44 protein-coding genes (1 of these 44 cut by a window edge) are annotated in these 57,671 nt (G+C 59.6%); 21 read left to right on the forward strand and 23 right to left on the reverse strand.

All coding sequences use genetic code 11. The annotated features are described in order from the left end of the window. Positions 1–240: 240 nt before the first annotated feature. From MOP44_RS04990 to MOP44_RS05010, 5 genes are all read right to left on the reverse strand, one after another. The gene (locus tag MOP44_RS04990; RefSeq protein WP_260794810.1) at positions 241–654 is read right to left on the reverse strand and encodes an SRPBCC family protein; all 414 of its coding nucleotides are present in this window, start codon (positions 652–654) and stop codon (positions 241–243) included. A 68-nt stretch (positions 655–722) separates the two neighbouring features. Further along, entirely contained in the window at positions 723–1,145 is a 423-nt protein-coding gene (locus MOP44_RS04995; protein ID WP_260794811.1) for a DoxX family protein, read from the reverse strand. Between the two features lie 78 nt (positions 1,146–1,223). Beyond that, positions 1,224–2,183 (reverse strand): sigma-70 family RNA polymerase sigma factor, encoded by a 960-nt coding sequence (locus tag MOP44_RS05000; RefSeq protein WP_260796613.1) that lies wholly within the window; start codon positions 2,181–2,183, stop codon positions 1,224–1,226. Positions 2,184–2,284: 101 nt separating this feature from the next. Further along, a complete protein-coding gene (locus MOP44_RS05005) occupies positions 2,285–3,208 on the reverse strand; it encodes a haloalkane dehalogenase (RefSeq protein ID WP_260794812.1) in 924 nt (307 codons plus the stop codon). Then, on the reverse strand, positions 3,205–3,792 hold the full coding sequence (locus MOP44_RS05010; RefSeq protein WP_260794813.1) for a TetR/AcrR family transcriptional regulator: 588 nt from the start codon (positions 3,790–3,792) through the stop codon (positions 3,205–3,207). Before MOP44_RS05010 ends, MOP44_RS05005 begins: the two co-directional genes overlap by 4 nt. Positions 3,793–3,894: 102 nt before the next feature. Between MOP44_RS05010 and dnaG the strand changes: the two genes are divergently transcribed. Then, on the forward strand, positions 3,895–5,673 hold the full coding sequence (gene dnaG / locus MOP44_RS05015; RefSeq protein ID WP_260794814.1) for a DNA primase: 1,779 nt from the start codon (positions 3,895–3,897) through the stop codon (positions 5,671–5,673). Positions 5,674–5,701: 28 nt separating this feature from the next. Here the strand turns inward: dnaG and MOP44_RS05020 are convergent, their stop codons facing one another. Further along, positions 5,702–7,906, reverse strand: coding sequence for a winged helix-turn-helix domain-containing protein (locus tag MOP44_RS05020; RefSeq protein ID WP_260794815.1), 2,205 nt, complete (start codon positions 7,904–7,906; stop codon positions 5,702–5,704). A 356-nt stretch (positions 7,907–8,262) separates the two neighbouring features. On the opposite strand from MOP44_RS05020, the gene MOP44_RS05025 reads away from it, so the two are divergent. Next, complete coding sequence (locus tag MOP44_RS05025; protein WP_260794816.1) at positions 8,263–8,829, forward strand: hypothetical protein; 567 nt, start codon at positions 8,263–8,265, stop codon at positions 8,827–8,829. Positions 8,830–8,986: 157 nt separating this feature from the next. Here the strand turns inward: MOP44_RS05025 and MOP44_RS05030 are convergent, their stop codons facing one another. Beyond that, on the reverse strand, positions 8,987–9,772 hold the full coding sequence (locus MOP44_RS05030; RefSeq protein WP_260794817.1) for a dienelactone hydrolase family protein: 786 nt from the start codon (positions 9,770–9,772) through the stop codon (positions 8,987–8,989). Positions 9,773–10,178: 406 nt separating this feature from the next. Here MOP44_RS05030 and MOP44_RS05035 point away from each other — a divergent pair, with 406 nt between their 5' ends. After that, on the forward strand, positions 10,179–10,574 hold the full coding sequence (locus tag MOP44_RS05035) for a hypothetical protein (RefSeq protein ID WP_260794818.1): 396 nt from the start codon (positions 10,179–10,181) through the stop codon (positions 10,572–10,574). 40 nt (positions 10,575–10,614) lie between these two features. On the opposite strand, the gene MOP44_RS05040 is transcribed toward MOP44_RS05035, so the two are convergent. From MOP44_RS05040 to MOP44_RS05050, 3 genes are all read right to left on the reverse strand, one after another. Further along, positions 10,615–11,049: a VOC family protein gene (locus tag MOP44_RS05040; protein WP_260794819.1), complete on the reverse strand. Its 435-nt coding sequence runs from the start codon at positions 11,047–11,049 to the stop codon at positions 10,615–10,617. Positions 11,050–11,059: 10 nt separating this feature from the next. Next, entirely contained in the window at positions 11,060–11,992 is a 933-nt protein-coding gene (locus tag MOP44_RS05045) for an AraC family transcriptional regulator (RefSeq protein ID WP_260794820.1), read from the reverse strand. Between the two features lie 132 nt (positions 11,993–12,124). Further along, positions 12,125–12,919, reverse strand: coding sequence for an SDR family NAD(P)-dependent oxidoreductase (locus tag MOP44_RS05050; protein WP_260794821.1), 795 nt, complete (start codon positions 12,917–12,919; stop codon positions 12,125–12,127). A gap of 612 nt (positions 12,920–13,531) precedes the next feature. Here MOP44_RS05050 and rpoD point away from each other — a divergent pair. Next, positions 13,532–15,220, forward strand: coding sequence for an RNA polymerase sigma factor RpoD (gene rpoD / locus MOP44_RS05055; protein ID WP_260794822.1), 1,689 nt, complete (start codon positions 13,532–13,534; stop codon positions 15,218–15,220). Positions 15,221–15,433: 213 nt separating this feature from the next. Here the strand turns inward: rpoD and MOP44_RS05060 are convergent, their stop codons facing one another. The 4 genes from MOP44_RS05060 to MOP44_RS05075 form a co-directional block, all read right to left on the reverse strand. Continuing rightward, a complete protein-coding gene (locus MOP44_RS05060; RefSeq protein ID WP_260794823.1) occupies positions 15,434–18,379 on the reverse strand; it encodes a VWA domain-containing protein in 2,946 nt (981 codons plus the stop codon). A gap of 544 nt (positions 18,380–18,923) precedes the next feature. Beyond that, complete coding sequence (locus MOP44_RS05065; protein ID WP_260794824.1) at positions 18,924–19,889, reverse strand: DUF2950 domain-containing protein; 966 nt, start codon at positions 19,887–19,889, stop codon at positions 18,924–18,926. Positions 19,890–19,963: 74 nt separating this feature from the next. Beyond that, entirely contained in the window at positions 19,964–21,565 is a 1,602-nt protein-coding gene (locus tag MOP44_RS27840; RefSeq protein ID WP_313901050.1) for a DUF3300 domain-containing protein, read from the reverse strand. An 86-nt stretch (positions 21,566–21,651) separates the two neighbouring features. Beyond that, on the reverse strand, positions 21,652–21,825 hold the full coding sequence (locus MOP44_RS05075) for a hypothetical protein (RefSeq protein ID WP_260794825.1): 174 nt from the start codon (positions 21,823–21,825) through the stop codon (positions 21,652–21,654). Positions 21,826–21,938: 113 nt separating this feature from the next. Between MOP44_RS05075 and MOP44_RS05080 the strand changes: the two genes are divergently transcribed. Continuing rightward, entirely contained in the window at positions 21,939–24,005 is a 2,067-nt protein-coding gene (locus MOP44_RS05080) for a S9 family peptidase (RefSeq protein WP_260794826.1), read from the forward strand. A gap of 96 nt (positions 24,006–24,101) precedes the next feature. After that, the gene (locus MOP44_RS05085; RefSeq protein ID WP_260794827.1) at positions 24,102–25,562 is read left to right on the forward strand and encodes a GH1 family beta-glucosidase; all 1,461 of its coding nucleotides are present in this window, start codon (positions 24,102–24,104) and stop codon (positions 25,560–25,562) included. A 78-nt stretch (positions 25,563–25,640) separates the two neighbouring features. Here the strand turns inward: MOP44_RS05085 and MOP44_RS05090 are convergent, their stop codons facing one another. Beyond that, a complete protein-coding gene (locus tag MOP44_RS05090; RefSeq protein ID WP_260794828.1) occupies positions 25,641–27,518 on the reverse strand; it encodes a glycoside hydrolase family 2 protein in 1,878 nt (625 codons plus the stop codon). 249 nt (positions 27,519–27,767) lie between these two features. Between MOP44_RS05090 and rplU the strand changes: the two genes are divergently transcribed. Next, positions 27,768–28,097 carry a 50S ribosomal protein L21 gene (gene rplU, locus MOP44_RS05095; RefSeq protein ID WP_260794829.1) on the forward strand — a complete coding sequence of 110 codons (330 nt, stop codon included), beginning with the start codon at positions 27,768–27,770 and terminating at the stop codon, positions 28,095–28,097. Positions 28,098–28,174: 77 nt separating this feature from the next. After that, positions 28,175–28,438, forward strand: coding sequence for a 50S ribosomal protein L27 (gene rpmA, locus MOP44_RS05100; RefSeq protein WP_260794830.1), 264 nt, complete (start codon positions 28,175–28,177; stop codon positions 28,436–28,438). Between the two features lie 65 nt (positions 28,439–28,503). On the opposite strand, the gene MOP44_RS05105 is transcribed toward rpmA, so the two are convergent. The 5 genes from MOP44_RS05105 to MOP44_RS05125 form a co-directional block, all read right to left on the reverse strand. Further along, positions 28,504–29,589, reverse strand: a complete 1,086-nt coding sequence (locus tag MOP44_RS05105) for a transglutaminase-like domain-containing protein (RefSeq protein WP_260794831.1) — start codon at positions 29,587–29,589, stop codon at positions 28,504–28,506. 172 nt (positions 29,590–29,761) lie between these two features. Next, positions 29,762–31,033 carry a glycoside hydrolase family 16 protein gene (locus MOP44_RS05110; RefSeq protein ID WP_260794832.1) on the reverse strand — a complete coding sequence of 424 codons (1,272 nt, stop codon included), beginning with the start codon at positions 31,031–31,033 and terminating at the stop codon, positions 29,762–29,764. 195 nt (positions 31,034–31,228) lie between these two features. After that, the gene (locus tag MOP44_RS05115) at positions 31,229–32,092 is read right to left on the reverse strand and encodes a hypothetical protein (protein WP_260794833.1); all 864 of its coding nucleotides are present in this window, start codon (positions 32,090–32,092) and stop codon (positions 31,229–31,231) included. Between the two features lie 123 nt (positions 32,093–32,215). Beyond that, the gene (locus tag MOP44_RS05120) at positions 32,216–32,398 is read right to left on the reverse strand and encodes a hypothetical protein (RefSeq protein ID WP_260794834.1); all 183 of its coding nucleotides are present in this window, start codon (positions 32,396–32,398) and stop codon (positions 32,216–32,218) included. A 68-nt stretch (positions 32,399–32,466) separates the two neighbouring features. After that, positions 32,467–32,652 (reverse strand): hypothetical protein, encoded by a 186-nt coding sequence (locus MOP44_RS05125; protein WP_260794835.1) that lies wholly within the window; start codon positions 32,650–32,652, stop codon positions 32,467–32,469. A 341-nt stretch (positions 32,653–32,993) separates the two neighbouring features. On the opposite strand from MOP44_RS05125, the gene gyrB reads away from it, so the two are divergent. The 5 genes from gyrB to MOP44_RS05150 all read left to right on the forward strand — a co-directional run bounded on the left by gyrB (position 32,994) and on the right by MOP44_RS05150 (position 43,341). Next, the gene (gene gyrB / locus MOP44_RS05130; protein WP_449290007.1) at positions 32,994–35,597 is read left to right on the forward strand and encodes a DNA topoisomerase (ATP-hydrolyzing) subunit B; all 2,604 of its coding nucleotides are present in this window, start codon (positions 32,994–32,996) and stop codon (positions 35,595–35,597) included. Between the two features lie 137 nt (positions 35,598–35,734). Beyond that, positions 35,735–36,976: a DUF5009 domain-containing protein gene (locus MOP44_RS05135; RefSeq protein WP_260794836.1), complete on the forward strand. Its 1,242-nt coding sequence runs from the start codon at positions 35,735–35,737 to the stop codon at positions 36,974–36,976. Between the two features lie 105 nt (positions 36,977–37,081). Further along, positions 37,082–37,879: a DUF1223 domain-containing protein gene (locus MOP44_RS05140; RefSeq protein WP_260794837.1), complete on the forward strand. Its 798-nt coding sequence runs from the start codon at positions 37,082–37,084 to the stop codon at positions 37,877–37,879. 145 nt (positions 37,880–38,024) lie between these two features. Next, positions 38,025–39,500, forward strand: a complete 1,476-nt coding sequence (pdxR, locus tag MOP44_RS05145; protein WP_449290008.1) for a MocR-like pyridoxine biosynthesis transcription factor PdxR — start codon at positions 38,025–38,027, stop codon at positions 39,498–39,500. 445 nt (positions 39,501–39,945) lie between these two features. Continuing rightward, positions 39,946–43,341, forward strand: coding sequence for a TonB-dependent receptor (locus MOP44_RS05150; RefSeq protein WP_260794839.1), 3,396 nt, complete (start codon positions 39,946–39,948; stop codon positions 43,339–43,341). 94 nt (positions 43,342–43,435) lie between these two features. On the opposite strand, the gene MOP44_RS05155 is transcribed toward MOP44_RS05150, so the two are convergent. Then, on the reverse strand, positions 43,436–46,348 hold the full coding sequence (locus tag MOP44_RS05155) for an AsmA family protein (RefSeq protein WP_260794840.1): 2,913 nt from the start codon (positions 46,346–46,348) through the stop codon (positions 43,436–43,438). A 431-nt stretch (positions 46,349–46,779) separates the two neighbouring features. Between MOP44_RS05155 and MOP44_RS05160 the strand changes: the two genes are divergently transcribed. From MOP44_RS05160 to frr, 5 genes are all read left to right on the forward strand, one after another. Then, positions 46,780–47,142 carry a PadR family transcriptional regulator gene (locus tag MOP44_RS05160; protein WP_260794841.1) on the forward strand — a complete coding sequence of 121 codons (363 nt, stop codon included), beginning with the start codon at positions 46,780–46,782 and terminating at the stop codon, positions 47,140–47,142. Between the two features lie 11 nt (positions 47,143–47,153). Continuing rightward, positions 47,154–49,850 (forward strand): ABC transporter permease, encoded by a 2,697-nt coding sequence (locus MOP44_RS05165; RefSeq protein ID WP_260794842.1) that lies wholly within the window; start codon positions 47,154–47,156, stop codon positions 49,848–49,850. Positions 49,851–50,096: 246 nt separating this feature from the next. Then, entirely contained in the window at positions 50,097–50,891 is a 795-nt protein-coding gene (locus tag MOP44_RS05170; protein ID WP_260794843.1) for a hypothetical protein, read from the forward strand. Between the two features lie 99 nt (positions 50,892–50,990). After that, a complete protein-coding gene (lipA, locus tag MOP44_RS05175) occupies positions 50,991–51,896 on the forward strand; it encodes a lipoyl synthase (RefSeq protein ID WP_260796615.1) in 906 nt (301 codons plus the stop codon). Between the two features lie 75 nt (positions 51,897–51,971). Next, positions 51,972–52,559, forward strand: coding sequence for a ribosome recycling factor (gene frr / locus MOP44_RS05180; RefSeq protein ID WP_260794844.1), 588 nt, complete (start codon positions 51,972–51,974; stop codon positions 52,557–52,559). A gap of 125 nt (positions 52,560–52,684) precedes the next feature. On the opposite strand, the gene MOP44_RS05185 is transcribed toward frr, so the two are convergent. Continuing rightward, positions 52,685–52,954, reverse strand: a complete 270-nt coding sequence (locus tag MOP44_RS05185) for a GIY-YIG nuclease family protein (RefSeq protein WP_260794845.1) — start codon at positions 52,952–52,954, stop codon at positions 52,685–52,687. Between the two features lie 191 nt (positions 52,955–53,145). Further along, positions 53,146–54,291, reverse strand: coding sequence for a glycine cleavage system aminomethyltransferase GcvT (gene gcvT / locus MOP44_RS05190; RefSeq protein ID WP_260794846.1), 1,146 nt, complete (start codon positions 54,289–54,291; stop codon positions 53,146–53,148). Between the two features lie 130 nt (positions 54,292–54,421). Between gcvT and MOP44_RS05195 the strand changes: the two genes are divergently transcribed. From MOP44_RS05195 to MOP44_RS05205, 3 genes are all read left to right on the forward strand, one after another. Beyond that, positions 54,422–54,592 (forward strand): hypothetical protein, encoded by a 171-nt coding sequence (locus MOP44_RS05195; protein ID WP_260794847.1) that lies wholly within the window; start codon positions 54,422–54,424, stop codon positions 54,590–54,592. A 62-nt stretch (positions 54,593–54,654) separates the two neighbouring features. Beyond that, positions 54,655–56,550, forward strand: a complete 1,896-nt coding sequence (locus tag MOP44_RS05200) for a DUF2339 domain-containing protein (protein WP_260794848.1) — start codon at positions 54,655–54,657, stop codon at positions 56,548–56,550. Then, positions 56,547–57,671, forward strand: the 5' portion of a protein-coding gene (locus tag MOP44_RS05205) for a DUF3999 domain-containing protein (RefSeq protein WP_260794849.1). 135 nt of this gene lie beyond the right edge of the window; the window shows 1,125 of its 1,260 coding nt (coding positions 1–1,125); it begins with the start codon at positions 56,547–56,549; the stop codon falls past the right edge of the window. Before MOP44_RS05200 ends, MOP44_RS05205 begins: the two co-directional genes overlap by 4 nt.

Raw genomic sequence — 57,671 nt, forward strand, 5'->3', positions numbered from 1 at the left:
ATTTGACTTGCGTGAGCCAACGCAGGCAGCAGATGCGCTCATGGGAAGCGGCTTCCCGGCCATGAATGACAGTGGTACTACGTGATTTCGGTGCTTCATTGAGAGTAGTACTCCATTGGCTCAGGACGCCTGATATCCCGTAGCTCGATGGGCTTTGGCCCAGGTCTCCGAACGAGAGAGACCTGGCACCCTGATTAAGCGTTTCAGTAGGATCTATGCTCCAGCGGCCTTATGGAACCATCACCGGATCTGCTTCGCTTCGACATGTTTTGCGAAACGATCCAGAATCGCTTGCCAGCCTTGACGCTGTTGCTCCTCGGAGTGGGTAGTTTCAGCATCGAATGACTCGCGAACGGTGACCTCCCCATTGCGGTCGAGGAACTCCACACGAAGCGTCCTTTCGCCGAACCTGCTCTCGATTAGCTGGTGCTCTACGATGCGGGTATATGTCCCTGCAAAATCGAAACCCATACTGCCGTCTTTCGCCTCCATGCGCGACGAGAATGTTCCTCCCTCACGCAAGTCGACCGCGGCCGCGGTAGTATGCCAGTCATCGGAAGCCGCATTCCACTGCTTGATGTCCTCGGGATTTGTCCAGGCTGCCCAGACCTGCTCAATGGGCGCGGCCACAACCGTCTCAACGGTGATCTTCATTGTTGTCTCCTCTATTGGTGCTGAATTCAGCGATCGGATATCGTTCCGTTCGATTGGGGAAGTCGCGGTCAAGACAGAAGCGCCCGCACGCGTTCGTCGCGTAAATAAAGACCAGTCCAAACCAGGCTGGCGAACACGATAGGGAACAGAATATTGAACGACGGCGCACCGATACGCACCTGAGAGGCAACGGCTCCGCCAAGATAACCGGTGAGCAGAAGGGCGCCAAAGACGGCGCTTCGAGGAACAAAATACAGAACGGTGCAGGCCAGCAGCGCGAGACCGATGGGAACAATCGATGACTCGCGGAATCCGAGCTGCAGTGTGGCTGTTACGACGGCCGCAGGCTTCACGAACTTCATCACGGCGTCAAACAGAAAGAACGCTCCGAGCAGCATACTCAGGACGCGCCCGGTCCAGAGCTTCCATCCAGCGGAAGCGGTCTGATGTTGAGTGAAGTTGCCGGCGGCAGGTTGTGCGATGGCATTCATGGCTCATGTTCTCCTTCTGAACCAATGACCGAGGGAGTGCCGGAAACTCATCGGCCTGCGACCAAATTTTTCCTTAATTCATTGGGGAGGCAGATGGACGGGGAAACCGAATCGAGGGAACAGCCTGTTTACGTCCAGAAAGCTGTTGACCGCGGCGATCTGATCCCCGGCAAGCTCCAGAACAATCAGCGCCCACGCTGTGTGTCCGCCGGCCGGATTGGGTCGGTATTGGGCGAACGCAGGCCAACCCGAAGCGAACGTCGGAAGCAGGCGCGAGCCACGGCATCCCGATCCCAGGCCCAGCATCCACGTTTGAACATCCAACGGGCCCTGCAGCCATAGCGAGTACGGAGGCATGCAGAACGTGACCTCCTGCTTCATCAGCCCTACCAGGCCATGGACGTCATAACTCTCGAAGGCAGCGACATACCGCTCCACCATCGTGCGCTGAGCGGGAGTCAAGTCGGCTGGCTGATCGGGGCTCCTTTTCGCGAGTGAGCTACGGGCTCGCTGCAATGCGCTGTTGACTGAGGCAACCGAGCTATCCAGGGTCTCCGCAACTTCCGCAACCGGGCACTCCAAAACCTCCGCCATCAAAAGCGCGGCGCGCTGTTTGGGCGGCAGCTTTTGAAGAGCAGCTACGAAAGCGAGACGAATGCTTTGCCGAAGCGAGGCTTTTTCATCGGGTCCTGCATCGGTGTCCGCAATATCCGCGTCCAGAATTGGCTCAATCCAGTAACTATCGGGCTGCTGAGTCAGAGCGTCCAGAGGCGGCGCTCCCGGCGCAGGCGACCCTTCTTCGATGGGACGCGCACGGCGACCACGCCGGCTCAACTCATCGAGACAGACGTTGGTCGCTATGCGATAGAGCCAGGATTTTAGAGAGCAGCGGCCGTCGAAGCGGTCGTACGCCCGCCATGCACGGATCATGGTTTCCTGCACGGCATCATCCGCGTCGAAGGCCGAGCCTAGCATCCGATAACAGTGGCCTAGAAGAGCGGGCCTGTAGGCCTCAAATTGTAGGGTCTCAGCGATCACGCCAGGAAGTAATTCCAAGGCCCAGTATAAATCGAAGCCTCCATTACGGATCCATGTGGAACTTAGCGTTGGTGTCGATCAGAACCGCTAGTGCGGTCGTCCTATTTTTCCAAACCTAAAGACGCGCCTTCCGCACCTCTGGCTGATGTGACTCCCAACTCGACCAGCCATTCCTTGATGTTTGCTCCGATGACGTCAGGATGGTCCTCCTGCAGATAATGAAGCCCAGAACTGAGGTGCACGACTTTGCAATTCGTCAGCCGTTTGGCAAAACTCTCCGCAAAGGCCGGTGAAATGAGAGCGCCGGGGTTACCAACGAAAAGCAGTTTAGGGTAGATCGATTGCGTGAGAGCTCGATGCGCTTCCTCAAGGGTGCCATATACATCCGCGGGCTGGCCGGCAATCGGCAGCTCATTCGGAAAGCGCCAGGTTGGCACTCGCGACTCAGGCGTTGGGAATGGCGCACGGTAGACCGCCATTTCTTCTTCCTTCAGCTTTCTCGCCATCGCAGCTGGAAGCACTCCTTCGATAAATGCGTTTCCTTGAAGAATCATCTCCTCACCTACGCCAGGCGTTCTGAATTTCTGGAAGATCTCAACCTGGTCGGGGTGGAAGTCGTTCCAGGTTGGCATGGGGCGAATGAACTCCATGAACGCCAGTCCACGCACGAACCCTGGCCTGCGCGCTGCAAGATGAAAAGCCAGCGCCGTGCCCCAGTCTTGCGCAACCACGAAGGCCGACGTGATGCCGGCGGCGTCCAAAAATGCATCGAGATAGCGCGCATGATCGACAAAGCGATACGCGATATCGGGTTTTCCCGATTGGCCGAAGCCGATGAGATCGGGCGCAATGCAATGCGCTACCGGTGCGACGTGCGGAAGGATATTGCGCCAGATGTAAGAGGAAGTCGGGTTGCCGTGCAGAAAGAGCGCGACGGGAGCCGCGCTATCTCCGGCTTCGCGGTAGGCCATGGTGGAATCAAGGACTTCGACTTGGGGAAGCATGATATCGGTCAGAATATTCATTTTTTCTCCTTGAACACGGTTTCGAAGACGATCTTTCTGAAGCGGTCAAGCGGAGCCGGGCCCCGCTCCACTTTCATGCGCAGGATTGCGCCTTCCCAGGAAGAGAGAAGAAATTCAGCCAGGTCCATCGGATCGAAGGTCGAGTCAATCTCACCGAGGTCTTGCGCCTCAGCGATGCAGGCGGCAAAGGGCGCTCGCCACTCCTCGAAGATTGCCTCGAGCCTGTGGCGCAGGAGCTTGCTCTGCGAAGCAGTCTCAATGCTGAAATCACCTATCAAACATCCGCGATTCCATTTGTCACCGGCGAGACGCCCGCTGATGATCTCCAGATAACGATGCAGCCGTTGACGGGGCGTGAGGGTCTTGTCGTCCAGAGCACTTCGCACCGCGATCTTCACGTTCTCGAAGTAGCGATCGAGGACTTCCTTCGCGAACTCTTCCTTCGAGCGAAAGTGATTGGTGAAAGAACCATGGGGAGCGCCGGCTTCAGCACAGATATCGCGCACCGTTGCGCCCTGATATCCAGCTTGAAACATGACCTTGAGGCCGGCGTTGAGGATGTCTTCTCGAAGCGAGGTTCTCATGAAGAAATAATACGTACGTGCGTATTAACTGTCAAGAGATCTCAAAGGAACCTTGATCCATGATCTTGCCAAGCCAGCCCCGCTATCCTTGACTCACGTCTCGTGACAGACTTTGCCCAGTCCGTAAAGCAGCAGGCCGACATCGTCAAGGTGATCGAGCAGTACATCCGCCTGCGCAAAGCCGGCGCCGTGAACTACTCCGGCCTCTGCCCCTTCCACAAGGAAAAGTCGCCCTCCTTCAGCGTCCACGCGGTCAGGCAGTTCTATCACTGCTTTGGCTGCGGCGTATCGGGCGACGTCTTCAGCTTCGTAGCCAAAATCGAGAACGTCAGCTTCCCTGAAGCCGTGCGTATCGTCGCCCACAAGTGCGGCATCCCCCTGCCCAAAAAGGAATACTCCTCCCCTGAAGAAGCCGCCGAGGCACGTCTACGCCGCAAACTGCTCGACCTGCACGAAGCCGCCACCTCCTTCTACGAAGAGCAGCTCCGCGGCCCCGAGGGCGCCATCGCGCGCGAATACCTCGCCGGCCGCGGCCTCGATCAAAAAGGCCTCGAGAAATTCCGCATCGGCTACTCGCCCGATAGCTTCAATGCCCTGCGCGACCGCCTCAGCTCCATGGCCGACGCCGAAACCCTCCGCGCGTCCGGCTTGTTCAGCCAGAAGGAGCATGAAGACGGCACGCTCGGCCACGTCTACGACCGCTTCCGCAAGCGCGTCATGTTCCCCATCTGCAATGAGAGTGGCCGTGTCATCGCCTTCACCGCGCGCACGCTCGAAACCGGCGACAAGGCCGGCGCCAAGTACATCAACTCGCCCGAGACACCCCTCTACACCAAGGGCCAGGTCCTCTTCAATCTCGACAAGGCGCGCACTGCGATCCGCCAGACCGAGTTCGCCCTCCTCGTCGAAGGCCAGATGGACTGCATCTCCGTCTTTCTGCGCGGCATCCAGAACGTCATCGCCACCAGCGGCACCGCCTTCACTGAGCACCAGGTAAACTTGCTCCGTCGCCACACATCCAACGTCGCCGTCAACTTCGATCCCGATGCCGCAGGCGCGAACGCCGCCGAGAAATCCATCTCTCTCCTCACCGAAGAAGGCTTCACCATCAAGATCGTCACGCTTGAAGACGGCCTCGACCCCGATCGCTTCATCCGCGAGCGCGGGGTCGAAGCCTACGTGGCTGCCATCCGCGGCGCGCGCCGCCAGTCCGACTACCTCATCGAACGCGCCCGCCAGATGTTCCCCGGTGCCACGGGCGACCAGAAGGTCAAGGCGATGAACTACCTCCTGCCGCACATCAAGCGCATCCCTGAAGCGCTCGCTCGCGGCCAGTTCGCGCATGACGCCGCCCAGAAGCTAGGCATCGACTCCGCCGTCCTTCGCGAGGAACTCCGCCAGGCCGCCCTCAAGCGCCGCGACCATGTCGAAGTAAAGTCCTCGCCCCTCACCGAGGTGGAACGCGTTCTCCTCCGCGCCCTTGCCATCATCGACCCCGAGCATGAGGAGGCCCGGCGGCTCGCGGCTGCTGCCATCCAGCAGCAGCCCTCCTGGTTCGAACAGCTCGTGGCATTCCCCGCTATTCAGGCTCTCGCCAACCGCCAGGCCAACGACCCCATGGACGTCGTCGAGGACGAGAGTCAGCGCGCTCTCCTCGCCCAGGCCCTCCTGGGCGAAACGCGCCCACCCGGCGACGCCGAAGTCTCGGGCGCCCTGCAGCACATCCACGAGGAAGCCATCGAACACCGTCGCCGCGAGCTACTCCGCGAAATCGCCGAAGCCGAACGCCGCGCCGACATGACCGAAGCCCTCCGCCTCACGCAGGAGAAACTCCAACTCGACAAGGCGCTTCGCGAACTACACCAGCGCGGTCAGGAGTAGAGCAATGCGTCAGCCGCCCGAAGGCCCCCTATCTCTCACTCAGATGGATTGCATAAATTCCATAGGAGTTCAGATCGCGCGTGTAGTAGGCTTTCCCGTCCGGGCCCAGTGTGAGCGACGCGTCTAATATGCGTTCCCTCGGCAAGTCCATCACCTTCTTGGGCATCTGTCCCTTCAGAGTGATGCGCCACCAGGCCAACGGCGGATCTTTGGTTTGGCTCCTCAAGAAATAGAGGGCGCTGCCATCAGGCGACCACAGGTTCCATCCAACCGTGTCCTCCTGCGCTGTGAACCACGTGGTCCATACCTGCTTTTGGAAATCGAAGAGACGGATGGAGTGCATGTCGAAAGTAAACGCCGCAAGATAACGCCCATCCGGGGACCAGCGGGGGCTGAAGAGTCTCGACGAACCAGGAACCGGTCTCACCTTCCTCGTCTGGAGATCCACTCGAAGCAATTCCAGCTCCGCTGAGCCTCGGTCCCGCGCGAAAATGATCTCCTTACCGTCCGGCGACCAGGTGGGATCGGCCTGCTCATGGCTGTCTTCCTTGTCCGGAACCACCTGTTCGGGGGACCCGCCGTCGCGCGAAATCACCGCAATCTTCGTCAGCTCGCCCGGGCGTGTCCACTCGAAAGCTATCCTCGTGCCATCCGGAGACCACCGGGCAATTCCGGCGCTTGAGTCATCCGACGACGTCAGTTGCACGCGTTCACTCCCATCACTCCGGCTGCGCCAGAGACTGGAATAGGGAGTCGTCACATAAACCACCCACTGCCCGTCCCGGCTGAATTCCATCGATTCTGCTGGAACTCCGGACACAAACGGCTCCACCTTGTTTGTAACTGGGTCGTAACGAACTAATTGGCTGTCATCCTTCATCCCAAATGCAAACAGCGTCTTCCCATCGGGGCTGAAGGCAACCCGAGAGGCAAAGCACATGGGCCCACCAGTTAGTTGCACCGGCGCTGCGTGGCTGCTGGAGAACCACCCGCCGCGGCGCTCCCGCATCACCCATAAATTCTCGTGGAATGCGCCTTTCCAGGTGACCGCCCCGAAAACATAAAAGCGACCGTCAGGACTCCACACCCCGCCATCCTGCCGAGTTCGGTCGAGCCATCGCGGCAAGACGCGGTGTGCTCCTGACCCGTCCGTCTTCGCTTCCCACACAGCGCAGCCCGATGTCTCGCACGCGCTCAATCGCAGGCGCTGTCCATCGGGCGAAACCCGCAGGGCGCTGGAACCGCCAGGAGTTCCGGGGGCGGTCCACAGCTTGCGCGCCTGCGAGCCGTCTGTGTAGCAAATCCACACGTCCGCGCCCTTCGTGAAAACAATCTGACTCCCATCGGGAGTGAAGGTGGCGTCATCCGCACTCACATCGCCTACTCTCCGTGGCGGCCCCTGTGGCAGAGGATCAATCCAAAGAGACGAGGACGCACCCCAGTCGACAAGCAGCAAGCTGGAGCGGTCCGGTGCGATATCGAGTAAACCGGGCGCAAGTAAAGGCGTCTGCATCTTCGACGGCTCTCCACCGCCAGGCGAAGTCTGCATCAGTACCACTCGATCGTTAACGATCTCGTTGTAGTAGACTCGGGTTCCGTCGCTGGCCAGCATCGCCGTCGGTCTTCCGCCATTAGTACCGTTGGTGATCGCATCAATGCTCGTCACATGCGGCACTGCGCGCCAAAAAGCAACCAGCCACACCGTCACAATCGCCAGCGCAACAATGGATCCCGCAGCCACAAGCCACGGAAAGCGAGAGCTGCGGGTCCGCTCCGCGGTGTGCACCAAAACGGGGCCTTCGCTCTTGTCCTTCGCAGCCGCACCCAAAAGAGTCGAGACTCCGACATCTGAGTTCGGCTGAGCCCGCCTGGTCCCGTCTCCCGCGCTCCCATCTGCTTCGATTTCCGAGATAAACCGGTATCCAAGCCGCGGCAGCGTTTCGATATACCGCGCATGTTCTGCGTTATCTCCAAGCGCATCCCGCAGCCGTCTGATCGTGCTGTTCAGGCCATGTTCGAAATCAACAAACGTATCTTCCGGCCAGAGCTTCTTGCGCAACTCCTCGCGTGTGACCAGTTCGCCTGGCCGCTCCAACAGCATCAGAAGCACATCGATCGGATGTCCGTGCAGCTTCAGCCGGCTGCCGTTCCGGAACAGCTCGCGCGTGCGCATGTCGAATTCGAACGCGCGGAAATGCAATCGATTCGTCGGGGGGTGGACCGGACTTTCCATGGCGGCAAGCCTCCTGAAAAGCGAAGCCCGAATAGCCATCCGTGCGCACCGCGCACCCCAGTCTCGGCAAGAGCTTAGCACCGATTCAGTTATTTAGCTGTGATCTGGCGGATAAACGTTGCAGTTTGCGCGACTTGGCGCGTGATCAAACAGCAGTTCAGAAAATACCTCCCTTGCATTGATATTCCCGGACGACGGGCACAGCATGGTCCCGTCTGATGGGCCTCCGGCTGAGGCGATTCAGGTAGCGATTCAGGTACGGTTCCTCAACTCCGCTCGCCTTCGCAACAAAGCGCGCTCCCGTGTGACGGGAGCCTGCATAACCCGAACGTGACTTCGTTCACCTGGAGGGAGCTATGAACCGGCTTCTTTCCGCCAATATCTTCAGGAACGCTGCTGCGGCAGCCTTCCTCGTGCTGTTGTCCACCGCCTGTGCCGCAGTCACGGGCGACGCCGAAAAGATCTCCCAGTTGCTGCGCCAGGCCAAAACGGACGCGGTGCAGACCGCTAACGATGCCCTGCAGTTGGAGACATATTCCATGGCCAACATCCCCTGGCAGGTGCACTACTACCGCCTGGTTGCCACCGGAGACGGCGTGAACGCTCTGGTGAAGGATTGGAAGCAGCTTCAACAATTGCGCGACAAAGCCACTCCGGAGCAACAGGCCGTCATCGATCAGTTGGGAGAACTGCTTAACGGCCTCGCGATCCGAGTTAACGCAGCCAGGCACTACCTCGCTCAGAACCCGAATGAGGTCAACATGCCCACATTCCACGATCAGATCCGCGCCAACAACACGGACATCCAGAATGCGTCCCTCGCGGTGTGTCAGTGCGCCTCGAAAGCTCGCCAGCTGCTTACCGCCAAGGTCGACAAGAACTCCGGTCCCGATTGTCCCGCCGCCCCCACCAAGGGGCGTTGAAGCGGGAGGGACCAACGATGCCGTCCCATTGAGACGGCATCGTTTTGTCTCTGTGCCCCATCGGAACTCGCCTGCTGAACGCTTGCCCCTTACCTTGGTCGGTCCATACGACCGCAAACTGCGCGACCTGTACCAGAAGGGACGGGATCAGGAACGCTCATGACGTGGGCGAGATCTTCTCTTCCCGGCCAATTCCGTTGAGCACTCCTACAAGAAGACGGAAGGCCAAGTATCGTGCCCTCTTGTTGTCTTCACTCGCGTTCCTGGCATCACCGAGACGCATGAATCCGTGATCTGCGCCGTCGTACATAACCGGTTTATAGACCCTCCCAGCCGCTTTCATCGCATCGGTCGTCGCGGGTAAAGTACTGTCCACGTCCCCGTCGTTTCCTGCATAGAATCCATAGACGGGCGCGTTGATTGTGGTGACGTCAGCCGGCCCCGTTCCATAGAAGACGAACGCCGCGCTCAGGTCTTTGCGATGAGTAGCAAATGCAAAGGTCCGCCAGCCGCCCCATGAAAAGCCCACCACCACAACCTTGCCCTTGAACTCCGGAAGCTTCCTGGCATAATCCACCGTCGCATCAAGGTCGGCTGTCACGCCATCCGGATCAAGATCGGAGACAGCTCTCGTCACGTCGCTTTCGCTGGCGAAATCTCCGTAGCCGCCCCCGTTGGGACCGTGTCCACTCAGCAAATCGGGCGCAACCACCGTGAAGCCCTCGTCCGCAAGCTCGCCTGCCATATTCCTGGCCCAGTCGCTAAGACCGTAGACCTCGTGAACCATTACCACGACCGGAGCATCTTCTTGAGGCTTGGCAGCACGAACCACGAGAACTCGCAGCGCGCGGCCATCATGCGTGATCGTCGCGTACTCGCTGTGATGCCGCAGTTGGAGCCGCCAGAGCAGGATTCCCGTGGCAGCAATCAACGCAATCGCCACAGCAGCAGCGATCCTTCGCCGGTTCCTCTTTTGCCTGATTTCTGGTCGCGCTATATCCATCGAAGACAGGAAGCAGCACTCTTCATACCAACCGCAACCATCGCTAACAATCTTCGACTCAGGAAGTTAACGCGCAACGCCGTCACAGTGAATGACCGCTTTCAATTCAGACCGCTCAAATCCGGACACTTCATCCAGAGATATCGAGCCATGCGCTGGAATTTGGCAATGTGCGAATTCGCGGAATCCCGGTCTTATTCCGCCAGAAGCCGTCGGCTTAATGGAATTTTTTCCGCGCCGTCGAACCGGAGATGCCCGATAATGCGGGCGGCCTCCGCGGCACATCAAACTCGGCCCGAATCAGATCTCCCAGCCCTATTGTGCCGGAAGGCCTGGGAGTCCACCCGTGATCATCAAACTGCTCGTTGTCACTTTCTTCCTATCCCTCGTCGTTGCGTGCCTCGTCGCATGGCTATTTCGCAAATCGATCAGCGCAATCATGAGCCGCATCATCCATGAGTCCCTGAGCACCGCTTGGGTGCGCTACATGATGGTTGCGATCGTCGTTGTCGGCGTATCGGGCGGCGTGCGGCCCTGGGACTATGAAAAATACATCACGCCCCTGAAAGATCAACCGCTGCCCGTCCTTAATTCCGATCGTTGGATCCTTGAAATCTACCGAACGGTGATTGGAACGGCGCAGGCCGAGGTGTGGATGCTCCTCGTCTTCTTCGTCTTCGCGCTTATCTCGTATGTGCTCGTTCGCAATGCGGAGTTAAGGCAAGGCAAGGTGCAGACCTGACGAGCATGCCCCCGCACGGTGTGTCCCGTACTCGACCCGCTTACTGCGGCCCATACACGCTCAGCACGTGCCCATCGGGATCCTTGAAACTCGCCGCCCAGTCCGTTGCCGTCAGCGGATGCGGCGCCGCTTCAATGTGCACCCCTTTGCGGCTGAGCGCGCCTGCCGCCTGTTTCACATGCTCCACTGCAAACACGATCTCGCTCTCCCCCGCTTGGCGCCCCACTTCCGAGCTCACCACAATCGAAATTGACCCCGCATCAAAGAAGGCCAGATCGTCACTTTGGCTGTTGATCTTCAGCCCCAGCTTGCCGTGATAGAAATCCACGGCGCGGCCGACATCGGCCACGCCAAGCATCACAAAGCCGACCCGGCTAATAGGCGCAGCATCGACATTCGCCGAGCCCGACGGCGATTGGCTGAACAGAGGAAGCGACATCAAAACCGCGAGAAGAACTGCTCTGTGTCTTTTCATGATTCCGGTTTTACGCGGAATTGCCGGCTGCCGCTTTCGATTTATTGCTAAATTGCGCCGCGTAATGCGAAGGCGTGACCCCAAATCGTTTTCGAAAAGCTGTGCTGAACGCGGCGGTCCCGCTGTAATGCGCATCGAGAGCGGCTTCCGTAACCGCCACGCCGCGCCTCAGCAGTGCAGTCGCCCGCTCGAATCGAAGCCGCGCCTGATAACCCGCGGGAGATATCCCGAATGCCCGCTGAAATGTCCGTTGGAAGTGAAACGGCGACATGGCCGCCGCCCGTGCGGCCTCTGCCAGACTCGGCGGGGCCTCGCTGGAGGCATGAAGCAGCTCTCTCCCGCGCGACACCCGGCTCAGCAACTCGGCACGCGTAGAAGCTCGGGCCGCAGGGATGCTGCCGATCTGCCGCCGCGTCTCCTCACATAGCTCCAGCAGTTGCCACGCCAAAGCGTTGTAGAGTTCCTCCGCGCGCATGCCGTCGCCGCCCGATCGCGCCTGGCTCTCGAGCTCCGTCATCACGCGCGCAATCCCGGAGTTGATCGGCCGCAGCCGCGCTAGAAACAGAGCCCCGCTCCCTGTCCTGCCCGGGTCGTCCAGGCAGTGCGCATCCGCCCGCGTTCCATCCCGAAAAATCCCCTCCACGAATCCCGGCGCAAAAAACGCGCAGCAGGTAGTTACCGGCTCCGCGCTATCAATGTCCATGGAATAAGGCTCGCTCGCGTTGAGCACCAGAAAGCACGACGGATCGACCCACACATCGCGCCGGCCCACGCGCCACGCCACCCGGCCGCTCGTCACACATTTGATCGAAAGCGGCCCCGGAAACTCCCTCACGGAATGGCGCCGCGCTCGCGCCCCCAGCACGCAGTTCCGCGTCCCCAAATCTGCGGACGCGGGCACGATGCTAGCCGCGGTAGTCGATCGCTGGGAAATCGGGCTCATCCTGCCCGATTCTGCCCAGCCCAGCCAGCCGCGTCAACCACTCTGATGCACCACGGCCAACCCCGCCCCCCACCCGGCCCGCACCACCCGGCCCGCCCTCAAATCATCCGCGCCCAACCAGCAGCTTCGAGCTCAGAAAATTGCCCGCACAACTCCGCCGTCCACCCGCAGCGCGGCTCCATTGGTGGCCGAAGACGCCTCGCCCGCGACATACGTCACCATTGCCGCCACCTCCTCCACCGTCGCGAACCGCTTCAACAGAGACGACGGCCGGGCGTGCTCAAAGAACTCGCGCTCCACCTGCTCCTTCGGCTTGTTCTGGTGCCGCGCCAGATCCTCGACAAAGCCGCCCACCCCCTCTGACTCCGTCGGCCCCGGCAGAACCGAATTAACTGTCACTCCCGTTCCCGCAACCCCTTCCGCAATGCCGCGCGCAATCGCGATCTGCGCCGTCTTGGTCATGCCGTAGTGCACCATCTCCGTCGGTATCTGGATCGCCGACTCGCTCGAAATGAAAATGATCCGTCCCCAGTTCTTTTCCAGCATGCCCTTCAAATAGTGGCGCGAAAGCCGAACCCCGCTCATCACGTTCACTTCAAAGAAGCGCATCCAGTCCTCGTCTGGAATCTCCGCAAACGCCTTCGGCTCGAAAATCCCCACGTTATTCACGAGGATGTCCACCGACGGCAGCGCCCCGATCACCTGCTCCGCGCCGGCAGCGGAGCCAAAGTCAGCCACCACCCCCTGCACCTGCGCTTCCGGCTGAACCTGCCGAATCGTGGCGATAGCCCCGTCAATCCTTTCCTGCGACCGGCCGTTGATCCACACCTGCGCGCCTTCCGCAGCCAGCGACTGCGTGATAGCCAGTCCAATTCCCGCCGTTGATCCCGTGACAAGGGCTGTTTTCCCGCCGAGCTTCAGATCCATTCGTCTCCCTCTTTTCGATTGCAGTCGCTAGGATGCGCGCCCCTCCCTCTTCGATCCAAGCCCGAAAGTCTCCCGATCCCCCGGCCAAGCCGCTCCCAGACCCGCGTTTATCCCAAAATCTGAGCCTTTATCCGCCTCCGCACGTCTAAAAAACAGGGAACGGAAGAGCGAGACAACAGCGGCACCTGCCCCATCTGGGAGCTCAAACAAGCAAATCGCCCCGAAGGGGCCTGGAATTGCCGGGCTCAAATGTGGTAATCTGTTGATCTCTGTAGGGATGCGCGCCCCTTTGCCCCACACATGAGCTGCGGCTCGCGGGCTAACTCAGGCTTGTCCTGAAGCGCTGGTCATCCTGTTCCGAGCGATCATTTTTGAAACCGCACTTTTTGCGGATGACCACAGGTCTGTCCGTGCGTTCCCTTTCGAATGCACCCCAGACATGGTCCTGTTGCGCGCGCGATCTGGAACGGCCTAAAACCGTTTACCAAACGCCCGCATCACGTGATGGCATGCGAGGAATCGGCGCTCAGGCCACCTCCTCCCCCAGCCTTGGCTGGAACGCCGGATCGGCAGGACGGGATTAGCGGCTACGACCTGGAAAGCAGGAGCATTTTGGCGATTGACGACAAATTCGAAGACGACATTCACAGCCTGATCGATACAGGCAAAGAGAAGGGCTACCTCACCTACGGCGACGTCAACGAGATGATGCCGGACGAGATGGCCACCAATGCAGACGATGTGGACGATCTGCTCAGCACCATCAGCGGGCAGGGCATCGACCTTCTCGACGGACCCAAATTCGGCGCAGACAAGGACTTCGATCTCGAAGAAGGCGAAGACGTCGAGCTCGACCTCACCCCCGGCACGCTCGAAAAGACCAACGACCCCGTCCGCATGTACCTGCGCGAGATGGGTACCGTTCCGCTGCTCACCCGCGAAGGCGAAGTTGAAATCGCCAAGCGCATTGAGCGCGGCCAGAACCGCGTCCTCAAGGCCATCTCGCGTTCACCCATCGTGATCCGCGAAATCGTCGCCCTCGGCGAAGACCTCAAACGCGGCGTGCGCAACGTCAAGGAAGTCGTCGTATTCGACGAAGAAGAGCTCACCGAAGAGGTGGTGCAGACCCGCGTGCGCGCCACCGTCAGCCGCATCGACGCGCTCATCAAGCACCAGAAGAAGATCGCGCAGCTTGACGAGAAGGCCGCCACCACGGCCGTCAAAAACAAGCCCAAGGAAGCGCGCCACGTCCGCTGGCTCATCGCCCGCGAAAAGGTGCTCATCTCCCGCATCGTGCGCGAGCTCAAGTACACCGCTCTCGAGCGCAAGCGCCTGCTCGACAAGGTCAACAAGACCGTCGACACCATGCGCACCCTCGAGCGCCAGATCCGCGCTCTCGACCAGAAGTTCGACGCCTCCAAAAGCGAGGAGCTGAAGAAGGAGTACCGGCGCCAGCAGAAGAACTGCAAAGTTGACCTCGAAAAGATCGAAGCCGACTCCGGCATCTCCATCGCCGACCTCAAGCGTACCCAGCGCGAGATGATCCAGGGCGACATGGACGCCGAGCAGGCCAAGCGCGAGCTCATCGAAGCCAACCTGCGTCTCGTCGTCTCCATCGCGAAGAAGTACACCAACCGCGGCCTACAGTTCCTCGACCTCATTCAGGAAGGCAACATTGGCCTCATGAAAGCGGTGGACAAGTTCGAATACCGCCGCGGCTACAAGTTCTCGACCTACGCCACCTGGTGGATCCGTCAGGCCATCACCCGCGCCATCGCGGACCAGGCCCGCACCATCCGTATCCCGGTGCACATGATCGAGACCATCAACAAGCTCATCCGCACCAGCCGCCAACTTGTGCAGGAACTGGGCCGCGAGCCGTCGTCTGAAGAGATCGCGCGCCGCATGGACATCCCTGTCGCGAAGGTCCGCAAGGTCCTCAAGATCGCGCAGGAGCCCATCTCGCTCGAGACTCCCATCGGCGAAGAGGAAGATTCGCACCTTGGCGACTTCATTGAAGACCGTCAGGCCGTATCGCCCTCTGAGGCCGTCATCAGCGTCAACCTGAAGGAGTACACCTCGCAGGTCCTGCGCACCCTCACGCCGCGTGAAGAGCGCGTCATCAAGATGCGCTTCGGACTCGAAGACGGCTCCGAGCACACTCTGGAGGAAGTCGGGCAATCATTCCAGGTAACCAGGGAAAGAATCCGCCAGATCGAAGCCAAGGCGCTGCGCAAGCTGCGTCACCCCAGCCGCAGCCGCAAGCTGAAGGCCTTCGTCGAAGGCGTTAAAGAAATGTAGCACCTCCGGTGCGGGTGACTGCGCCTTCGGCGCCATCCGTACTCTGGTCAGATCATCAACAACAAAGGCCGCAGCTCCCCCGAGCCGCGGCCTTCTTGTTCTGAGGATGCTTCACCGCTCGCCGAAACTGCGCCTCGCATACGAAACCACTAACCCATGCACTGTCATCCAGAGCGCAGCGAAGGATCTGCGGTTGCCGTTCCACGACCAAACTCAGTGATCCGCCTCGCCGGAAATCCTCAGTTCTTTCGGGGTAAGCTCGTAATAACTGCGGCGGTAGGATAGCTTGTACTCGGCGTGTTTCAGCGAGATTTGGATTTTCCGCTCTCTTCCCTTTTCCTTTTGGTCCGTCGGCGTGTAAGAAAGCGTGTAATACGCTGCCCCATCATTGATCGCCCTCGCAATCTCCTCGTTGAGGCGGTTGCCATGAAATGAATTGCCTCCGGTACCCTCCGCCCAAGTCTCATCACTAATGAATCCGAAGAAAGGACTGTCCGTACCGCTGACGACACCGGAATTCCTCTTCGGAATCGCCTCTCCTGCCAGCAGACTGGGTGCCGCGCTTGGCCGCGATCCGCGTCCTCTTTCCCTCTCATCGAATACTCTGGTTGCGTCGACCGGATACACGGAAACGCGTGCACTCGCCAAGGCGTTAATCGTCTTGCGGTATTCGCCTTCGAGTGGGCAGTGGGTAATCCCTTCACCTGCATCCCGAAGGCACAGTGGAAACGAGCCCAAGAACCAGATCAGATTCTTGCGTCCTGGAATGCGGGCAAGATACTGCGCGATCGTCTGGAGAGAATCCAAGGTGACCAGTAGCTGACGATTCGGTTCAAAACTGACTTCCTGCTTGAGAAAGCCATCCAGGGCTGCCGCACTTTCCGCGACATGACCGCTTGAGATCTCCAGGTTCACATCCTGCTTCGGATCTGTCTCTTGTTCTTCACTGATTTCCAACGCAGGGAGCAGAGGAGAATGCGAGGGATCGGCTGCGAGTTGCGCGATGGATCGAAGCGGAATCGAGGAGTCTTCCATGAAGCCCTGGATCTTCCATAGACGGTCTCCGAGCGCGAATACGCCGATTCGAATCCCTGGAGACAAAGACGCGAGGCACTTCACCATCTGCATCCGCACATAGCCCTGATCCATCATTTGAGTGTTTTGTGCATCCATCAGCAAGACATTGACGGACTGGTTTAGTGGCGACCCAGAGACATTTGTGAACATCTTCGGCGTCACGGCCGTAAGCGGTTCCGTGCTCGCGCTTGACGACAGAAAGTGCGGCTCAAAGAAATTGATCGCCTGGCGCCTGCCGTTCTCTTTGATTTCAAAGTCGCCCTGCTGAAGTCCTTCAACGGCCATTCCACTATCGTCTGTCACCACCACGTCTACGAGGACACTTCTGGCGGTCCTTTTGAGGGTGGCGGAACCCGGCTCTTCACGATGTAGTTGTGCAACCCCTCCAGCCCAGTTTTCCGTCGGGTCGGTCGAAACCTTCGAGGGATTCACAGAACTTAATGCGACTTCCATCGTTCCGACTTTGCCCGATCCCGGGTCATACACGCCCGTGCGCAGCCAGTAGTTGCCTTTCGGAATGGAGACCTCGGCATGAAGTTGCACGCCGCTATTCTGAAAGATTGCGTAGACGTCCGGTTTGATGATGAGTTGGGCGAGATGGTCTTCGTGCGTTACGACATTGCCGTATCGGTCGTAGACAATCAGCGAAACATTCAATTCGCCTTTGTGCAGTCCATCCGCGTGAAGCTTCAGCTTTAGGTCGTTCTGATCAATGGCGAAATCGATCTTGTAGTGATTCGCATGCGTTTTCTCCGCCACCTTGTTCTCAGCCGCGTCCGGTACGACACGGATCTTGTAGAGAATTTGCTGAGCTTGCGGCATACCCAGGTCCATGAGGGGTAGAAGCGGATCGACCGCTTTGGTGTTCTGCGCACCCTGCTTCTCATTGCCGATGCTCATCGTGCTGCCTGGGCGCGTTCCATCCAAGACGAAGTAACCACGCCGGTAGGAGAGACTGTAGTTTCCTCCGGAAACTGCGACGTGGATCTTACGAAACCTCCCGTCCATCTTTGGATCGTTGAGCGTGTAAGAAAGCGTATAGAAGTGGGCGCTGCTCGATGTGATCTTCTCAATCACGCCGGAAAGTCGGGTTATTGTCGCAAACGCCTGCCCGCCTGATTGTTCCGCAAGGAGTTGCGCATTCAGTAAATCAGTGTTGTCCGACCCTCCCGGATCAACCGGGTAAATCGCCGCTCGCGCCGCGGTCAGCATCGTCAGCGTCTTCTCGATTTCGTCATCGATCGCCGGGTTGCCTGTCTCGCCCCCCGGCAAGAACACACCCGGCACCTTTGCCGCAAACCAGATGATGTTCTTCCGTCCCGGAAATCCCTGCAAAAAAGCAGCCAGCCGTTGCAGGTTGGCCAGCGTTACAAACATCCGATCAACGGAGCGGGACGTGTCCTGTTTAGCCATGAATTGCTGCAGATCGCCGGCCATCCCGGCCGAAGCAGCTGTGTTGCCGTGGGAATCAACCGGCACGTTCATCATCCGAATGAGCTTCTGCTGAGCATTTGCCTCGTCCTCGCCCTTCAACATCACAGAGGGCTCCACCTCGTTATTCTTTTTGTTCTTGAGAGACGCCATCAGCACCGCCGGATCGTCATTAAAGCCCTGAACGAAGTGCAGCGCCAACCCCATCGTAAAGATGGCCGATCGAGTCCCCGGCTTCGTGTCCCCCAGGAACTGCATCACCTGGCTATGCACATTACTATGGCTCTCCATCGGGGTGTTCAGCGAGTCAAGCAGCAGCACATTTAGCACCTGCGGCTGCGGAAACGGAGAGAAATTCGTAAACACGCCGGGCGGAAGCTTTGGCATCTCGACGGCATGCGCGGTCGGCACAGCGCCGTGCTCTTCGAAAAACGAAATCGTCTGGGCGTGGCCTTGGTCGGTCACCTTGAAGGCGTCTCGCTTCAGCCCCGCGACTGGATTGCCGGAAGAATCTGTCACGATGACGTCGACAACAACGGCTCGCGACGTCACTTTCAAATTCGGATGCGGGGAACTGCTTTGCGATCCGGTCGGTTGTGCCTGCACTGAGGTCGCAATCAGCAAGCCGAAAACGAACTTAGCCAGACGCATTCTGCCTCCTCGGCACTCAATGCGAAATTGGCCAATAATAACCCTTTACGCAATGCGGCCCCGTGTTCCCGGACACATAGAAGCTCTGTTCGCTGGACTCGGTCAGATTGGGAAACTGAGGATAATCCGATTGCGCCAAAACGGTCGAATGGTGAGCGCTGATCGACGCATAACTGGACAACACTCGTGACCGCCATCACATACAGGCAAGCTCCGCTCCTCTATCGTGAGAGCGTCGCAATTAGTGTGTCTACCGATTCCCGGACTCAAAAGGACCTCATGCGCTGGATTCAAAATACCCGCGACCCCAGTCCCCAGCCCAAAAGTAAAGGGTCACACGGGGATAACGAATAAGTAACTGTATTTACTAGAAAATTAGCTACCCCTCCCCCTGTTTTTACTTCTCCATCTATTCGCCAAAAAAGGCATTAAACTTAACACAAGAAAAGACATACATGCCTACTAAATTCCATAGGCCGAAAACTAGTCGTTGTAACATCTAACGTGCATTTGTACTTAGCAGTAAACACCCGAAAAACCACCGCTAATCCTCAGCCCGATCCCACGACTTATCCGGGTTGTACTCCGTCATCGCCGCCCCAAGCTTCGCGCTATCCGGCCCAAGATCCTTCTGGTACACAACTCCATCCTGGTTCACGATGAACGTCATCACACCCGAGTTGCGATACTCCGACGGATACGCAACGAACGCCACACCGCGCGAAAGCTTCCCGTTCACCATGTAGTCGCGCGCGCCGCCCTTCGCCGCCGCTCCCTGCTTCGTCAGCATGCGAAAGATGTACCCGTGAAACGGCGTCGGCTGCCCCTGCTGCATCCGGTAGCCCTCGCCGAAAGCCCCTGCCAGCAGCGGACCCACAGGGCTCGGTGGCTCGTTGTCCGCCGTCTTCCAGTAGAGCCCGTTATGCTTGCCTTCATCGCTGAAGAGCTTCGCGGCGTACTGCTTCGCCTTCTCCGAATCATGCGTCGTCGCGGCATACTCCTTCTGCGCATCCACCAGCGACTCCAGCACCTCGATCGCGTCATTCTCGTTCCGGCCCACGCGCCGGTAGAGGATCTCCTTGAGCCCTGCGGCCGTGTCGAAATACCACTGCCCCGCGCTGTTCTTCACAATCGAGATCGGCGCCGGCCAGTTCTCGGCGCCCACATAGAGAGTCGCCGTCTGGTCCGGCTCAATCACCACTCGGTGCATCTGGTCGTAGTTCTGGACGAAGTCCGAAACGGCATTCTTGTCCGCCACGTCATCGCCGGTGTGCAGAATCTTGCCCGCATTCGCGCCCAGGATCGCATTGAGCGCGTTCGAGTCGCCCGCCTTTGCAGCGGAATAGAAGGCCAGCGCCGCTTCTCCGGGAGAGCCGAACGTCTTCTCATTCGCAGTCTGCGCTCGCCCGCCTGATTGATCGAAGCCCAGCACCAGGATCGCCGCGGCGATCAGCGGCAACGCGGAAAGCAAACTGGCCGGCGTTCCGGGAATATTCAACGATCGTTTCACCTGGCTCCTCCTGCGTGAAAGCTGCCTTTTAAGGGCTACGGATAGCGTGTTCATGGCCGTCGGCGCGGGCATCATCACCTGCGTCCGCCGCTGCGATTGCCGCCGCTGCGGTTTGCGCCTCCGCCTCCGCCGCGGTTGGCACCTCCTCCGCCGCCACTGCGAGCTGCGGGAGCACTCGCGCCGCCACTACGATTGCCGCCGCTGTTCAGGCTCTGCTGGCCGCGGGAGCTGTTCGCCCGCGCATTCCCGCCTTGGCTGTAGTTGCCCAGTCCGTTATTCCCACCGCGATTGCCACCGTCCCCGTAACCGCGCACTGCCTGCCGGTCATTGGTGCTCGGCCGGGGCTGAGCTGCTGCGCCGCCGCCATTCCTGCCGCCAAAATTCGGCTGCTGCGAGGGACGCGCACCGCCCGCGTTGCCGCGGTTGCCAGCGCTGCCCTGATTCCCAATACCGCCCCGATCACCGACGCCGCCCTGGTCACCGCGGCCCTGATCCCGGAACTGCGCCTGGTTCCGCCCCTGGTCAAATTTCGGCGCGCTGCCGAAGTCGCCGCCGCGATTGCCGCCGACGCCGTTGCGATCGCCTACACCGTTCCGTCCACCGACTCCGTTGCGATCGCCGACCCCATTGCGGCCTCCAACACCGCCCACGCCACCGACTCCTCCAACTCCACCGGCTCCGCCCACTCGACCCGGCCCGCCGACGCCGCCAACTCCACCCGCGCCACCGGCACGGGCCGGAAGCTGCGAGGGCCGATTCCCACCCTGATAATTCCGGTTGTAGTTGCTGCGGTTCGTGAACGTGTTCGAAGTGGAGACGTACGTATTCCGGTTGTAGGTCACGCTGGCGTTATTCCAGCCACAGCCCCATGAGTTGTAGCCCCAGCCACAGCAGTTGTTGCTCATCATTGCGCCCACCATCATCCCGACGCCGAACGAGACCAGCCCGGTCGTGACCATGGCTGCGGTGGAGTAACCCGGATACGGCGCCACCGGCGCACCGTACACCACCGTCGGGTTGTACTGCGGCACGTACACAACCTCGGGCGACGAGTTTTGAATCACGATCGTCTGCGGAGGAGCCTGCACCACGGTAGTCTGGCCGCCCTCAACCGATACTTGCTGCGCCTCGGCCGATGACTGCGCCGGCGCCGCTGACGGCGCCTGGTTCTGCACCTGCACGTTCTGCTGCGGCCCGCTCTTCAAGTTCCCCGCCTGGTATGCCCGCTGGCGCATCACCTGCACCGCGTTCATCACGTTCTGCGGCGAGTTGAAATACGCGTCGCCCAGGGCCGACGTCCATGACAGGTTGCCCGACATCTGCTGCAGCACGTCAGGAAACTGCGTCAGTCCTTTGACGCTGTTATCCCAGTTCTGCTGGTCCACGGCCTGCATCAGCTGCGGCCCCTTCACGCCCGGGTTCTGCTGCAGATAGTTCCACGCGGCAGTCACCTGGTCCGGGAACGTCGAAGCCGCCAACACCTGCGCCAGCAGATTGTCAGGGAACAGCGCAATGGGCGCTACCATCTGGTAGAGCTCATCGGGCGTTGGCATCGCATAGGTGACCGCAGGCGCCTGGTCCTTCTTCGCCTCTTTCTTGCAGCTCTCTAATCCCATCGTGCTGATCACGAGAGAGGCGCAAAGCAGGACCGCTATCGGTTGCTGGGAGTTTGCCATCTCACTTACCCCGGCTGCGAACGTACAGCCGCTGGCAAACCTCGCGGAACTGTCAATTTGTGTGAGTGCCGTCTCCGGAGATCCAGCTACTCGTCCCCGCCCGGATTCGGATCGGTCGATGGCGGGTCGCTGGCCGGAAACGAATCCTCAATCGTCTTGTCCAGGTGGTGTTCCCGGCTCTCCTGGTCCTTCTGCCGCCCTTGTTTGCCCGCACCGCTCTCCGCTGAACTACGGCCCTTCTCAATCTTCTCGGCTGACATTCGAAATCCCTCCGCACCGTTTTGGATGCGTCGAGTCCGCTCTACTGCAGCCGCGCCCTTCAATCTCAGATCACCCACGTATACTTCCGCCATCACCTCAGGAGCTTCCTCCCATGCGCTCACTCCAGTTGGCTGCTCTCCTCGCTCTCGCCACCGTTGCCGCCGCGCAAACGCCGCCCTCCACCAAGACCCCCACCATCGATCAGTCGCTCGAGACCTTCAGCGTGAACGCCCCGCAGCTCTCGCCCGATGGCAAGCGCGTCATCTACGAGCAGAGCCGCACCAACTGGGAGAACAACTCTTTTGATACCGAACTCTGGATCGCGAATGCCGACGGCACAGAGCGTCATCTGCTCACCGTCCGCGCCGGCTCCAGTTCCAGCGCATCCTGGTCTCCGGACGGCCAATGGATCGCCTTCCTCTCCGATCGCCCCGCCGCCCTCAAAGACTCGCCCTCGGGCCAACGCCAGCTCTACCTCATGCCGGCCGACGGCGGCGACGCCCAGCAAATCACGAAGATGGAGCACGGCATCAACGGCTTCGAGTGGGCTCCGGATTCGAAACACATCGCCTTCGCCGCTGAAGGCGCCGACCCCAAGACCTTGAAAGACCGCAAGGACTACTTCGGCGACTACCACGTCATCCACGCCGACTACCAGATGACCCATCTCTGGCTCATCGAGATACCGCGAGCCGACCTCGCCGGCCGCTTTCCCAAGCCCGCCGATCCAAAGCAACTCACCAAAGACGACTACACCATCAACGACTTCTCCTTCTCGCCTGACGGCAAGCACATCGCCTTCAGCGCCCAGCGCGATCCCGACCTGATCTCCGGCTTCTCCGCCGACATCTACACCGTCACCGTTCCCGACGGCGCGATCAAAAAGATCGTCGACACGCCCGGCCCTGACGGCAATCCGCAGTGGTCACCAGACGGCAAGCAGATCGCCTATGAGACCTCCAACGGCAACAAGTACTTCTTCTACACCGACCAGCGGCTCGCCGTAGTCCCTGCCGACGGCGGAACTCCGCAGGTCCTCACTGCAGACTTCGACGAAGACCCCGGTCTCATTCGCTGGGCACCGGAAGGCATCTACTTCTCCGCCCTGCAGAAGATGAGTTCGTCGCTGTTTCTCCTCGATCCCGCAACCAAGGCAGTCAAGAAGATCGAGATGCCGGGCAGCACGGTCGCCGGCAGCTTCTCCTTCTCCCGAGACTTCAAGGCGCTTGCCTTTCGAGGCTCTGCTGAAAACCGCTTCGCCGAAATCTACGTCTCAACGCTTCCCTCAGCCGCGCCGGTGCAGATCACCCATGCGAGCGACCAGCTCTCCGCATTCACGCTCGCCCACCGCGAAGCAGTGCAATGGAAATCGGGTGACGGCACAACCATCGAAGGCGTCCTCTACAAGCCCGCCGACTTCGATGCGCACAAGAAGTACCCGCTCCTTGTCGTGATTCACGGCGGCCCTACGGGCATCGACATGCCCCTCATCAACGCCGACCGCTACTACCCTATTGAGCGCTTCGTTGCGCGCGGCGCGCTCATCCTCCGTCCCAACTATCGCGGCTCGGCCGGATACGGCGAAGCTTTCCGCTCGCTCAACGTGCGCAACCTCGGCGTGGGCGACTACGCCGACGTGATCTCCGGTGTCGACTCCCTCATCGCGCAGGGCGTCGTCGACAAAGACCGTGTGGGCTCCATGGGCTGGAGCGAAGGCGGCTACATCTCCGCATTCATCACCGCCTCTAGTAACCGCTTCAAAGCTGTCAGCGTAGGCGCCGGCATCTCCGACTGGACGACCTACTACGCCAACACCGACATCACGCCCTTCACGCCACAGTACCTGCACGCAACACCCTGGGACGATCCTGAGATCTACGCTAAGACCTCGCCCATCCACTACATCGCACACGCGGAAACGCCCACGCTCATTCAGCAGGGCTCGAACGACCGCCGAGTGCCCGTGCCCAACTCGTTCGAACTGCGCCAGGCGCTCGAAGACCGCGGCGTACCCGTGAAGATGGTGCTCTATGAAGGCTTCGGCCACGGCATCAACAAGCCCAAGCAGCAGCGCGCCGTCATGGAAGAGAACGAACTCTGGTTCAACCACTACATCTTCGGCGATCCCCTGCCCGCTTCACTCACGCCGGTAGTTCCGCCGAAGCCCGTCGAGAAGTAATACTTACCCGAACCCCTGCTCTTTACAGCTTGCATAGCCCTCGTCTCCTCTGCTAAAACGTTTTTGCTCCGATTTAGCAGTTGAAGGGAAGTCTTTATGAAGGGCATTACACGCCGTTTCTTTGGCAAAATCATGGCCGGGTCGGCCGCTGCAGCGGCATCCGGATTGTCGTTACCCGCATTCGCGAAGAGCCAGGCCTCCGGCTCCGCCCCGAACCCCACGCGCCTCCAATATCCAGAGGGCTTCCTCTGGGGATGTGCCACCGCCTCGTATCAAATCGAAGGCGGCGCAAAGGATGGCGGCCGCGGCCCCTCGCTCTGGGACGTCTTCTCGCACACGCCCGGCAAAACCCACGAGGGCGACACCGGCGACGTAGCCGACGACTCCTACCACCTCTATAAAGAAGATGTCAGGCTGCTCAAGAATCTCGGCGTCCAGACCTACCGTATGTCGATGTCATGGTCGCGCATCTTTCCCGAGGGCAAAGGCAAGGTCAACCAGACCGGCGTTGATTACTACAGCAACGTGGTCGACGAGTTGCTCAAGAACAACATCACGCCTTACATCACCCTCTTCCACTGGGATACGCCCGCCGCACTCGCCGGTGGATGGCAGAACCGTGACACGTCGAAGGCCTTCGCCGACTACGCCGCATTCATTACCAAGAAGCTCGGCGATCGCGTAAAGCACTGGATGACGACAAATGAGTTCGTCTGCTTCACCGATCTCGGCTACAAGATCGGCCAATTTGCGCCCGGACTCAAACTCCCTGATGCGCAGGTGAACCAGGTCCGGCATCACGGCATCCTCGCCCACGGCCTCGCCGTCCAGGCTATTCGCGCCAACACGCCCAGCGGCACCCAGGTCGGCCTGGCGGAGAACGCCACCGTCTACGTGCCCATCATCGAAACAAAGGAACACGTCGAAGCCGCGCAGAAAGCCACGCGTTTAGGTAACGCTCCGTTCCTCACCGCGCTCATGGAAGGCAAGTACATGAACCTTTACCTTGAGCGCGAAGGAGCCAACGCGCCCAAGGTGGAAGAAGGCGACTTCAAGGCCATCTCCAGCCCGCTCGACTTCGTCGGCATCAACGTCTACACGCCGTTCTTCGTGCGTGCCGACGATTCCAAGCAGGGCTACGCCGAAATTCCCTACCCCACGTCGCAGCCCAAAATGGCCTCGCCGTGGATCCTGCTCGCCCCCGAGTGCCTCTACTGGGCCGTCCGCAACGTCGTCGACCTCTGGAAGATTCCCGCCCTCTACATCACAGAGAACGGCACCTCCTCCGACGACGTCATCAACTCGGCCGGCCGCATCGACGACATCGATCGCATCATGTATCTGCGCAACCATCTGTCGCATCTGCACCGCGCCGTCTCCGAGGGATACCCGGTCAAGGGCTACTTCCTCTGGAGCCTGCTCGACAATTTCGAGTGGGCCGATGGCTACTCCAAGCGCTTCGGCATCCACTACGTGGACTTCAAAACACAAAAGCGGACTCCGAAGCTCAGCGCCGAGTGGTACAAGAACACGATCGCTCAGAATGCAGTCCTGTAGCTGCAAGAGCCCGGCGTTCCTCAGCTAACAGAAACGGCCTCGCGAGCAGCGAGGCCGTTTCTGCTTTGCCGACGCGCTTTACTCCGGCTTTCCGATCGAATGGTCTTCGTACGCCTTCTGCACCACCGAAAACGCCAGCTTCTTCTCGCCCTTCTCCGATAGCAGCCCCTTGCGATTAAACCCATCCTGCAGCTTCGGAATGTTCCGGCTCGGCGAACGGAAATCCATCAGCACCCACGGCGTCACACCGCGCAATTGCGGAATCTTGCGCAGCATGGCAAACTGATGCGCCAGCACGTTGGCCTGCTGCTCCTCGGTCCAACGCGCATGGTCTCCTCCGTGATTGCCATACTTCGCCTCGGCCCCAAACTCCGAGAAGATGATTGGCTTCTCCGGCAGCACCCAGCGCGTGTTGTCCGCGTCTTCGGGTTTACCTACGTACCACCCGATATATTCGTTAATTCCCACCATGTCGAGCGCATCGGCCAGTTTGTCATCCAGCACCATCGCACCATCTTTGGGCCTGGCACTGTTGAGGGCCGAGGTGATCAGCCGCGTCGGATCAAGTTGCCGAGCCTCATTCGCCAGCCGGGTAAGGAACTCCGTGCGCACCGGGTTATCGGGTGTCTCGTTCGACACCGACCAGAGAATCACTGATGCCTTGTTGCGATCCCGTCGGATCATCTCCCGCAGCAACGCCTCGTCTTTCGCGAACACCTCGGGCTTATCGAACGAAATGCGCTGCCAGTTCGGGATCTCCGACCAGATGAGAATCCCCTGCCGGTCAGCCATCCTCTCCATGCGCTCGTCGTGCGGATAGTGTGCCAGCCGGACAAAGTTTGCATGCAGGTCCTTGAGATATCCAAAGAGATTCTTCACGTCCTGATCAGTGCAGACACGGCCTGTACGAATCGGCGCCTCGGCGTGCGCGTTCGCACCCTGCAAAAAGATAGGCTTGCCGTTCAACAGGATCCGCGTTCCCTCCACCCGCACGTCGCGGAACCCGATTTCGTCAGTGATGCGATCGTCGCCGGCTGCGAGCTCAACCTTGTACAGCCTGGGATTTTCCGGCGACCACAAATCGAGCTTCGCCGCCTTCACTTCGAACGAAGCACGACCCGCAGCATCCGTTTGCAGATGCGTGTCCACGCCCGCCTCGCGGATGCGCAAGGTCACGGGAGTGCCTGCGGTGGCGCCTTCCACGTGGATATAGCCACTGAGGATCGCGGCATCGGCCGCGTTGAATGTGGTCCCGTGGCGAAGATGGACGTCGTAGTCGTCAATGAACGCGGATGGCACGGTCACCAGGGAGACGTCACGCGTCAGACCGCCATAATCGAACCAGTCGTAGTTCACTGTCGGGATGTCATCCACGTGCCGCGTCGAGTCCACGGCGACGACGACGAAGTTGCTGCCCGGCTTCACGGCAGCAGTCACTTCGCAATCGAAAGGCGTAAAACCTCCCTCGTGATCGCAGATGTGCTGGCCGTTCACCCATACATAAGACCGGTAGTTTGCCGCTCCAACGTGGAGAAACGTCCGCTTGTTCGGCTGTGGCTGAAAGTTGAAGTCGCGCTGGTACCAGACCACGCCTTCGAACCGGAACAGTGTGGGGTCTTGCGTGTTCCAGTCGCCCGGGACCTTCAGTGTCGGGGCGGTGGCAAAATCGTACTCCGCGTTGTGCGGCCCCGAGTCGATGTTCGGATGCGTATTCTGCCCGTACCCGCCGTTCCGCACCTTGCCGCTGCTGTCATAGAGGGACGAGAAGGGCGGCTGGTCGACGAGGTAGTGCCAGTCGCCATTCAGCGAGTTCACCTCCCGCCGATCGACGCCGACGAGGAGGGTTCGCAACGGCTCCTGCGCCAAAGCGGTAGCGGAAGGCGCAAGGATGGCAACAGCGAGAACTGCGAGGAAAGCGCGCCGAACGAAGATGTGCGAAAGGAATGGGATATGCATAGGTTGATTGAGCCGACCGCACCATTGTAGGGGTCGACCCCAGCACCCGGATTGAGTTGGACAGCCGTTGACCCCGGCCGCCAAACCCGGTAAACTACTCTAGTTTGGCGATTCCTGCCTGTTGCTGTGAAGCCAATCGCTCGCTCTTCTGATTTGGACGGGGCTTGAGCGTACCCTCACAGCACGGAGTTTCCGCCCGAGCTATTTTGGATTTGAGGAGCGCGCCCAGCGTGCCGCTCTGGAGGACTTATGTACGCGGTTCTACGCACCGGTGGAAAACAATATCGTGTCGCCCCCGGCGACGTTGTGAAGATCGAGACGGTCTCGCCGTCGCAGGACAACACCATTGAATTCAGCGATGTGCTGGCGGTTTCGGGTGACAACGGCATTCTGAAGCCGGGCTCGGCCAAGGTTACGGCCGAAGTGGTCGGCGATGGCCGCGCCGCTAAGATCCTGGTCTTCCACCTGAAGCGTAAGAAGCAGTACAAGAAGATGCAGGGACACCGCCAGAACTTCACCGAGGTTCGCATCAAGGCCATCGAGGCCGACGGCGTGACCTACACCGCGGACCAGAAGTAGCCTTCAGCCGTTGGGCACTGCCAACGGGCGAACGAGATTATCGAGCTGTCCAGCTCGGAAAAGAAGAGGATTCGGCAATGGCACATAAAAAAGGTGGGGGCAGCTCCACAAACGGACGCGACTCGAATGCGCAGCGGCTGGGCGTGAAAGCCTTTGCCGGCGAATTGGTCACGGGCGGATCGATCATCATCCGTCAGCGCGGCACCAAGATCAAACCCGGCTTGAACGTCGGCATCGGCTCGGACGACACCCTGTTCGCCAAGGTGAGCGGGCGCGTGGTCTTCACTGACCGCGGCAACCACGGCCGGTTCGCTTCCATCGAGCCCGTCGCGGCTGAGTAAGCCAAAGCTTTCCAACAGAAAGGCCGCGGGACACTCCCGCGGCCTTTCTGCGTCTGGCGCTGAGGTCAGGCCGCAACCGCGTTCGACGTAATGGTGTACCGGAAAGCGTCCGGATCGAAGGGGTCGAGGCGGCCCTCGGCCGTCTCTCCTTGCGGATACATGAAGTAGAGGATCGAGCCAAAGCTGGCCTCGGGCAGCGTAACGTCAGCCGCATAGTTCCAGGCAATCCAGTTCCCCTCCCAGGAGCCGAACAGCCGGGATCGCGCTGAAGCGACCTTCTCGTCGGTGATGGGCAGGTTTCCGGGTGGCTCTTCCAGAATGACCTTGCGCACGTCGGCGGGATCGGCCGGAACCCAGCCATACCCGCGCAGATAGACTTCAGCGCGGCAGTGTTGCGACGTTGTGATCGTCGGTGTATTGGCGCCCAGGCTTTTGTATCCGTATTGAGATGGTCCGACACGAATTCCATACGCATGCCGGGCCGGCAGCCCGGAGGCCCTTGCCAGACCGACGAACAATGCATTCAGGTCGGCGCACTTCCCTCCCATGTCACCGGACTCGAGCATGAAACGTATGTCGCCGCGGCCGCAGCCGCGAATCTTCGCGTTGCGATAAGTGTTCTCGACAATCCAGTCGTAAATGGCTCTGGCCTTGTCTATATCGGTGGAGGCCCCGCGCGTGATCTCGGTCGCCTTCTTCAGCACGATCCCGTCAAGCGGGAGTCCGGCAGAGGGCTGCAGCCACGCCTTGAGCGCGGCATCCGACTCCGATCGGGACGCGCCCGGCTGCTGGATGTCCACCGTGTGATTCCGAGTGGCTACCCGGCTGACGACAGTGAGTTCAGCGATCCTTCCAGCTGGAAACTTGGCCTGCACCAGCGCAGGACCGACGCCGCTTGTCACCTCGCGGGCCTCTCCCGAAGGGCAGTCGATCCGATTGCCGAGCGGCTTCTGGAACTCCGTCACCGCAGTCAGCGGCAGAGGCAGCCACACATGGCTTATCCCGACGGGTTTCAGAATCTCCACGTGCGTTGTGACTTCGTAGGTCTGCCAATCCGGGGAAGAGACGGGCTGAGCCAGTGCTGGAACACGCCGCAGACGAGCAGCGGCAATCGTGAGGCCTGCGGAGCGAAGGAAGTTTCGACGGTCCATGGCACTTGGTTGTAACAAAGGCGCGCAGCATTGCCACCCATCGAAAGGACGAGACCGGCCGCCTTCAGACGAAAATTTAACAATGCTAGGGGCCAACAAAAATCATCCGGAGACGCGGCTCAGAACGGAAAGGCCGCGGCAAAGCCGCGGCCTTTCATGCGTCCGGGCTGCATCAGTTCACCGTCAGCGTGAAACTGGCGCTCGAGGATGGCTTGGTCGCGTCCGAGCTGCTCTCGGTGAACGCGTTGACAGTCACCGAGTAGGTGCCAGGCGCGGTGCCATTCGCGTGGCCCCCGTGCTGGGTGTTGGCCGTGGTGGTCACGGTTACCGCAGCGCTATCAGAGCTGGCATTGCTGAAGTCAACCGTGTGCTTGTTGAGCGGGTCAGCCGATGTGACGATACAACTCGCCTTGGGAGCAGTCGTGGTACAGGAGAATGCGACTCGGCCGGTACCCAGCGTGTTCTGCACGGTCAGGGTGGTGGAGTTCCCGGTGGTAGCGCCGGCTTTGAGGGTGATATTGCCGTTCGGGCTCAGCGTGGGAGCGGGGATCGGCGAGGGCACATATTGCCGCACGTAATCGACCAGCATGGGTGATTGCGTGCCAGTAGCTGAGTCGGTGGGCGCGCCAAGAGTTCCGCCTACGGCCATGTTCATGATGATGAAGAACGAGTCGGCAGAGCTTGAGAAAGGCCAGATATCGCCGGCGGGCAGATCCGACGCCGTGACTACATAGAACGGCTTTGTCGCGTCGTCCACATAGAACTGGATCATGTTGGCCGACCAGATCTGGCCGTAAGTGTGAAAAGCGCTATTCACCGCCTGGCCCGACGGAAAAGTGTACGCGCCGCCCAGCCCGCTGCCGCCTGTCACCTTGGTGTGGATCGTGGAACGGTTTCCGGTCGCGCCCGGCCCTGCGATGTTGGAGGTAGTCGGCCAGTTCTCCACGATGTCGGACTCCCCGACCGTGGGCCAGGAAACGCCGGACTGCGAGCCAAGCATCCAGAAGGCCGGCCACAAGCCCGCATGAGATGGTATTTCGATGCTGGCCTCGATACGCCCGGAATGGAAGGTTTGCAGCCCCTGCGATTTCAGCCGTGCGGAGGTGTAGGCGCTTCCCACCGAGTAGACCTTGATGGCAAGATGCCCCGAGCCGTCCATGTACGCATTGGGAGTGCTGGTCGAACAGGGCGAGGTGTTGGACGTCGGAGAGCAGTAGGTTTCGAGTTCTTTGTTGCCCCAGCCGCCAGCACCGGTGTCGTAGGTCCAATTGGCGGAGCTGATAGCACTGTTGGCCGCCCCATTGAACTCATCACACCATTGGGTAGCCCAGGAGATCGTGCCCGTCGCGCCGGTTGTTCCGCATTGCGCTTGGGCCGGCCTGGATGCGGCGAGAAGTATTGAGGCAACTGCGCAACCTAGAACGGTCCTGCTGAGGTTCTTCATGGGGTGTTCCTCCGAGGGGATGGGATTTTACGAATACGGAAGAATTGGACAGGACTTAAGCAGCCGGCAAGAAAGCTAGCGGCGTGGAACCGCAGGTGTCAAGATGACGTTCGCCCCGGGTAAAAGAGGGAGCGATGCCAAAAGCGAAGGCCGCGGGGTGAGCCGCGGCCTTCGTGATCTGGGGTAAGGAGTATTTCAGGAATTCGTTTCGCTCTCGCGCAGGTTGCGGGTAAGCACCTTGTCTACCACCTTCTCCACGTCGCTGAGGAAGAAGCTATTGGCAGTGGCGGGCACGGCAACCTTGGTCCCCTTGTGGCCGAGCGCAGAGGCGATCTCGTTCCAGCGGTAAATCGTGGAGCTGGCGGCAACCACAATCGGCTTGCGAGCCGGCTCCGGCAGGGCCGAGTACATCACCCATACTCCGAGAGAAGCCAGGATCATGGCCTCACAGAAAACCTCGATCGGCGCGTTGAGGCTGGAGTTGTACTTGATCACTGCGGCTCCGATCAGGTCGCCGGAAGCCATGGTGCCGAATCCCAGTGCGATCCCAAACGACAGGTCACGAATTGGAAGCTGAAGCGCATTCATGCTCAGGCAGAGGAACGCCAGCAGCGAGAGCTCCATGATGCTTACGCAGCGCATGAGGCCGTAAGCGATCTCCGGTATGCTCGAGATGCCACGATGGCCGAACGTCAGGGTCGTGAGGCTGACAATGATGGATACGATAGCCGCCCAGCGGAAGATCACGGTCCCGAAGCGCTGAAGTCCCGAAAAGGGAGAGAGCGCCGCACGGAAAATCTCAGTAACGACAAAGAACAGCAGGACGGCGCTCGCGATGTAAACCGCGTAATAACCAAAGAAGTAGGCGGAATCGTAGTAGTGCTGTCCCCACCAGAGGATGGCCAGCAGAAGCGGCGTGGAGGTGACGCGCAAAGCCAGGTAGGCGCCCATCGCCGGGAATCGCTTCTGCAGCTTCTTCGTCCAGAAGAAGTAAGCGAGCACGGCCCAGAGCAGGAACTCGACCACGCTCATAACCGACATCAGGGAGTTCAGAGGCATAGAAGACCGCCCACGTACGCTGAGATTGTTCTCAGCATAGCGCCAGACAGGCCTGGTCCGAAAGGGAAAAACGCCCTCTGTGCTGGCACTTTTGTGCCATTACTGTCGATTTATGAGGCTGTTCTACCGTTGCAGGTTCGGATCCTTCGGGCACGTGGGAACGGTGGGTCCGCACGTCGGAATCGGGAGACGAGCGTTAACTGCCTGCCGGCTGGCGACGTTCTGGGTGGTGGACGAGGAGAGGGAGGCAGCGGCGGCACCGGCAATTACAACAACAAGAGCGAGAGCGCGAACGATGATCTTCATCAGAGAAACCTCGAAATTGGTAGAAGTAGGGGGTGGTTGAAGCGAGTCAAGAAACGTGCCGGCGTCGACTAGCGGACGGTCGGGTCGGGCTTGGTCGGGCAGGTCGGAACCGTCGGCCCGCAAACTGGAATCGGCAATTTCGCTGAGACAGCCTGGCTGCTGGCCATGGCGTGGGTAGTGGAGGAAGAGAGCGTAGCGGCGGCGGCGCCGGCGAGAACGATGGAAAGTCCAAAGATGCGAACAGCCAGTTTCATGATGAGTTACCTCTTGCAGGGATTTCGATTGACAGACTTGTCGTCTGGAGTCACTTCGAATGGTAACCCGAAAGTTGTAGTTAAGCTCATGATTTTGATAACTTTTTTACAGCGAATCAGCTCTGCGCAGGTTACTTAGGTTACCTATATCGCCGATGAATCTCATCCGAAAAGGGATACGGGATGGTTTGGATCCACCCGCTCGAATCAGGGCTCCGCATGCTAAAATACAGGTAGGCAGATTCGCCCAAAAGTCCTCATTTTTTCAAGCGGTTAATCCGAAAACGGCCGGCTGAAAACACCTCGTTCGGAACCGATTCTTCCACGAGGATGCGGAGCGAATGCCCAGATGGATTTCTATGGCGACTGAGCGCATTCCTCTCCCCGACGAACCCACCCCCAACGGCAGCTATACCAGCGAAAACATCAAGGTCCTCGAAGGCCTGGAGGCGGTACGTTTGCGCCCTGCCATGTACATCGGTTCGACCGGTGATATGGGTCTGCACCATCTGGTGTACGAGGTTGTCGACAACTCGGTTGACGAAGCGCTTGCTGGGTTCGCCAAGAAGATCGACGTCATCATCCACGTCGACAACTCAATAACGGTGATCGATGATGGCCGCGGCATCCCTGTAGACATGAAGACGCTGCCCGATGGCACGCAGATGCCTGCCGTGCAGGTGGTGCTGACCAAGCTGCACGCGGGCGGCAAATTCGATTCGTCGACCTACAAGGTCTCGGGCGGCCTGCACGGGGTCGGCGTGAGCTGCGTCAACGCCCTGGCCCAGGAGTTCAACGTAGAAATCTGGCGCGACGGCCATACCTGGGAGATGGACTTCAGCTGCGGCCTGCCGGTAAGCGAGCTGCGGAAGGCAGGCGTCAGCAAGAAGCGCGGAACCAAAGTCCACTTCCTGCCCGATAAGACGATTTTCGCGGCGACCGAGTACAACTACGACACGCTGGCACAGCGTCTGCGCGAGCTCGCCTTCCTCAACAAGGGCCTCGAAATCACCCTGACCGACGAGCGGACGGCCGATCCAAAGACCGGGGAGGCCAAGCGCGCCGAGTTCCGGTACGCGGGCGGTATCGCGGAGTTTGTGAAGCACCTCAACCGCGGCAAGCAGGTTCTGCACGACAAGCCGATCACGATGGAGGCGGAGCGCGACAACATCGCCATCGATATCGCGCTGCAGTACAACGACAGCTACTCCGAGACGGTGTTCAGCTTCGCCAACAACATCAACACCGTGGACGGCGGCACGCATCTTTCAGGGTTCCGCACATCGCTGACACGGACCATCAATGCCATCGGTCAGCAGCTTGGGTTGTTCAAGGACGTGAAGGAGAACCTGAGCGGCGACGACGTGCGCGAAGGCCTGGTGGCGGTCATCAGCGTGAAGCTGTCGCAGCCGCAGTTCGAAGGACAGACCAAGGGCAAGCTCAATTCCGACATCGCCGGAACGGTGCAGGCATTTGTGAACGAGCGCCTGGGCATGTTCCTCGAGCAGAACCCGCCTATTGCCAAGCGCATCATCAACAAGGCCATTGAGGCAGCGCGCGCCCGCGAGGCTGCCCGAAAGGCACGCGACCTGACGCGGCGCAAGGGAGCCATGGAAGGCGGCGGCCTGCCCGGCAAGCTGGCCGACTGTTCGGAACGAAACCCTGACCGCTGCGAACTGTACCTGGTCGAGGGCGAGTCGGCAGGCGGAACGGCCAAGCAGGGACGAGACCGGCGGTTTCAGGCGATTCTGCCACTGAAGGGCAAGATCCTCAACGTGGAGAAGGCCAGGTACGACAAGATGCTGGGCCACGAGGAAATCCGCGCCATGATCACGGCGCTCGGAACGGGTATCGGCAAGGACGACTTCGATCCCGCCAAGCTGCGGTACGGCAAGATCATCCTCATGACCGACGCCGACGTTGACGGCTCGCATATCCGTACGCTGCTGCTGACATTTTTCTTCCGCCACATGACGGAACTGATCAAGCGGGACAACGTGTATATTGCGCAGCCGCCGCTTTACAAGATCAAGAAAGGCAGATTCGAGCAGTACATCAAGGACGATCGCGAGTTCGTAAAGGTGATGGTGAAACGCGCCTCTGAAGGCACCATCATTCGCCACGGCGAGAGCGCGCAGAAGATCGAGGGCGCGGACCGCGTGCGCTTCATGAGCACGCTGGGCGAGTATCTTGCTCTTATCGAGAAGGTTGATAAGCGCATTCGAAACGAGCAGATCGTTGAATTGCTTGCGCGTGCCGAGCTCACGCATCGAGCGGATTTCACCTCTCCGAACAACGGCGACCTGCCGGAGAAGATCGCGTCGCTGCAGGCCGAGTTGAAGAAGAAGGCAGACGAGTTCCAGATCAAAGTGCATGAGCCCGTGCAGGATGAAGAGCACCATACCTGGTCGCTTTGCTTCACTGACACGCAGGGCGCGTCGCGCTGCATTGACTGGACGCTGGCGTCGAGCCCGGAGTTCCGGCAGATGATGTCGAAGTACAACCTGATCAAGGAGTACCTCGAACCGCCGTTCCTCATCGAGTTCGTTCAGAAGGGTGCGGCAGAAGATCATCCGGACGAAGAGGAGCCGGATGCGGAGGGCGCGGCCGCCCCGGGCGCCGCAACGCAGGCAAAAGCTCCCAAGGCTTCGCGCATACCGCGCGATCCAGTAGAGAAACAGACCGCTCGTGAGCTGTTCACCTACATCGTCGACCAAGGTAAGAAGGACTACCAGGTGCAGCGCTACAAGGGTCTGGGCGAAATGACATCGTCGCAACTCTGGGAGACCACCATGGATCCCGAGCGGCGCACGTTGCTCTCCGTCAAGCTTGAGGACATCGCGGAAACCGAAACGATCTTTACCACATTGATGGGTGAAGATGTTGAGGCGCGCCGCAAGTTCATTGAGGACAACGCCCTCGACGTAAAAAACCTGGACATCTAGCTGCTCGGAAAGAAGAAGACGCAGTAATGCAATGCCGGGCGCTGTGTTCCCGTAGAAGGAACATAGTTTCCGGCATTACTGCGTCTCCGTTGACTTTGACCATCGACGCGGTCAATTCCGTGCATTATGGTGTGAACGTGACCGCTACCACCGTTCAAGCCCCTAATGCCGCTTCTGCAGAACGCACTTCGGTTCGCCTCGCCTCCATCGACATCTTTCGCGGCCTGACGATGGCGGTCATGATCTTTGTCAACGAGCTTTCCGGCGTGAAGGGATTGCCGTGGTGGACCTACCATATGAAGGCCGAAGTCGACGCCATGACGTACGTCGACATGGTCTTTCCCTTCTTCCTGTTTATCGTTGGGCTGTCGATACCGCTCTCAATGGCAAGCCGGCTGAAAAGGAACCCTTCCCTTCCTGCGCTGTGGATGCATGTCGGACTTCGAACCGCAGCTCTGATGACGATCGGGCTGGTGCTCGCAAACGCGGATGAAGGCGACGCGTCGCGCATGATTGTGCATCCCGCCCTTTGGGCAATCTTCGCTCTGATCGGCGCGGGCCTCTTCCTGAATGAATATGGACAGTCCCAGCGCTATGGAGCCCTCTATCGCTGGTTGCGTATCGTTGGCCTCGCCCTCGTCGTCGCTATGTTCGCGATATTTCGCCACGCGCCTGGTCATGGACACGCAAGCGGGAGCTGGATCAACTTTTCCTACCCGGAGATCCTCGGCCTCATTGGCTACACCTACTTCGCGGTTGCACTCCTATACATTCCTACTCGACGCTGGGTGTGGGCTCCGCTGGCTTGCTTCATCGGCCTGATCGCGTTCAACGCCCTTACGGCAGCAAGATGGGTCACGTTTCCAGAGCGAATCCACTACTGGTTCTGGCCCTTCACGAACGGAGCCATGGCCGCCATCACGTTCGGCGGTATCGTCACATCCGTCGTCTTCCTCGGCGCGCATCCCTGGCAATCGCTCCGCCAGAAGATAACACTTGGCCTATCTTTCGGCACTTTGTCATTGTTGGCCGGATGGGCACTTGCCCCGCTGGGTATTTCAAAGATCAGAGCCACGCCGACCTGGAGTCTCTACAGCGTCGGCGCGGCTGTTCTGGGCTTCACCGCGCTCTACTGGATATGCGATGTCAGGAAGAGCACGCGGTGGGCTTTCATTGTCCGGACCGCTGGTTCCAATACCTTGACGACCTACCTTCTTCCTGATCTCTGGTACTTCGTTTTCGCGGCCGCGGGAATCCATTTCTTCGAAAGCCATTTCAATTACGGCTGGCAAGGAACCGTGGAATCCGTCCTTTTCACACTGTTCATTCTCGCCGTCAGCGGTTTGGTTACGCGCCTTGGAATTCGGCTGCGGCTCTAGATCTGGCACGTCCATTCAGTCTTGCTGGCTAGGCAGATGGCTCGACAAGTGGTTATTGGCTGAGGGCAGACTCTCCGCTAGACTCTCCTCATGTTGAGCGCTTCGATGAAGAGGTTTTGGACAGTCCCGGGGCTCCTTCTATGTCTGGTCGGACTGCGGGCCATCTCAGATGCGCAAAGGGCTCCGACGTCTGCGCGCCAATCCCCCAGCAATCCGATTGTTGTGGAACTGTTCACCTCCGAGGGCTGCTCAAGCTGCCCGCCCGCGGATGAATTCGTGCGAAAGCTGGATCAACAGCAACCGGTGCCGAATGCGCTGCTCATCGTGCTGAGTGAGCACGTAGACTACTGGGACCACGAAGGTTGGAAAGATCCATACTCTTCGTCTGCTCTTACTGATCGGCAGGCAGCCTATGAACGCGCCTTGGGGCTGAGCACGTCGTATACGCCGCAATTGATCGTCGATGGAGCGGATGAGATCCATCTCACCGAACCGCAACAAATGGAGGAGACACTGCAGAGAGAAGCTTCCAGACCCAAGATATCTGTCGAGCTCGAAAAAGTGAGCATCGATCCAAGCTCCGGTCTGCAAGCACAGGTCGCAGCCGATGCAGGCGGCAGAAATTCCAAAGGGGATGTCTATGTCGCCGTCGCTCTCAACCAGGTGGACTCTCATGTGCTGCATGGAGAAAATGGCGGACGGCATCTTGTGCACACAGCTGTTGTGGTGCAACTGGAAAAAGTCGGGAAGCTTGAGAAGGGACAGAAGTTCGAGAAGGAAGTTCAGCTGAAACTCAGGCCGGGAATTGACCCGCTCAACCTACGCGTGATCGCATTCGTCCAAGCGCCCGGACCTGGCAAACTGCTGGGCGCGGCACTCTGGAAGGGTGGCCGCCCAGAGTAATTCGTTGCGAATACGAGAGCTTGCAGGTCAATCCACAGACGGTAACTCTGAGCGACTCTGGGGTATGTTGTGAAGCGGTTATAACAACGAGCCAAACGGATTCGGTTTAGATCACCAAAATGGGGCCTCCGAAGTCGTATGACTGATGAGCCACATCGGATCCCCTCTCAGCCCTGTATTCACAATTGATCGGGACGAAGCAAAGCCGCTCCATCGCCAGGTGTACGACGGATACAGACAGGCAATCCTGCGCGGAGATCTGGCTCCCGGTCAAAAGATTCCTTCCAGCAGAGAGTTGGCTGCGGACGTCGCGATTTCGCGCTTTCCGGTTCTGCACGCGTATGCACAGCTCGTGGCGGAAGGATACTTCGAGAGCCAGACCGGCTCAGGAACGTTTATTTCATCGACATTGCCAGAGCAGATAGCGGTTTCTAATCATCATGCGGAGAGTCCTGAGAGTGGGGCTTCGGGTAGCAGGCCCGTTGCAAGGCGCAACAGTGTGTATCCGGCGTTTCCGCGAAATTCACATCTTCGCGGATGGGGGGCCTTCGGGCTTCACCAGCCCGCATGCGATCAGTTTCCCTTCAAGATCTGGTCGGGGCTGGTCAATCGTCACAGCAATAATCCCTGGCAGACATCATTACAGCGAGTGGACCCGATGGGTTCGCTGCGATTCCGCCAGGCCATTTGCCGATACCTGCGCACTGCGCGGTCGGTGAGGTGTGATCCCGAACAAATCATGATTGTGTCGGGCTCGCAGCAGGCGCTCGACATCACTGCGCGCGTGCTCTTCAATCCCGGAGACACGGTGCTGGTTGAAGAGCCCGGATACCATTTGCAGAGAACGGTGCTCGCGGGTGCAGGTTGTCAATTGAAGCTGGTTCCGGTTGATGAGCAGGGAATGGATATTGCGAAGGCTCCGAAATACAGCGGCGTAAAAGCTGCGTTTGTTACGCCATCGCATCAGTTCCCGCTCGGCTCAACCATGAGCGCTACGCGCCGTTTGCACCTGCTGAATTGGGCGGAGCGTGAAGGAGCATGGGTCGTCGAGGACGACTACGATAGCGAATTTCGTTTTGATTCAAGCCCGATCGCTTCGCTCCAGGGGCTCGATGTCAATGCGCGAGTGATCTACATTGGCACATTCAGCAAAATCCTGTTTCCCTCGCTACGCATCGGCTACATCGTCATTCCTCGCGACCTGGTGGGGCTATTCGAAGCGATACGTTATGCCACGGATATCTTTCCGCCCTATCTGTACCAGGAGGTTCTCGCAGATTTTATGGAACTCGGCCACCTGGGCAGATACATAAGAAAGATGAGACGCATCTACGGCGAGCGGCGGAGTGCGTTGCTCGAATCGCTTCAGGCGGAGTTCGGGGACTTCTTCAAAGTGCATGGATCGTCGGCAGGAATGCAAGTCGCAGTCACATTGCCCGAGGGTTTCAACGACATCGAAATCTCAGCGCGCGGCACGACCGAGAGACTGATGCTTTGGCCTCTCTCGCGCTATTACACCGGGAAGAATCCCCGCCAGGGATTCGTGCTGGGCTTCGGCAGCGTTCCAGCGGAGCACATCCGCAGCGCCGTCAAGCGATTGCGCTCGTTGATCCTCGGTTGAGGGTGAAACATTATCTCTGGCGCGCGATGTGCGGACTTCGCGCAAGCGATCCCTTCTGTCCCTGAGAGCCTTCATCGATCTCTCGTCCTATCAACAATCCAGCGTTGAATCACAATTGCGACGACTCTGCTTATCCTTCGCGCGACGGTAGCCGATCCCAAATGTGAGCAGCTAACCCAGGATGATGTTGCTTCTTCATTTCGCAACGTGAAACGAAGCAGTGGTCATGACCGAACCAGCGCAAGCGGCTATGGCACGGCATCGGTATAGGCGGCACTCTGAGACTCACGACTACAGCGCATTGCCGTGGTCGTAATCCGATATTGGAGCGAAAAGAATGAGCGGTATCAGGAATTCACTTTTGGCCGTGATGCATGGGGTTGGATTTCGTGCTTCCTCACGAAATCGGGTCCTGCTGAGATTCATACTCCTCCTGCTGGGCCCGATGTTCGGGTTCTCACTGTGTGCAGCCGGGCAGCAAGCTACCGTGCTGGGCACTGTGACAGATCCGAGCGGGAATGCGCTGGCTAATGTCAACATCACCGTTACCAATCTCGAGTCGGGAGCCGCCAAGGTTATTCAGACTAACGGCGACGGTCAGTATGTCGCGCCGGAGCTGAATATAGGCCACTACCGTGTGAAAGCCGAGGCAGCGAGCTTCAAAACTGTCGAACGGCAGAATGTCGCATTGCAGGTGGGCGATCGCGTTCGCATCGACTTTCAGATGCAAGTTGGAGAGGTTCAAGAAACGGTTACCGTGGAAGCCGATGCGGTACGCGTCCAGACCGACTCGGGCGAGCAGAGCAGCGTGATCACCGGGCAGCAGATCTCGCAGCTCTCCGTAAGCGGGCGCAGCATGTATCAACTTGCCGCGCTGGTGCCTGGCGCATCAAGTCAGATTGGCGCGGGCGGCATGAGCGCCGGCGAGGTCAACACGCCGGTAGGCGGAGACGCGAGCGTGGAATTCAACGGCCTTCGCCAGAACCACAACATCTACCTGCTCGACGGCGGTGAAGATGATGATCGCGGCGGCGCGGGCGGCATGAGTATCGCTCCATCGAGCGATGCCATTGCTGAGTTTCGAACGCTGACCTCGAACTATAGTGCGGACTATGGGCTCTCATCGGCCGGAACGATGTCGATGGTGCTGAAGTCCGGAACCAGAACGTTCCACGTCTCGGCATGGGAGTTCAACCGCAACGACGCCTTCGATGCTCGCAACTATTTCAACCCGGCGCCGCAGAAGGTGGCGAAGCTGCGCCTCAACGTATTCGGCTTCAATGCCGGCGGTCCGGTCACCCTGGGCAAGTTCTACAACCCTGACCGCAAGCGCACCTTCTTCTTCTACAACCAGGAATGGCGGCGACTGATTCAAGGAGGACTGACGAATCAACCCGTGCCCGATAAGGCAACCTATGGCGGCAACTTCGGCGCACAGACCATCAACGTTCCCCGTGCCTCTGCAATAGCACCCTGGGTGCTTGCGCGGAATTGCCCTGGCGGCGTTCTACCTGCAGGTGTTGTGCCGGGGCAGCCGTTCCCAAACAACACGATTCCAGCCTGCATGATCTCCCCGAATGCCACGTCACTGCTGAATACGGGTATCTTCCCCGCCGCGAACACAGTTGGTGCAGACGGCAAGCCCACCTTCATCGGAGGCAATGACTCGCCAACGAATCTGACAGAAGAAGTAGTTCGGATCGATCACAACTTCTCGAGCAAGTGGTCGATCTTTGGGCACTTCATCGCAGAACAGGTTTCGCAAGGGTTCGGCGTCAGCCAGTGGAGCGGAGCGAATGTGCCGACAGTCGGCGACACCTTCAGCAATCCCTCATATAGCGCAGTGGTGCGGGCGACAAACACCATCAACTCGAACCTGCTGAATGAGGTCGCATTCAACTATAACGGCAATCGGATCAACATCACTCCCTATGCAGGATCGGGGCTGAAGAGCCTTTCGCTGCCCGAGGATTACGACTCGTCACACTCGCGGCTCTTCACAGGTCCCAACAACATGAATCGCATTCCCAACATCGACCTGAACGGCGCGCTTGGGTCTCACTTCGAGATTTCAAGCTGGCCATGGCACAATGTCGCGGACGATTATCAGGTTCGTGACGATCTCTCTTGGTCGAAAGGCCCGCACCAGTTGAAGATGGGCGCAAGCTGGGCTCTCTACAAGAAGGTGCAGGATCTGTTCGGCCAGACACAGGGCAACTTCAACTTCGACGGCACCTTCACGGGAAGCGACTTTGCCGACTATCTTTTGGGCGCAGCGAAAACCTACAACGAGCTTGCCGTTCAGGATCACGGCCTCTGGAACAACGTTTCATGGGCCGCCTACTTCCAGGACGACTGGCGCATGAACAAGAATCTGACGCTCAATCTTGGCTTGCGCTGGGATGGCATTCCCCACACTTACGAAGCAAACAACCGCATGGGGAACTTCTATCCCGAGCTCTATGACCACTCGAAGGCGGCCATCCTTTTGCCGGACGGAACGATTAGTCCAAACAGCCCGGGCCTGGGCTCCAGCCCGAATCCGATTCTGGGGGGCGTTCCGCTCTATCTCAATGGCATTGGAATCCCGGAACATAATGGCGTGCCCAAGGGGCTCGTCAACAATCACTGGGCTACGTTCGGGCCTCGTCTAGGATTTGCATACGACGTGATGGGGAATAGCAAGACCGTAATTCGCGGCGGATTCGGGATGATGTACGAGCGCATCCAAGGCAACGACATGTACAACGCCGGGCCCAACATTCCGTACAGCCTCAACGTGACGAATAACAGCGTCATGATGGAAGACCCCAACATCCTACTTTCCACGGGGAATGCGGCGGCAAAACCAATCAATCCCGCCGCTATCGCGGGCATGGCGATCGACCGGTACAAGCAGCCTGTCAGCTTCCAGTACAGCGTGGGAGTACAGCGCCAGTTGAACGCGCGGACTGTTCTTTCAGCCGCCTACGTCGGCAACCAGAACCGCTTCCAGAACGATTACCACCAGATCAATCTCCCTGATCAGAGCTACCTTCCGCAGCTCATCAATGGAGCTCAGTACACCACTGCACCGGGTCTGCCGTACCCCGGATTCCAATCCATCAACTTGTCAATGAATGAAGCCAACTCGCATTACAACTCGTTCCAGGTTGACTTGAACTCACAGTTCCACGGGCTGACCATGCGGGCCTACTACACGCTATCGAGCACCGTCGATCCTACGCTCGGCGGCGGTGGTGGCGCCGACCTGGCGAATGTGTCCAACCCCTATCTTGGATGGAAGTATGACAGCGGGCCGGGCGGATACGACCGGACACACAATGGCGCTGTGAACTTCATCTACGATTTGCCGTTTCTGCAGCGGAGTCCAAACCGGCTCCTGAAAACCATGCTCGGCAACTGGGAGATCTCGGGAATCGTTACCATGACATCCGGTCTCCCGATCAACCCTCAACTCACGGGCGGTCAGAGCAGCAACGGACTGCCGAACGCAACCAACCGGCCTGACAAGGTAGCGAATGTCTCGTATCCCCACAAGGTCGGCGAGTGGTTTGATACGAAGGCATTCGCCCTGCCCGCACTAGGGCAGTGGGGCAACGCAGGTTTCAACTCTCTGCGCGGTCCAGGGCGAGACAACTGGAATCTCTCGGTTTTCAAGAGCTTCCCCTTCAGCGAAGACGGAAACAGGCGCCTCGAGTTCCGCGCGGAGAGCTTCAACGTCTGGAACCATACCGAGTTCGACGCGGTCAGCAACGCTCTGGGGGCCAGCAACTTTGGCCAGGTGACTTCGGCGTTCGATCCGCGGGTGTTCCAGTTCGGCGGAAAGATCTACTTCTAAAGTTCCCTGATCGACCTTCCTCATCCCGTTCGCACTGAGAGGTGCGAACGGGATTTCTTTGTGCCTATTTCTGGAACACCGCGCTAAGAATTGTCTACTTGGGCGGCGGCGGCGTTTTCTTCTGAGTCTTGCCGCCCAACAGGTTTCCAAGTAGATCCTGTACCTGCTGCTGTTGTTGATTGGGGGCGGGCTTCTTGGCCTGTTGCGTTTGCTGCTGAGGCTGAGCTCCGCCCATCAAAGTGCCCAGAATTCCGGAAGCTCCGGTGCCACCTTTACCGCCGAGGAGTCCTCCAACTGACGGAATGAGGTTGTCGAGTTTCATTTGCGCGATGGTCTGCAGGTCTGGAGTCACCACGGGCCGGCCCATGTTGCCGCCGATCATCACGGGCAGCACGAGTTCCCCGTTCTTGTTCGCGAGCGCCGTATTCATGTAACCACCTATGCCGGTGCCACCTACGGACTGACTGAAGGACTTGTTGAGCACTGTCGTAAGGCGGAGAGAGAGAGCCTGGTTCACCAGGTTAATGGTGCCGCTGCCAGCCATGCTGCCGACGTCGAGCGCGGCCTTGAGGTCGTGAGTTGTGGCGACGCCGTTTCGGATGTCGAATGTTCCCGACATGTTCGAAAACGCCGTGTACCCCTTCGCGGACTCACCAAACTTGGCAATTTTGCCTAGCTCATTGAGGAGATCGAGCTTAGTGAGTTTTCCGTTGCTCACGGTAAAGGCGAACGGCCCGTTGAGGGTTTGCGTCACGTCTCCTGAAGGGGGCAACGATAGAGTCTGGTTCAAGGTTGCATTCAGCGTTCCGGCGACGCTGTCTTTCGTGTTGGCCACAGAAGTCAACAATTGGTTGACGTCAGCTCCAGTGAGCTTTGCATTGACCGCAAAACTCGATATGTCCTGGCGCATATCGGCCGTGATGCTGCCGTTGATCTGGCCGCCGAACACCTGGGCGGTCAGGGGATTGAGTTGGATTACGCCGTGATCGAGGTTGATGTTTGAGCGGACGTTCGTGAGGTTGGTCCGGTCATATACCAGGTTGCCAATGGTGATGGTGCCTGTTCCGGTCGCAGTCTTGAAGAGGCCAGGCTGGCCGGCAGAAGCTGCGTGGACTACCGGGAGAATGTCCCACGACAGTTCTGCCTTTTTCGCGGGCTTATCCGGAACGATAATCTTCTGCAGTTCGCCGACAACCAACTTGTCAGCCGCGAGCGCGAGAGTGAGGCGGGGAGCCTCAAAGTTGGCGATGCTGACGCTGCCGGTTGCATTGGTCGAGCCGAGGGAGGCGCTCAGGTTCGCAAGGTTCACTGAATTCTGTGTGAACTGAAGTCTGGCGTTGTGTACGTTCAGTGGCTGTGTCAGCGATGGCATCCTGAGCGAGGCATTCTGCATGGAGCCGGTGCCGTTGAAAACGAGAGCGCTCGTGTTCTTGAGCGGACCTGAGGCATGCACGTCGAGAGTGATGGCTCCGCTGCCGCTCATGCCCTCCGTCGCGCCCACCCCGAATCCATTGGCGATGTTCAGCAACTCATCCACCTTGCCGTTGATGGTCTTCAACGTCGCATCGAGAGTGGGAGATGTCGTTGCGTATTGCGCGATGCTCATTTGCGCGGCCAGCGAGGTTGCGCCCGACGTGGCCGTGAATGGAGCGGAGCGGATGTCCTGAGGCGTCATGGTGAGATCGAGTGACGGCACTCTGACGGATGGAATCCCTTTCCCCTTGATTTCGAGGTCGCGGCCGTTCACTGCACCGGTCATGATGAGGCGGTCCGTGGGGCCCTGCGCGTGAATGTTCGCCGTGAGTTTGCCGCCGATGGTGGTGCTGGTGCTAAAGGCGACGCCAAAGGCCGCCGCGAGGCGAGCGGCGTCTTCAATGGAAGCGTCTTTGGTGGATACGCTGAGGTCTGCGATGGCAGGAGTGGAGCGGCTATTCAGTGTTCCCTTCACTGAGAGCGGGGTTGAGCCCAGCTTAACGTCGCACTTGTTGATCTGGATGGCGTCGCCGTTGAGATCGTCGCCAAGATCAAAGTCCGCCGCGATGGGATAGCCCACTTCAGTGTTGCGAATGACCGCATCCTTGATTTTGAGCGAACCCCTGGAGGTCATCCTGCCTCCGGAGCTGGTCAGATCGGCGGAACCCGAGAGCGATGCGTCGGTGCCCCGGAGCGCTGCCGCGTTGAGAAACTTCTGCGCGCCCGAAAGCGACACTTCCTTCATCTCCAGCTTTCCGTCGAACGGGGTCATCAGAATTTGAGCCTGATTGACGGGGCCACCTTTGCCGCTCAACTCCAGGAGTTCGGATCCCTTGCCAGGGAGGTGCGCCGCCAAGTCGATGGAGAAGGGCTGGTTGGGTGCGTAGTCCTTCAGAGTCAGATCGATATGGTCGTATACCGCGCGCGGCTGGCGCTTCTGCAGATCGGTAATGGCGATTTGCCCGTCTGCGATGCGGAGCTCGTTCAGGGCGAAGCTGCCGCTTCCGCCTGTCGCTGCTTTTGCCGGAGCGGACGGCGGGGCTGAGTTCCTGCCCTGTTGTTGTGGTGCGATTTGCGTCGCCTGTCCAATGCTGCTGAAGTTCCATACGCCGGTGACGTCCTTGATCAGTTCGATGGTGGGACGTTTCAGGGTGAGCCTCTTGATTTCGATGTTCTTGCTGAGCAGCGGCAAAAGCTTCACGCTGACGTCCATCTGTCCCACTTGCGCAAACGGAAGTTTGCTGCGATACCGCGGATCCTCTCCTATATTGACGGCCTGCACCTGCACGCGCAGCGGGAAGACTCCGAGCGACATGCGGCCGAGCTGTACCGGTCGATAGAGCCTAGTCTGCAATTGAGTTTGGATCGTGCCGCGGTACTGGTTGACGTCGATAAAGAACGGCAAGGAGAACATCGCTATGAAGAAGAGGGCTACGACACTGCCGGTCGCGATCAGGAGCTTGCGCATAATGTCTCCTATCCAGGTTGTTGCTTCGGGGAGTTCGCTCATGGCGCCCAGGGTAATCATGCGCATGAGGCAGAGGTGCCTGAAAAGTTGCGGTTATCCCTTAATTGGCTCGGTGGCTTGGGCTCACTCCAGCGGCCGTTCCATCAGAGGGTAGCCGGTCCGCTCGATTGCATAGTTTTCTTTGCGGCAACTAAAAAACCGGATTGCAATAATTTCTGCAACAACTAATGGTGCTTTGATTCAATCATCACCCAGCGAAGCAAAGATCGCCATTGGCTCATCAGAAATACTATTTATGGTTTATGTCCCGCGCGCCTCAGTTGAAACTGGCAGAAGTTCTAGAGGAAAGAACTCGCACCGCGCCGTCGGACTGATTGCCCACACCTCGATCTCTGCCACATCCACATCTTGCAACCGAAGTTTGGCGGCAGCCGCGCGAAATCGGCTTGACTCGCTCTTCTTACTATTTTACTCTAGGCATGTTTGGGCAATGCCTTATGGGAAAAAGCACAGAGACACCTCGCGACCTCTTCCCGGGCGCACTGGAGATGATGATCCTCGAGTCACTTCGGCGCCAACCGGCGCACGGTTATGCGCTGGTCCAGCACATCCAACAGCGCTCCAAGAATCTACTTCAGGTGGAAGAGGGCTCCTTATATCCAGCCTTGCAGCGGCTGCTGAAGTCCAAGCTCGTCAAGGCCGAGTGGGCTGTTTCACCTTCGACCAACCGCCGGGTGCGCACGTACGAGATCACCAAAGCCGGCCTGCATCACCTCGAACGCGAAATATCCAGCTTTGACCGCATGCTGGAGGGCATTCAGATGGTGCTCGGGCCTGCGCGGCGCACCGCGAATTCCTAGGGGGCGCATTTATGAGCTGGCTGGAACGAATCTTCCGCCGTCGCAGCCTTTACGACGAACTCGACGAAGAAGTACGTGAACATATCGAAGAGAAAACCGAGCAGCTCATGCGCCTCGAGAATCTTTCCCGGGTTGAGGCACGGCACGCAGCGGTTCGTGCATTCGGGAATCCCACCCTTGTCCAGACTCGGAGCCGCGAAGTGTGGCAGTGGCCCAAGCTCGAATCGTTTGTTGCTGACCTGAGACTCGCGTTGCGCCGTCTGCGCAAATCACCCGGATTCGGCATCACCGTTCTTCTCACGCTGGCAATCGGTATCGGGGCCAACACCGCGGTCTTTACCGTCGTCGACAGCATTCTGCTGAAGCCGCTGCCCTATCCGCAGCCGGAGCAACTGGTTGCCGTATGGCTGCACGCTCCGGGAGCAGCCGGCCTTACCAATTTCGCCGAAGGACTCCGTCTTTCTCCGTCAATGTACCTGACCTTCGCCGAACACAACCGCACATTTAAGTCCATCGGCGTATGGATCTCAGGCACAGCAAATGTCACGGGCATCGCGAAGCCTGAAGAGGTGAAAGCAACGTACATCAGCGACGGCGTGCTGCAGGCGTTCGATGTCCCGCCAGCGGCAGGGCGCTGGATCCTGACGGCGGACCAGGTCCCGCATACTCACGAAGTCGCGATGCTGAGCTACGGCTACTGGCAGCGGCGCTTTGGCGGTGATGCTTCCGTGATCGGACGAAGTATCCAGGTCGACTCCCATACGCGCGAGATCATCGGCGTGATGCCGCGCGGGTTTGAGGTGATGAACCAGGACTTCGACGTGCTGATTCCGTTCGCTTTCGATCCGCGGCACCAGATTCTAGCAGGCTTCGGCTACAACGGCATTGGCCGCATGAAACCCGGTGTGACGGTTGGCGAGGCGGACGCGGACATCGCTCGGATGCTCAACATCTGGATGGATTCGTGGAGCAACGAAGACAGCGGCGGCGGTGGGCACTTCTACGAGACGTGGAAGATCTCAGGGGCCATCCGCCCGATGAAGCAGGAAGTGATCGGCAACATAGGCAGCGTGCTCTGGGTGGTGATGGGTACGATTGGCGTGGTGATGCTGATTGCCTGCACCAACGTGGCGAATCTGTTACTGGTACGAGCCGAGGGGCGGCAGCAGGAACTGGCCATTCGCACGGCGCTGGGCGCGGGGCGGACACGCATTGCCCGCGAAGTATTGACCGAGTGTGTGCTGCTCGCTCTGATCGGCGGCGTGGCCGGCATTGGGATCGCGATGGCCGGCTTGCGGTTACTGGCCGCCATTGGGCCCGCGAAGCTTCCGCGCGTGCATGAAATATCTTTTGATGCACGTTCGATTGCATTCACGCTGGGACTCTCGCTGTTTTCCGCACTTCTCTTCGGGACCATCGCAGCGATGAAGTCGATGAGGCCGAATACATCGCTGGCGCACGCCTCCGCCGGGAGGACCGCAAGCGTCAGCCGTGATCGTCAACGCGGGCGCAATGTGTTGGTCATCGCGCAAGTGGCCATGGCTATGGTTCTGCTGATCAGCGCTGTGCTGATGATCCGTACGCTGGCGGCGCTGCGCGATGTCGACCCTGGGTTTGCCGACGCGAATCACGTGCAAACTCTACGCATCGCGATTCCACAGCAACTCATTCCCGACGCGCAGATGACCTTGCGTCTCGAGAACAGTATTGCCGACAAGCTGGCCGCCATTCCCGGCGTAGACTCGGCCGGATTGGTTCGGGACGTGCCTATGGATGAAATCGACCCAGCCTGGAACAACATCTTCATCGAGGGCAAGGACGATCGTGCCGGAAGCGCCCCCATGCGCCTGTTCAATTACGTCTCGCCAGGATACTTCCATACCCAGGGAACCCGCCTGGTCGCCGGTCGCGACTACGCGTGGGACGACATCTACGGGCTACGTTCGGTGGGGATTGTCTCAGAGAACCTGGCGCGAGAGTCCTGGGGCTCGGCCCAAGCCGCCATTGGCAAGCGTTTCAGGATCATGCCGACTCAGGCCTGGATCGAGGTCGTTGGCGTGGCCCAGGACGTGCATCAGAATGGCGTGGACGAAGAGTCTCCTGCAACCGTGTACTGGCCTGTCATGGTGAAGGTGCCGTGGGCAAACAACGCGATTGACACTCAGCGGTTCGTGACTTTTGTCCTGCATAGTGATCGCGCCGGAACCGACAGTCTTCGCGGCGAGATTCAACAGGCGGTGTGGCAGGTAAATGGCAATCTCCCCGTCGCGTCGATGCAGACGCAAGGCGATCTCTACAGCCGTTCCATGGCGCGGACCTCATTCACACTCGTGATGCTGGCCATCGCCGGCGCTATGGCTCTTGCGCTCAGCCTCATCGGCATCTATGGCGTCATCTCCTACGCCGTATCACAACGCACGCGCGAGATTGGAATCCGCATGGCTCTGGGAGCGCGCAAGAGCGAACTTCGCTGGATGTTTGTGCGCTCCGCTTTGGCGCTCACGGGGATCGGCGTCGTCATCGGCCTGGGAGCCGCGGCCGGCGTCGCGCGGATGTTGAAGGCTCTCTTGTTCGGTGTGAGCCCTCTCGATCCGATCAGCTTCGCCGCCGTGCCGTTCCTTCTGGCTGCCGCATCGGCCTTGGCGAGTTTCGTGCCGGCCTCCCGTGTTGCGTCGGTGAATCCGGTGGATGCGCTGAAGGACGAATAGCGCGATCCTGGCTGTGCAGTCTCCTGCAGGTGACTGCGCTGCATAGACTTACATCCCCCGCAGGAATTCTGCACCATCCTGAGGAAGCTATTCGATTGAGCCGTCGGGAGCTTGAGTACCGTAGAATCAAACCGCGGCGATTGCACCGGATGTGATCGCCGACTGTAAAATCCGATGAGTTCCGCCGCCGCGCGGCTCTCTAAAATTTAGGTCGGTCCTCAAACTCCCCTTTGAAGGAGCTGGCGTATGAACGTCACCCGTATAAGCCTTCCCTTGCTCTTATCGACCGCGCTTTTCCTGGGCGGCTGCCACTCGAAAACCGATCAACAAGCCGACAACCAGCCCCCCGCCGACCAGCAGGCGACGACGGCTGCTCCCGACGAACCTGGTAAGCCGCATAAACCGCATCAACGCGAACCTCGAGCAGGCGAGCCCGGCCAGGGCGGCAGCACAGCGCACCAGCCAGCGCCTCCGCCGCCACCGCAAGTGGTTGAGCTGCCTGCCGGCACCTCCATCCGCGTGCGTCTGGACCAGGATCTGAGCTCGCAAACCAGCCATGCCGGAGATCCTTTTTCAGCCACGGTGGCCGACGATGTGATGGCCAACGGGACGGTGGTGATCGCCAAGGATTCACGCGCCGACGGGACAGTGACGGACGCGAAACCTCTTGGCAAGTTCAAGGGCGGAGCGCTTCTGGCCGTCAAGCTCGACCGGGTGCATTCCAACTGGGGCACTTACCCGGTTGAGACCGCTTCGATCTCCAAGGCTGAGGCAGGCAAAGGCAAGCGGACTGCCGGCTTCATCGGCGGCGGAGCAGGCTTGGGCGCTCTGATCGGCGGGCTGGCCGGCGGCGGCAAAGGAGCGGCGATTGGTGCCTTAGCCGGCGCGGGCGCCGGAACCGCGGGCGGAGCACTCACTGGCAACAAGCAGATTGTGCTACCGGCCGAGACGGTGCTGACCTTCCAGTTGCAGAATCCGGTCAGGATTACCGAGAGCAACTCCGGTATCACCGTCGGCGATCCGAAGCTGCAGGTACGGTAACCACCCCTGAGAACCCGCTGCCCGCCCGCTCCGCTGTGAACGGGCGGGCAGTGTTGCGTTCGGCCCGGGCCTGCCGCTTCCCGATACAATCAAAGAGTGATGGACCTGGTTCAGATTGCGCCGGCGCGCACAGCTCCCGCTCCAAAGCCCGAGTGGCTGAAGGCCCGTGCGCCAATGGGCGAGAATTACCACTCGCTGAAGCGGCTGGCACGCTCGCTTAACCTGCATACCGTGTGCGAGAGCGCGCACTGCCCCAATATAGGGGAGTGCTGGCATCACAAGACCGCCACCTTTATGATGCTCGGCAACCTGTGCACGCGACGGTGCGGATTCTGCGCCGTTCCCAAAGGCCGGCCCGAGCCCATCGACTTCGATGAGCCACGCCGCGTGGCGGAGGCCGTGGCAGCGCTAGGGCTCGAGTTCGCGGTGATCACCAGCGTGAATCGCGACGACGACCTGGTGGGCGGCGCACGGGTGTTTGCAATGGTGATCCACGAGATTCGCCAGCAGGCTCCTGGTTGCAAGGTGGAAGTGCTGATACCGGACTTTCAGGGAAACCGCGAGGCGATTCAGATTGTTGTCGATGCGCGTCCGGAGATCCTAAACCACAATATTGAGTCGGTGCCGCGGCTCTATCGTGTGGTGCGCTCGGGTGCCAGGTATGAGCGCACACTGGAGCTGCTGCGCTATGCGAAGGAACTAAACCCCGCGGGCGTGACGAAGTCCGGCATCATGGTCGGGCTGGGCGAGGAGACGCATGAGCTGCTCGAGGTCTTCCAGGATCTGGCCAACGTAGGCTGCGACATCCTTACGATGGGGCAGTACCTGCGGCCATCGCGCGATCACCTGCCGATGACGCGGCTCTATACGCCTCGGGAGTTTGCCGAGTTGAAGGCCGAGGCGCTGAAGATGGGATTCCGGCACGTGGAGAGCGGGCCGCTGGTGCGGTCGAGCTATCACGCACATGAGCAAGCCGCGTCGACGGGATTGACGGTACTGGCATAATCGCCACCGGGCGCTCCCGCTCCCGAGTTGTAAAATAGCCTCTGGCAAAACGCTCATTGAAGCGAGGAACTACCTATGGCAGTCTCTGCAATGGCCGGGATTCCGGCACTCAAGGATTTGTACGGCGATTTGAAACGGCGCATGGACCAGGCCGTGGCCACGTTTCAGTCGCAATTAGGGTCAACGCGCACGGGGCGCGCCAGCGCGCACATGCTGGATGCAATCAAGGTGGACTACTACGGCACACCGACGCCGGTGAGCCAGATGGCGCAGGTGTCGACTCCGGAAGCGCAACTGATTCTGATTCAGCCTTACGATCCGTCGATTGTGAAGGAGATCGAGAAGGCGATTCAGGCTTCGGATCTGGGATTCAATCCGCAGACCGATGGGAAGATTATCCGTATCCCTGTGCCGCCTATGACCGAGGAGCGGCGTCGCGACGTGGTGAAGCACCTGAACAAAGTGCTTGAAGAGCATCGCACGGCGGTGCGCAACGTGCGCCGCGACGGAAACGACGCGCTGAAGAAGCTGGCCAAGGACAAGAAGATCAGCGAAGACGAAGAAAAGCGCGCCATGGAAGACGTGCAGAAGATGACCGATGAAGAGATCCGCAAGATGGAAGAGATGTGCAAGCGGAAGGAAGCGGAAGTGATGCAGGTGTGAGCCTGTGCCTGCTTCCTTGTCATTACTCAGAGCAATAGAGATGCAGGTTTTTCGACTGCGCGGGTCGCAAAGTGCGCGACCCGCTTCGTTCAGGATGGCGGCCTTATTGAGACGCTGAGATCAGTTCAATATGCCTGTTGGCGCATCGCCATTTCCAGCACCTCTGGCACATACCACTTCTTACTCAGGTCGATCCAAGTAGGATTCATCCTCGTGATCAGCGCGATCTTCTTCGGGCGGGTCCAGCCTTTAAGTTGCTTTTCACGAGCGATGGCCATCTGGGGACTCGAAAAGCGTTCGAACCAAACAAGCCGATTGCAGTTGTACTCGGATGAGAACCCCTCGCGCAGCTTACATTTGTGCTCGAAGACGCGCTTCTCGAGATCGCGCGTCATGCCGATGTAAAGCGTGAGGCTGCGGCTTTATACGCATAGTAGTACAGCTCATGCATGGGGCGGATGCTACTCTGCGTTGCGAGCGATGCAATGTGACGCTGAGTACAAATGCAGGTCCTTCGACTGCGTTGGGCGCAAAAGCGCGCCGAACTCCGCTCAGGATAACGGCCGTTATGGGGTACGGCTTCGATCTACTTCTTCGCGCGCTTGTAGAACGGGATGGGCACCTGCTTGGCGCGGACCTGATTGGCGCGTACTTGGACCAGGACATCGCTGCCGCTGGCGGCGACTTCTGCCGGAACGAGCGCCATGGCGATGTTGGTCTTGAGGAATGGCGCGGGCGAGCCAGATGTGACTACGCCAATCTCTTTGCCTTCAAGGTCGAGGACCGGATAGCCGTCACGACCGATGCCGCGGTCGACCATCTCGAGGCCGATTACCTTGCGCTTCGGGCCGCCCGAATCGCGCACGGCCAGCAGAGCGTCGCGGCCGATGAAATCGCCCTTGTCGATCTTGAGGAAGCGGTCGAGGCCGGGTTCGAGCGCGTTGATCTCCTCGCCGATTTCATGGCCGTAGAGGCTCATGCCTGCTTCGAGGCGCAGCGTGTTGCGCGCGCCGAGGCCGCAGGGGCGGATGGCGAACTCCGAGCCCGCATCCATGAGCGCGTCCCACATCTTCACGGTGGTGGCTTCGTCGCTGGGAGTGTAGACCTCGAAGCCGTCTTCGCCGGAGTAGCCGGTGCGCGCAATGAGCACATTCGGTATGCCTGCAACTGTGCCCCAAGTGAACCAATAGTTCTTGATGGCTGCTAGATCGACCTTGGTGAGCTTCTGCAGGGTTTCAACGGCGCGCGGTCCCTGGACGGCGATCTGCGAGTAGTGCGGCGAGTAGTCGCTGACGTGCGCGCCCGGACGCGAGCCCACCTGCTGGCGGATCCACGCGTAGTCCTTGTCTTTGGTGCCGGCATTGACGACGAGCAGCCAGTCGTTCTGGCCGAGGCGATGTACGAGGATGTCATCGACGAAGGTACCCTGCGGAGTGAGCAGCGCGGAGTAGTGCGCCTGGCCGTCCTTGAGCTTCGTGACATCGTTCATGGTGAGGTACTGCACGGTGTCCATGGCGTTGGGGCCGCGGAACTGGATCTCGCCCATGTGGCTGACGTCGAAGAGGCCCACACCGGTGCGCACCGCCATGTGTTCGGCGATAAGGCCGCCGCCATTGCCGGGATACTCCACCGGCATGTCCCAGCCGCCGAAGTCCACCATCTTGGCTTTGAGAGCGCGGTGGGTGGCGTTGAGGGCGGTCTTCTTCAGCGTAGGCGCGACAGAGGTGCTCATAAGTTCCCTTTCGTGGCGCGCAGGAGCGGGGCCCGCGCGGTTCCTTCACAACGATAGGGACCCGGGACCGACGAGGTCAAACCCGCGGGGCGCGCTTACCATCTACTGAGAGGCGAGGAAGGCAGTTGCCATGAATGCGGTTCGCGGGATTCTGCTTTTCGGGATGGGCGTGTTCGCGCTCTACAAGGGCTGGACGATCCACACCGGCGAGAAGGCGTGGTTTGCGTATGCACTGGGCCTGGCAGCGATTGCACTCGGCATCTGGCGGCTGTTGCGGCGTCCGGACAAGCCGTTGATTTAGCCGGTCGCCGTGTGATCTATGCTTCAGCCGGGCCGCCGGCGTTGATGTAGAGTGTAGGACACATGAATTCCGAGGAATCCAGTGCACTTGAACAGCAGGTTCGCGATCTGACTGCGCGCGTGTGGCAGATGGAGCTGGCGCTGCAGGCTCAGGGAATTCTGGAATCGCCTGCGGCCCCGGTACAGGCCGCCGCGCCGCCTGCTGAGCAGACAGCTCCTGCGCCGCCCGTCGCGCCTGCGGCTGCACCTTTTGCCGCACCGACAAGCGTTGAGCCGGCCGCTCAGACCGCCCCCTGGGTGACTGCTTTGCCGAGTTGGACGCGCACCGAGTCGGCTCCAGCGAAAGATACGCAATCGCTCGAAACGCGGATCGGATCGCAGTGGTTCAACCGCGTGGGCATACTGGCCATGCTTATCGGCGTGGCATGGTTTCTGAAGCTTGCGTTCGATAATCACTGGATTGGGCCGCTGGGGCGGGTGCTAATCGGGCTTTTGGGCGGGGCTGCTCTCATTGCGTGGTCGGAGCGCTTCCACAAGCGCGGCTTCAGCATCTTCTCTTATTCGCTGAAGGCGATTGGAAGCGGCACGCTCTATCTCTCGGTCTGGGCGGCGTTCTCGGTCTATGCGTTGATCTCCGGGCCGGTCGCGTTTGTGGCTATGATCGCGGTCACTGGATTCAACGGGTTCATGTCGTGGATACAGGATGCGGAGTTGCTGGCGCTGTACGCCATCGCCGGCGGACTGAGCACACCTCTGCTGGTTTCGACGGGCGAGAACCACGAGGTTGCGCTGTTCACGTATCTGCTGATTCTGGATGTGGCCGTGCTGGTGCTGGTGGCGCTGCGGCCGTGGTCAAGGCTGCTGTTCGCCACATACACGGGCACGTGCCTGCTGGTACTGGGCTGGTCGATTGAGTACTATTCGCAGGCGCAGGCGGGACGGACGGCGATTTTCTTTGCATGCTTCTTCCTGATCTTTGCGTTCGCGCCGCGGCTGGTGCGGCTGCGTGATGGCGCGGAGTCCGCATGGGATCAGCTTGCGGTGACAGCGCTGCCTCTTATCAATGCCGCGCTGGGCTTCATTGCTTTCTACTTCCTGCTTGACCCGTTTGCTACCCAATGGGCTGGGCCGTGGCTGGCGGTTGGTTTCGCGGCGTTCTATCTAGGTATGCTGCGGTTGCCCGCGATAGGCGTGATGCGAGCGGGAGGCCCGCTGCTTTCAGGGCTGCATCTTGCCGCCGCGGTGGTGTTCATCACGATCGCCATTCCGCTCAAGACGCAGGGGCGCTGGCTCACCATCGGCTGGCTGGTGGAGGGCGCGGTTCTGATGGCGCTGGCAAGCCGGTTGCGGTCGATGCTGCTGCGCGTGCTGGCTCTGATCTGTTTATGCCTGGGTGTGATGGCGCTGCTGGTAGTGAATCCTTCGGCGTCGCTTACGCCTGTCTTCAACCAGCGGTTTGGTACTTATATCGTGGGCATCGCAGCGTTCGCCGTGGTGGCGTGGGTGGCGTCGCATGCGCGCGATGAATCGCAGACCGATGCGGGACTGAGCTGGCAGGGGATCGCCGGCGCATCGGTGTTGATCATTAACGCGCTGATCCTGATCGCGGCCGGGTGGGAGATTCACAGCTTCTGGTGGTACCTGAGCTGGCGCGGAGACATGGAGAATTTCCATGATTACCGAATGTATGCGCAGTTTACGTATTCGGCGTTCTTCATGCTGTTTGGCGCGGCCCTGTTGAGCGTCGGTTTCTGGCGGCGTTCGCAGTTCCTGCGGTGGCAGGCGCTTTTTCTGCTGGCTGTATCGATAGGGAAGGTGTTCATCTTCGACATGGGTGAACTCAGGCAGGGCTTCAGAGTCCTGAGCTTTATCGGCCTCGGCGCTCTGCTGCTAGGAGTGAGTTTCGTCTATCAGCGCGACCTGCTGCACCTGCGCGAGAAGGGGAACGAGAGCCCGTGAGAACCGCGGCCTGGTTGCTGCTGGCCGCGGCGGCGGTTCCGGCAGCCGATATTCACTACTTTCGCTATACGAGGCCGGTCGAGGCGACGAGCGCTAACGGGCAGGCATGCGTTGCGATTGATCCGGCGGTGTTTGCGCATGCGGCTCCCGGGCTTGCGGATCTGCGGCTCTACAACGGAGCCAGCGAGGTTCCGTATGCACTCCGGGTGGCGAGTTCGCCGACGGTTGCCGCTGTGGATGTGGCTGCGCTGAATGCGGGCAGCAGCGGCGGCGCAACGGTGTTCGACGCGGCGATGCCGGAAGGAAGCTACTCCGACGTTTCACTTTCGATCAAAGCGCAGGACTTCATCGCGAGCGTGGCGGTTTCAGGCAGCCAGGCGCAAGGGCCGGGGAAGCTGGAGACAAAGCTCGGCACGTTCACCATCTTCGATCTGACGAAGCAGCGGCTGGGGCGCAGTACCGTGCTGCATCTGCCGCAATCGGATTTCCGGATTCTGCACTTCCGGATCGATGGGCCGGTCAAGCCGGGCGAGATTGGCGGAGTGACGGTGGGTCCGGCGCGGAGCGGGGATCCGAAGTATGCAGTGGTTGCGGAGTCTGCGAAGGTGACGCGGGACGGACACGCATCGGTGATCGAGTTCGATGTGCCGGATAACACGCCGGTGGACCGGATCGTGTTTGTGCCGGGAGCGCATCCGGCTAACTTCAGCCGGGATTTTGCGATCAGTGTGAAGCCGAAGAAGCAGCCTGCGGCCGGAGAGGAAAGCGGGCGCGAGGTGCCGCTCTCGGGCGGGAATGTGGAACGGGTCCATCGTGCTGATGGCGGACACCGCATCGATGTGGAGAATCTGACGGCGGTTGCTCCTGGATGGGCTCCGGAGGGCGGGGCTCACTGGAAGGTCAGGTTGGAGAACGGCGACGATGCGCCGGTGGACTGGCGGTCGGTTCGGCTGGAGATGCTGGAGCGGAGCCTGTGCTTCGATGCTGCGCCGGGCGCGGCTTACACCCTGTACTATGGCGATCCGGCTCTGTCTGCGCCGCAGTACGACTATGCGCGGCTGTTTGCTGCACAGCCGGGAGCGGCGACGGCCAAGCTCGGCGGAGAGAGCGCGAATCCCGGT

Source organism: Occallatibacter riparius (assembly GCF_025264625.1).
Classification (GTDB): domain Bacteria; phylum Acidobacteriota; class Terriglobia; order Terriglobales; family Acidobacteriaceae; genus Telmatobacter; species Telmatobacter riparius.

Coding starts and splice junctions, on each gene's coding strand:
- MOP44_RS05050 (WP_260794821.1), bottom strand. CDS start 12,919: ATGGATCTGAAGCTCGGCGGGAAAACAGCCCTTGTCACGGGATCAACG.
- MOP44_RS05195 (WP_260794847.1), top strand. CDS start 54,422: ATGAATGCGGTTCGCGGGATTCTGCTTTTCGGGATGGGCGTGTTCGCG.
- frr (WP_260794844.1), top strand. CDS start 51,972: ATGGCAGTCTCTGCAATGGCCGGGATTCCGGCACTCAAGGATTTGTAC.
- MOP44_RS05155 (WP_260794840.1), bottom strand. CDS start 46,348: ATGCGCATGATTACCCTGGGCGCCATGAGCGAACTCCCCGAAGCAACA.
- lipA (WP_260796615.1), top strand. CDS start 50,991: ATGGACCTGGTTCAGATTGCGCCGGCGCGCACAGCTCCCGCTCCAAAG.
- MOP44_RS05080 (WP_260794826.1), top strand. CDS start 21,939: ATGCGCTCACTCCAGTTGGCTGCTCTCCTCGCTCTCGCCACCGTTGCC.
- MOP44_RS05150 (WP_260794839.1), top strand. CDS start 39,946: ATGTTCGGGTTCTCACTGTGTGCAGCCGGGCAGCAAGCTACCGTGCTG.
- MOP44_RS05060 (WP_260794823.1), bottom strand. CDS start 18,379: ATGCGTCTGGCTAAGTTCGTTTTCGGCTTGCTGATTGCGACCTCAGTG.
- MOP44_RS05160 (WP_260794841.1), top strand. CDS start 46,780: ATGGGAAAAAGCACAGAGACACCTCGCGACCTCTTCCCGGGCGCACTG.
- MOP44_RS05025 (WP_260794816.1), top strand. CDS start 8,263: ATGAACCGGCTTCTTTCCGCCAATATCTTCAGGAACGCTGCTGCGGCA.
- MOP44_RS05125 (WP_260794835.1), bottom strand. CDS start 32,652: ATGAAACTGGCTGTTCGCATCTTTGGACTTTCCATCGTTCTCGCCGGC.
- MOP44_RS05005 (WP_260794812.1), bottom strand. CDS start 3,208: ATGAATATTCTGACCGATATCATGCTTCCCCAAGTCGAAGTCCTTGAT.
- pdxR (WP_449290008.1), top strand. CDS start 38,025: ATGAGCCACATCGGATCCCCTCTCAGCCCTGTATTCACAATTGATCGG.
- rpmA (WP_260794830.1), top strand. CDS start 28,175: ATGGCACATAAAAAAGGTGGGGGCAGCTCCACAAACGGACGCGACTCG.
- gyrB (WP_449290007.1), top strand. CDS start 32,994: ATGCCCAGATGGATTTCTATGGCGACTGAGCGCATTCCTCTCCCCGAC.
- MOP44_RS05010 (WP_260794813.1), bottom strand. CDS start 3,792: ATGAGAACCTCGCTTCGAGAAGACATCCTCAACGCCGGCCTCAAGGTC.
- MOP44_RS05115 (WP_260794833.1), bottom strand. CDS start 32,092: ATGCCTCTGAACTCCCTGATGTCGGTTATGAGCGTGGTCGAGTTCCTG.
- MOP44_RS05185 (WP_260794845.1), bottom strand. CDS start 52,954: ATGACGCGCGATCTCGAGAAGCGCGTCTTCGAGCACAAATGTAAGCTG.
- MOP44_RS05170 (WP_260794843.1), top strand. CDS start 50,097: ATGAACGTCACCCGTATAAGCCTTCCCTTGCTCTTATCGACCGCGCTT.
- MOP44_RS05165 (WP_260794842.1), top strand. CDS start 47,154: ATGAGCTGGCTGGAACGAATCTTCCGCCGTCGCAGCCTTTACGACGAA.
- MOP44_RS05075 (WP_260794825.1), bottom strand. CDS start 21,825: ATGTCAGCCGAGAAGATTGAGAAGGGCCGTAGTTCAGCGGAGAGCGGT.
- MOP44_RS05020 (WP_260794815.1), bottom strand. CDS start 7,906: ATGGAAAGTCCGGTCCACCCCCCGACGAATCGATTGCATTTCCGCGCG.
- MOP44_RS05120 (WP_260794834.1), bottom strand. CDS start 32,398: ATGAAGATCATCGTTCGCGCTCTCGCTCTTGTTGTTGTAATTGCCGGT.
- MOP44_RS05085 (WP_260794827.1), top strand. CDS start 24,102: ATGAAGGGCATTACACGCCGTTTCTTTGGCAAAATCATGGCCGGGTCG.
- gcvT (WP_260794846.1), bottom strand. CDS start 54,291: ATGAGCACCTCTGTCGCGCCTACGCTGAAGAAGACCGCCCTCAACGCC.
- MOP44_RS04995 (WP_260794811.1), bottom strand. CDS start 1,145: ATGAATGCCATCGCACAACCTGCCGCCGGCAACTTCACTCAACATCAG.
- MOP44_RS05200 (WP_260794848.1), top strand. CDS start 54,655: ATGAATTCCGAGGAATCCAGTGCACTTGAACAGCAGGTTCGCGATCTG.
- MOP44_RS27840 (WP_313901050.1), bottom strand. CDS start 21,565: ATGGCAAACTCCCAGCAACCGATAGCGGTCCTGCTTTGCGCCTCTCTC.
- rplU (WP_260794829.1), top strand. CDS start 27,768: ATGTACGCGGTTCTACGCACCGGTGGAAAACAATATCGTGTCGCCCCC.
- MOP44_RS05090 (WP_260794828.1), bottom strand. CDS start 27,518: ATGCATATCCCATTCCTTTCGCACATCTTCGTTCGGCGCGCTTTCCTC.
- MOP44_RS05040 (WP_260794819.1), bottom strand. CDS start 11,049: ATGAAAAGACACAGAGCAGTTCTTCTCGCGGTTTTGATGTCGCTTCCT.
- MOP44_RS05110 (WP_260794832.1), bottom strand. CDS start 31,033: ATGAAGAACCTCAGCAGGACCGTTCTAGGTTGCGCAGTTGCCTCAATA.
- MOP44_RS05140 (WP_260794837.1), top strand. CDS start 37,082: ATGAAGAGGTTTTGGACAGTCCCGGGGCTCCTTCTATGTCTGGTCGGA.
- MOP44_RS04990 (WP_260794810.1), bottom strand. CDS start 654: ATGAAGATCACCGTTGAGACGGTTGTGGCCGCGCCCATTGAGCAGGTC.
- MOP44_RS05045 (WP_260794820.1), bottom strand. CDS start 11,992: ATGAGCCCGATTTCCCAGCGATCGACTACCGCGGCTAGCATCGTGCCC.
- MOP44_RS05105 (WP_260794831.1), bottom strand. CDS start 29,589: ATGGACCGTCGAAACTTCCTTCGCTCCGCAGGCCTCACGATTGCCGCT.